The organism is Streptosporangium sp. NPDC004631 (assembly GCF_053601935.1).
Map to the genome: position 1 here is coordinate 1 of NZ_JBSGCR010000034.1, position 57,671 is coordinate 57,671.

General features: G+C 72.0%; 43 protein-coding genes, 1 tRNA gene and 2 pseudogenes (1 of these 46 running past the window's edge). 13 read left to right on the top strand and 33 right to left on the bottom strand.

Annotation, left to right across the window (positions count from 1 at the left end; all coding sequences use genetic code 11):
• Positions 1-123: pseudogene (locus ACWEF2_RS26560) on the bottom strand (sensor histidine kinase KdpD); the annotation flags it as partial.
• A gap of 651 nt (positions 124-774) precedes the next feature.
• On the opposite strand from ACWEF2_RS26560, the gene ACWEF2_RS26565 reads away from it, so the two are divergent.
• The 4 genes from ACWEF2_RS26565 to rfbB all read left to right on the top strand — a co-directional run bounded on the left by ACWEF2_RS26565 (position 775) and on the right by rfbB (position 6,582).
• Complete coding sequence (locus ACWEF2_RS26565) at positions 775-2,487, top strand: ABC transporter ATP-binding protein (protein WP_453819057.1); 1,713 nt, start codon at positions 775-777, stop codon at positions 2,485-2,487.
• A complete protein-coding gene (locus ACWEF2_RS26570; protein ID WP_453819058.1) occupies positions 2,484-4,331 on the top strand; it encodes an ABC transporter ATP-binding protein in 1,848 nt (615 codons plus the stop codon). The genes ACWEF2_RS26565 and ACWEF2_RS26570 overlap by 4 nt, the downstream gene beginning before the upstream one ends.
• Positions 4,332-4,476: 145 nt before the next feature.
• The gene (locus ACWEF2_RS26575; protein WP_453819059.1) at positions 4,477-5,229 is read left to right on the top strand and encodes a thioesterase II family protein; all 753 of its coding nucleotides are present in this window, start codon (positions 4,477-4,479) and stop codon (positions 5,227-5,229) included.
• Between the two features lie 381 nt (positions 5,230-5,610).
• Entirely contained in the window at positions 5,611-6,582 is a 972-nt protein-coding gene (rfbB, locus tag ACWEF2_RS26580) for a dTDP-glucose 4,6-dehydratase (protein WP_453819060.1), read from the top strand.
• A 168-nt stretch (positions 6,583-6,750) separates the two neighbouring features.
• Here rfbB and ACWEF2_RS26585 read toward each other — a convergent pair whose 3' ends face one another.
• The 3 genes from ACWEF2_RS26585 to ACWEF2_RS26595 all read right to left on the bottom strand — a co-directional run bounded on the left by ACWEF2_RS26585 (position 6,751) and on the right by ACWEF2_RS26595 (position 9,342).
• Positions 6,751-7,236 (bottom strand): hypothetical protein, encoded by a 486-nt coding sequence (locus ACWEF2_RS26585; protein ID WP_453819061.1) that lies wholly within the window; start codon positions 7,234-7,236, stop codon positions 6,751-6,753.
• 108 nt (positions 7,237-7,344) lie between these two features.
• Positions 7,345-8,622, bottom strand: coding sequence for a sensor histidine kinase (locus ACWEF2_RS26590; protein WP_453819062.1), 1,278 nt, complete (start codon positions 8,620-8,622; stop codon positions 7,345-7,347).
• Positions 8,623-8,655: 33 nt separating this feature from the next.
• Positions 8,656-9,342 (bottom strand): response regulator transcription factor, encoded by a 687-nt coding sequence (locus tag ACWEF2_RS26595; protein ID WP_453819063.1) that lies wholly within the window; start codon positions 9,340-9,342, stop codon positions 8,656-8,658.
• Positions 9,343-9,438: 96 nt separating this feature from the next.
• Here ACWEF2_RS26595 and ACWEF2_RS26600 point away from each other — a divergent pair, with 96 nt between their 5' ends.
• Positions 9,439-9,891 carry a hypothetical protein gene (locus tag ACWEF2_RS26600; RefSeq protein ID WP_453819064.1) on the top strand — a complete coding sequence of 151 codons (453 nt, stop codon included), beginning with the start codon at positions 9,439-9,441 and terminating at the stop codon, positions 9,889-9,891.
• Positions 9,892-9,972: 81 nt separating this feature from the next.
• On the opposite strand, the gene ACWEF2_RS26605 is transcribed toward ACWEF2_RS26600, so the two are convergent.
• On the bottom strand, positions 9,973-11,277 hold the full coding sequence (locus tag ACWEF2_RS26605) for a carotenoid oxygenase family protein (protein ID WP_453819065.1): 1,305 nt from the start codon (positions 11,275-11,277) through the stop codon (positions 9,973-9,975).
• An 85-nt stretch (positions 11,278-11,362) separates the two neighbouring features.
• On the opposite strand from ACWEF2_RS26605, the gene ACWEF2_RS26610 reads away from it, so the two are divergent.
• The gene (locus tag ACWEF2_RS26610; RefSeq protein WP_453819066.1) at positions 11,363-12,046 is read left to right on the top strand and encodes a TetR/AcrR family transcriptional regulator; all 684 of its coding nucleotides are present in this window, start codon (positions 11,363-11,365) and stop codon (positions 12,044-12,046) included.
• Between the two features lie 90 nt (positions 12,047-12,136).
• Here the strand turns inward: ACWEF2_RS26610 and ACWEF2_RS26615 are convergent, their stop codons facing one another.
• Positions 12,137-13,678: an acyl-CoA carboxylase subunit beta gene (locus ACWEF2_RS26615; protein WP_453819109.1), complete on the bottom strand. Its 1,542-nt coding sequence runs from the start codon at positions 13,676-13,678 to the stop codon at positions 12,137-12,139.
• Positions 13,679-13,899: 221 nt separating this feature from the next.
• A complete protein-coding gene (locus tag ACWEF2_RS26620) occupies positions 13,900-14,178 on the bottom strand; it encodes a hypothetical protein (RefSeq protein ID WP_453819067.1) in 279 nt (92 codons plus the stop codon).
• A 236-nt stretch (positions 14,179-14,414) separates the two neighbouring features.
• On the opposite strand from ACWEF2_RS26620, the gene ACWEF2_RS26625 reads away from it, so the two are divergent.
• Entirely contained in the window at positions 14,415-14,978 is a 564-nt protein-coding gene (locus tag ACWEF2_RS26625; protein WP_453819068.1) for a hypothetical protein, read from the top strand.
• Between the two features lie 283 nt (positions 14,979-15,261).
• Here the strand turns inward: ACWEF2_RS26625 and ACWEF2_RS26630 are convergent, their stop codons facing one another.
• The 3 genes from ACWEF2_RS26630 to ACWEF2_RS26640 are packed head-to-tail and all read right to left on the bottom strand — an operon-like array spanning position 15,262 to position 18,549.
• Positions 15,262-16,308, bottom strand: a complete 1,047-nt coding sequence (locus tag ACWEF2_RS26630; RefSeq protein ID WP_453819069.1) for a carboxymuconolactone decarboxylase family protein — start codon at positions 16,306-16,308, stop codon at positions 15,262-15,264.
• A gap of 19 nt (positions 16,309-16,327) precedes the next feature.
• Positions 16,328-17,983, bottom strand: coding sequence for a GMC family oxidoreductase N-terminal domain-containing protein (locus ACWEF2_RS26635; protein ID WP_453819070.1), 1,656 nt, complete (start codon positions 17,981-17,983; stop codon positions 16,328-16,330).
• Positions 17,980-18,549, bottom strand: coding sequence for a DUF5987 family protein (locus tag ACWEF2_RS26640; RefSeq protein ID WP_453819071.1), 570 nt, complete (start codon positions 18,547-18,549; stop codon positions 17,980-17,982). Before ACWEF2_RS26640 ends, ACWEF2_RS26635 begins: the two co-directional genes overlap by 4 nt.
• A 531-nt stretch (positions 18,550-19,080) precedes the next feature.
• Between ACWEF2_RS26640 and ACWEF2_RS26645 the strand changes: the two genes are divergently transcribed.
• Positions 19,081-19,851, top strand: a complete 771-nt coding sequence (locus ACWEF2_RS26645; protein ID WP_453819072.1) for a helix-turn-helix domain-containing protein — start codon at positions 19,081-19,083, stop codon at positions 19,849-19,851.
• Between the two features lie 51 nt (positions 19,852-19,902).
• Here ACWEF2_RS26645 and ACWEF2_RS26650 read toward each other — a convergent pair whose 3' ends face one another.
• The 8 genes from ACWEF2_RS26650 to ACWEF2_RS26685 form a co-directional block, all read right to left on the bottom strand.
• Complete coding sequence (locus ACWEF2_RS26650; protein ID WP_453819073.1) at positions 19,903-21,306, bottom strand: cytochrome P450; 1,404 nt, start codon at positions 21,304-21,306, stop codon at positions 19,903-19,905.
• Positions 21,307-21,389: 83 nt separating this feature from the next.
• Positions 21,390-21,926 carry a flavin reductase family protein gene (locus tag ACWEF2_RS26655; RefSeq protein WP_453819074.1) on the bottom strand — a complete coding sequence of 179 codons (537 nt, stop codon included), beginning with the start codon at positions 21,924-21,926 and terminating at the stop codon, positions 21,390-21,392.
• A 26-nt stretch (positions 21,927-21,952) separates the two neighbouring features.
• Positions 21,953-22,381, bottom strand: coding sequence for an acyl-CoA thioesterase (locus ACWEF2_RS26660; RefSeq protein ID WP_453819075.1), 429 nt, complete (start codon positions 22,379-22,381; stop codon positions 21,953-21,955).
• A gap of 5 nt (positions 22,382-22,386) precedes the next feature.
• A complete protein-coding gene (locus ACWEF2_RS26665; protein WP_453819076.1) occupies positions 22,387-28,149 on the bottom strand; it encodes an SDR family NAD(P)-dependent oxidoreductase in 5,763 nt (1,920 codons plus the stop codon).
• Entirely contained in the window at positions 28,146-29,135 is a 990-nt protein-coding gene (locus ACWEF2_RS26670; RefSeq protein WP_453819077.1) for an enediyne biosynthesis protein, read from the bottom strand. The genes ACWEF2_RS26665 and ACWEF2_RS26670 overlap by 4 nt, the downstream gene beginning before the upstream one ends.
• A 5-nt stretch (positions 29,136-29,140) precedes the next feature.
• On the bottom strand, positions 29,141-31,129 hold the full coding sequence (locus tag ACWEF2_RS26675; RefSeq protein ID WP_453819078.1) for a CRTAC1 family protein: 1,989 nt from the start codon (positions 31,127-31,129) through the stop codon (positions 29,141-29,143).
• 3 nt (positions 31,130-31,132) lie between these two features.
• Positions 31,133-32,116 carry a DUF1702 family protein gene (locus ACWEF2_RS26680; RefSeq protein WP_453819079.1) on the bottom strand — a complete coding sequence of 328 codons (984 nt, stop codon included), beginning with the start codon at positions 32,114-32,116 and terminating at the stop codon, positions 31,133-31,135.
• A gap of 361 nt (positions 32,117-32,477) precedes the next feature.
• Complete coding sequence (locus ACWEF2_RS26685; protein ID WP_453819080.1) at positions 32,478-33,473, bottom strand: DUF1702 family protein; 996 nt, start codon at positions 33,471-33,473, stop codon at positions 32,478-32,480.
• Positions 33,474-33,798: 325 nt separating this feature from the next.
• On the opposite strand from ACWEF2_RS26685, the gene ACWEF2_RS26690 reads away from it, so the two are divergent.
• Together ACWEF2_RS26690 and ACWEF2_RS26695 are read left to right on the top strand one after the other, a co-directional pair.
• Entirely contained in the window at positions 33,799-34,221 is a 423-nt protein-coding gene (locus tag ACWEF2_RS26690; protein WP_453819081.1) for an SgcJ/EcaC family oxidoreductase, read from the top strand.
• 382 nt (positions 34,222-34,603) lie between these two features.
• Positions 34,604-35,584, top strand: a pseudogene (locus tag ACWEF2_RS26695) (RNA polymerase sigma factor); the annotation flags it as partial.
• Positions 35,585-35,665: 81 nt separating this feature from the next.
• Here ACWEF2_RS26695 and ACWEF2_RS26700 read toward each other — a convergent pair.
• The 4 genes from ACWEF2_RS26700 to ACWEF2_RS26715 all read right to left on the bottom strand — a co-directional run bounded on the left by ACWEF2_RS26700 (position 35,666) and on the right by ACWEF2_RS26715 (position 39,301).
• On the bottom strand, positions 35,666-36,904 hold the full coding sequence (locus ACWEF2_RS26700; protein WP_453819082.1) for a cytochrome P450: 1,239 nt from the start codon (positions 36,902-36,904) through the stop codon (positions 35,666-35,668).
• A 39-nt stretch (positions 36,905-36,943) separates the two neighbouring features.
• Complete coding sequence (locus ACWEF2_RS26705) at positions 36,944-38,338, bottom strand: NAD(P)/FAD-dependent oxidoreductase (RefSeq protein WP_453819083.1); 1,395 nt, start codon at positions 38,336-38,338, stop codon at positions 36,944-36,946.
• On the bottom strand, positions 38,328-38,558 hold the full coding sequence (locus ACWEF2_RS26710) for a ferredoxin (RefSeq protein ID WP_453819084.1): 231 nt from the start codon (positions 38,556-38,558) through the stop codon (positions 38,328-38,330). The genes ACWEF2_RS26705 and ACWEF2_RS26710 overlap by 11 nt, the downstream gene beginning before the upstream one ends.
• 131 nt (positions 38,559-38,689) lie before the next feature.
• Entirely contained in the window at positions 38,690-39,301 is a 612-nt protein-coding gene (locus ACWEF2_RS26715; protein ID WP_453819085.1) for a DUF4142 domain-containing protein, read from the bottom strand.
• A gap of 595 nt (positions 39,302-39,896) precedes the next feature.
• Here ACWEF2_RS26715 and ACWEF2_RS26720 point away from each other — a divergent pair.
• Positions 39,897-40,748: a protein phosphatase 2C domain-containing protein gene (locus tag ACWEF2_RS26720; RefSeq protein ID WP_453819086.1), complete on the top strand. Its 852-nt coding sequence runs from the start codon at positions 39,897-39,899 to the stop codon at positions 40,746-40,748.
• Between the two features lie 130 nt (positions 40,749-40,878).
• Here the strand turns inward: ACWEF2_RS26720 and ACWEF2_RS26725 are convergent, their stop codons facing one another.
• From ACWEF2_RS26725 to ACWEF2_RS26745, 5 genes are all read right to left on the bottom strand, one after another.
• Complete coding sequence (locus ACWEF2_RS26725) at positions 40,879-41,322, bottom strand: hypothetical protein (protein ID WP_453819087.1); 444 nt, start codon at positions 41,320-41,322, stop codon at positions 40,879-40,881.
• A gap of 111 nt (positions 41,323-41,433) precedes the next feature.
• Complete coding sequence (locus ACWEF2_RS26730) at positions 41,434-43,560, bottom strand: xanthine dehydrogenase family protein molybdopterin-binding subunit (RefSeq protein ID WP_453819088.1); 2,127 nt, start codon at positions 43,558-43,560, stop codon at positions 41,434-41,436.
• Complete coding sequence (locus ACWEF2_RS26735; protein WP_453819089.1) at positions 43,557-44,543, bottom strand: FAD binding domain-containing protein; 987 nt, start codon at positions 44,541-44,543, stop codon at positions 43,557-43,559. The genes ACWEF2_RS26730 and ACWEF2_RS26735 overlap by 4 nt, the downstream gene beginning before the upstream one ends.
• Positions 44,540-45,202 (bottom strand): (2Fe-2S)-binding protein, encoded by a 663-nt coding sequence (locus tag ACWEF2_RS26740; RefSeq protein WP_453819090.1) that lies wholly within the window; start codon positions 45,200-45,202, stop codon positions 44,540-44,542. Before ACWEF2_RS26740 ends, ACWEF2_RS26735 begins: the two co-directional genes overlap by 4 nt.
• Positions 45,203-45,352: 150 nt before the next feature.
• Positions 45,353-47,494, bottom strand: a complete 2,142-nt coding sequence (locus ACWEF2_RS26745) for a SpoIIE family protein phosphatase (RefSeq protein ID WP_453819091.1) — start codon at positions 47,492-47,494, stop codon at positions 45,353-45,355.
• Positions 47,495-48,043: 549 nt separating this feature from the next.
• Here ACWEF2_RS26745 and ACWEF2_RS26750 point away from each other — a divergent pair.
• Entirely contained in the window at positions 48,044-49,255 is a 1,212-nt protein-coding gene (locus tag ACWEF2_RS26750) for a cytochrome P450 (protein ID WP_453819092.1), read from the top strand.
• Positions 49,256-49,300: 45 nt separating this feature from the next.
• Here the strand turns inward: ACWEF2_RS26750 and ACWEF2_RS26755 are convergent, their stop codons facing one another.
• The 3 genes from ACWEF2_RS26755 to ACWEF2_RS26765 form a co-directional block, all read right to left on the bottom strand.
• Positions 49,301-51,196, bottom strand: a complete 1,896-nt coding sequence (locus ACWEF2_RS26755) for a SelB domain-containing protein (RefSeq protein ID WP_453819093.1) — start codon at positions 51,194-51,196, stop codon at positions 49,301-49,303.
• Positions 51,196-52,485, bottom strand: a complete 1,290-nt coding sequence (gene selA / locus ACWEF2_RS26760) for an L-seryl-tRNA(Sec) selenium transferase (RefSeq protein ID WP_453819094.1) — start codon at positions 52,483-52,485, stop codon at positions 51,196-51,198. The genes ACWEF2_RS26755 and selA overlap by 1 nt, the downstream gene beginning before the upstream one ends.
• A gap of 16 nt (positions 52,486-52,501) precedes the next feature.
• Positions 52,502-52,594 (bottom strand) — tRNA-Sec (locus ACWEF2_RS26765).
• Positions 52,595-52,781: 187 nt separating this feature from the next.
• On the opposite strand from ACWEF2_RS26765, the gene selD reads away from it, so the two are divergent.
• On the top strand, positions 52,782-53,864 hold the full coding sequence (gene selD, locus ACWEF2_RS26770) for a selenide, water dikinase SelD (protein WP_453819095.1): 1,083 nt from the start codon (positions 52,782-52,784) through the stop codon (positions 53,862-53,864).
• Positions 53,865-53,979: 115 nt separating this feature from the next.
• Here selD and nrfD read toward each other — a convergent pair whose 3' ends face one another.
• The 3 genes in view from nrfD to fdh are tightly spaced (at most 34 nt apart) and all read right to left on the bottom strand, a layout consistent with a single transcriptional unit that may run on beyond the window.
• On the bottom strand, positions 53,980-54,975 hold the full coding sequence (gene nrfD / locus ACWEF2_RS26775) for an NrfD/PsrC family molybdoenzyme membrane anchor subunit (RefSeq protein WP_453819096.1): 996 nt from the start codon (positions 54,973-54,975) through the stop codon (positions 53,980-53,982).
• Positions 54,976-55,009: 34 nt separating this feature from the next.
• Positions 55,010-55,846, bottom strand: a complete 837-nt coding sequence (locus tag ACWEF2_RS26780) for a 4Fe-4S dicluster domain-containing protein (RefSeq protein WP_453819097.1) — start codon at positions 55,844-55,846, stop codon at positions 55,010-55,012.
• Positions 55,839-57,671, bottom strand: partial view of a formate dehydrogenase gene (fdh, locus tag ACWEF2_RS26785; protein WP_453819098.1) — the 3' portion only. It continues 1,359 nt past the right edge of the window; only the last 1,833 of its 3,192 coding nucleotides appear in the window; its start codon lies beyond the right edge, outside the window; its stop codon occupies positions 55,839-55,841. Before fdh ends, ACWEF2_RS26780 begins: the two co-directional genes overlap by 8 nt.

Here is a 57,671-nt window from a genome sequence, read left to right on the forward strand (position 1 = left end):
ACCCACCACCACATCCGTGCCACGCCCCAACCGCCGACGCCCCTCATCCAACATCGCGTAGGTCTTCCCAACACCAGGCGCCGCACCCAGATAGATGCGCAACCGCCCGCGCGTCCTGTTCATCGCCGCTCACCACTCCCGTCCGGTTTCCCGGGCTCCGCTCACTCACTCCCGGCCGAGGGCCGGATTGAGCCGACCGTAACGGTGAGGACCGTGGCCGGGAGCGTTCGGGACGCCGTCCCTCATCTCCGCTCCTCAACTGGACCCGCGCTTTTGGATCTGCGCGTTTCCAGCCACCGGGTGGTGCCCTCTATGCAAGGAAATCGTGAGGTTTGGGGGTTTTTGCACACCTTGACGGGTTCCATACGTTGCCAAAACGATTATTGACGCGGTCCATACACGGCTCTCCGACACACCCGATTCCCGGCGACAGCCGTCGCGGCAGCCGGACACGTGACCGCGATGCCGGCAGACACCCACTTCCGGGACGGTTGCCGGGGCACCGGATGCCACGGAAACCCTGATGGCCGTCCCGTGCCGGGCGGACGTCAGCGGCCCGGCAGGGCGTCAACCACGGGGCCCGCGAGCCGGAAATTCAGTTGACGGGGGATTTACCCTTAACGGGTCCTTACCCCGGCCGGTGTCTATGTCAACTGAAAAATATAAGGAGCGTGCTGCCTGCTGATGCCCCCCGATACCGCCGCCCCAGCGCGAGAACCCGGTACTGATCGGCCCCCGAACACGCGCCGCGCCAGGACGAACTCCCTGTGGAGAATGAAATCCTACCTGCGCCCCTACACCACACGCATGTCCCTCATCTGGTTGCCGTCCCTCGCCGGAGTCGGGATCGGCATCGTCATCCCGCTGATCGGCAGAGAGATCATCGACGGCCCCGTCGCCCGCGGCGACACCGGCGCCCTGTTCCCCCTCGCGCTGCTCGCCCTGGCTCTGGGCGTGATCGAGGCGCTGTTCGTGCTTCTGCGCCGGTGGCTGCTGGCCGCCGCCGTCCTGGGCCTGGAGACCAGGATCCGCGACGACCTCTACCGGCATCTCCAGCGGCTGCCGATGAGCTTCCACGACGCCTGGCAGTCCGGCCAGCTGCTGTCCCGCGCGACGACCGACCTGTCCACGATCCGGCGGTTCCTCGGCTTCGGCCTGCTCTTCCTCGTCCTGATCAGCGTCCAGATCGTGACGGTGACCGGGCTGCTGCTGCACATGTACTGGCCGCTCGGCCTGCTGGTCGCCGCCTCGGCGCTGCCCGTCGTCCTCACCACGCTCCGTTTCGAGCGGGGCTACATCGACGTCTCCCGTCAGGTGCAGGACCAGCAGGGCGACCTCGCCACCCTCATCGAGGAGTCCGCGGCCGGCATCCGCACGATCAAGGCGTTCGGCCGGGGCGGGCACGTCTCCGCCCTCTTCGACGAGGGGGCCGGGAAGGTCCACCGGACCTCGATGGAGAAGGTGCGGCTGTCGGCCCGGTTCTTCACCTTCCTTGAGGTGATCCCCAACGTCACCCTCGCCGTGGTGCTGCTGCTCGGCGCGCTCGCGGCCGGCTCGGGATGGGTGACGCTGGGCACGCTGGTGGCCTTCACCACCCTGATGCTGCAGCTGGTGTGGCCGGTCTCGGCACTCGGTTTCATCCTGGTGATGGGCCAGGAGGCGATGACCGCGGCCGACCGTGTGATGGAGGTGCTCGACACCGAACCGGAGATCATCGGGGGCGTGGACGTGATCGAGCGGCCACGCGGGCACCTCCGCTTCGAAGGCGTGGGGTTCCGCTTCCCCGGCGCGGCCGAGCCGGTGCTCCGCGACATCTGGCTGGAGGTACGGCCGGGCGAGACAGTCGCGATCGTCGGCGCGACGGGCTCCGGCAAGACCACCCTGACCGCCCTCGTCCCCCGGCTCCACGAGGTGAGCACGGGCCGGATCACCATCGACGGCCAGGACGTACGGGACCTGTCGTTGCCCGCGCTCCGCTCGGTGGTGGCCACCGCCTTCGAGGAGCCGATCCTGTTCTCCATGAGCGTCCGGGAGAACCTCACACTCGGACGGCACGACGCCACCGAGGAGGAGATGGAGGAGGCGCTGGAGATCGCCCAGGCGGGGTTCGTCCACGAGCTGCCCTGGGGACTGGAGACCAGGATCGGCGAGCAGGGCATGTCCCTGTCGGGCGGCCAGCGCCAGCGCCTCGCCCTGGCCCGCGCGGTCCTCAGCCGGCCGAAGGTCCTCGTCCTCGACGACACCCTCTCGGCCCTGGACGTCGAGACCGAGGCCCTGGTGGAGGAGGCGCTGCGCCTCGTGCTGCGGGACGCCACCGGGATCGTGGTCGCCCACCGGGCATCCACCGTGCTGCTCGCCGACCGGGTGGCCCTGCTGATGGACGGCACGATCGCCCGGGTCGGGCGCCACCACGAACTGCTGGCGAACGTGCCGGAGTACCGCGCGCTGCTCTCGGCGGGCATGGACGACCAGGAGGCGCCACGATGAGCGGTGACGACGGACGGAACTGGCGCGGCGTCGCCACCGAGGAGCGGGACGAGCTGCCGGAGCGGGTGTCGTTCCTGCTCCGCACCCGCTCCCGGCGCCTGCTCATCGAGCTGCTGCGACCGTACCGGCGGGAGATCACCCTGCTCGTCGCGGTCATAGTGATCAGCAACGCGGCCTCGCTCGCCATCCCCTTCCTGATCAAAGTGGGCATCGACTCCGGTATCCCGCCGATGAGCTCGGGCCGGGGACCGGCCATCCTGGTCACGGTGGTCGTGGCGATCCTGGCCGCGGCGGCGATCCAAGCGGGGACCCGGCGGGTGTTCCTCACAATGGCCGGCCGCATCGGCCAGGACGTTCTGCTTGAGCTGCGGCGACGGGTCTTCGGCCACTTCCAGCGGCTCTCGCTCTCCTTCCACGACGGCTACACCTCGGGCCGGGTCGTCTCCCGGCTCACCTCCGACATCGAGGCCATCTCCGAGATGCTGCAGTCGGGGTTCGACGGCCTCGTCACGGCCGTGCTGACGCTGACCGGCACCGCCGTCCTGCTGCTCGTCCTGGACGTCAAGCTGGGCCTGGTCGCCCTGCTGCCACTGCCGATCCTGCTGCTGTTCACCGGCTGGTTCCGGCGGCGGTCGAGCATCGCCTACCGCAGGACCCGGGAGACCGTGGCGCTGGTGATCGTCCACTTCGTCGAGTCGATGACCGGTATCCGGGCGGTTCAGGCGTTCCGCAGGGAGCCGCGCAACCAGGAGATCTTCTCCCGGCTCAACGCCGACTACCGGGACGCCAACGTACGGAGCATGCACCTGATCGCGATCTTCATGCCGGGTGTCAAGCTGATCGGGAACGTCACGATCGCCGCCGTCCTGCTCTACGGCGGATGGCTGGCCGTCGGAGGCGACGTCACCGTCGGCGTGCTCGCCGCCTTCCTGCTCTACCTGCGCCAGTTCTACGAGCCGATGCAGGAGATCTCGCAGTTCTACAACACCTTCCAGTCCGCGGGGGCGGCGCTGGAGAAGCTCTCCGGCGTACTGGAGGAGAGGCCGGCCGTGGCCGAGCCGCGCGTCCCCGTACCGCTGGAACGGCCGCGCGGGCACCTGCGGTTCGAGGCGGTGAGGTTCTCCTACCTGGACGGCACCCCCGTCCTGCCCCGGCTGGACCTGACGATCCCCGCGGGGCAGAGCGTGGCGGTGGTCGGCACCACCGGAGCGGGGAAGACCACGTTGGCCAAGCTGATCGCCAGGTTCTACGACCCGGTGGCCGGGCGGGTACTGCTGGACGGGGTCGACCTGCGCGAGCTGGGCGAGGAGTCGCTACGCGCCGCGGTGGTCCTGGTGACGCAGGAGAACTTCCTGTTCACCGGCTCGGTCGCCGACAACATCAGGTTCGGCCGGCCGGCCTCGACCCTGGCCGAGGTCGTCGAGGCCGCCCGCTCCATCGGTGCCCACGACTTCATCTCGGCGCTCCCCCAGGGATACGACACCCCGGTCGGCAAGCACGGCGGCCGACTGTCGGCCGGGCAGCGGCAGCTCGTGGCGTTCGCCCGGGCCTTCCTCGCCGACCCCGCGGTGCTGATCCTCGACGAGGCGACCTCCAGCCTGGACGTCCCCGGTGAGCGGCTGGTACAGCAGGCCATGCGCACGATCCTGGCGGACCGGACCGCTGTGATCATCGCGCACCGGCTGTCGACCGTCGAGATCGCCGGCCGGGTGCTCGTGATGGACGGCGGCAGAATCGTGGAGGACGGGCCGCCCGAGAGGCTCATCGCGGGAGCGGGCCGCTTCGCCGGCCTGCACCGGGCCTGGCTCGACAGCGTCTCCGACCTGCCGAGCGTTCCCGACTAGCCTCGTTTTCCGCCCGTGCGTCATCGTCGCGGGTCAGGCGCTATGACGCCCCCGCATGCGTGCCCGGCGGGAAGGCGGGGCTTGATCCCGGCGCCCGCAACTGGCATTTTCAACTGTGGACGACCATCGGAAAGGGAATATGGTCATGACAATACTGAAGAGAAATGTCGGTATGTGGATCAGAAGGTTTAATCCGGGTGACGGGGCCCGAACCCGGCTGATCTGTTTTCCGCACGCCGGCGGATCGGCGAGTTTCTACTCCCCGCTCTTCAGGACCATGCCCCCGACGGTGGACGTGGCGGGAATCCAGTATCCAGGGCGCCAGGACAGGTGGCACGAGAGACTTATCGACGACGTCGACGAGCTGGCGGACCGGATCGCCGTCGAGTTGGAGCCGTGGACGAACCTGCCGATCGCGCTGTTCGGCCACAGCCTGGGCGCGACCATCGCCTTCGAGGTCGCCAGGCGGCTGGAACGCGACGGGACCGCGCCGGTGGCCCTCTTCGCCTCCGGCCGTCGCGCGCCCTCCCGGCACCGGAACGAGCGTGTGCATCTGGGCAGCGATCGCGACCTGCTGGCCCAGGTCAAGAGGTTGCACGGCACGGACGGGCAGGTTCTGGAGAACGAGGAGATCGTTCGCATGATCATGCCCGCGCTGCGCAGCGACTACCGGGCCTCCGAGACCTACCGGTACCGCCCGGGCCCCAGGCTGAACTGCCCGATCCTCGCCCTGGCCGGCGACGACGACACGGTGGCGACCGTCGAGGAGGTGAACGCCTGGGGCGAGCACACGACCGCCCCCTTTGAGCTGCGGGTTTTCCCCGGTGGTCATTTCTTCCTCACCGCGCACGCCGCCGCGGTGCGGGACCTGGTCTCCCAACGGCTCTCCGACGACTGAGGCGGCGGAAGAGGCGACGGAAAGCTCGCCACGGCACCCCGGACGGGCGTTCTCCCAGGGCTTTCCCGCGCGTGCCCGCCCTCTGGAAATCCCGGCTCCGTCGCGCACCGTACGGCTCACCAGAAAAATCCACCCTATAAATGCCATTAAGGGCAGAAATATCGTGTCCCACCACCTCGCCGGGAAAACGCGGACAGAGTGCGGGCCCGGACCGCACGGGGGGATGAAGCCCCGGAGTTCGGGAGGTCTTCCGGCCGTCCTGCGCCCTCTCGGGGAAATCCCGTGAAATCCTGGTCCTGTGGGGAGCCGCCGGGTGAATCCGTCACCCGGCGGCTCCGACTGTTTGAGCGGCAGCCGTCCCAGAAAGGCGAAGATCGCGAAATGAAGATACTTGTCACCGGCGGGGCCGGATTCATCGGCTCCCACTACGTCCGGACCCTGGCGCACCGGGGCGGCCCGGCCATCACGGTCCTCGACAAACTCACCTACGCCGGCAACCTCGCCAACCTCGACCCGGCCCGAGGCCGCTTCACCTTCGTCCAGGGCGACATCTGCGACACCGCCCTGGTCGCCGAACTCGTCGCCGAGCACGACGAGGTGGTCCACTTCGCCGCCGAGTCGCACGTCGACCGGTCCATCGAGAACGCCGCCGAATTCGTCAGGACCAACGTGACCGGCACCCAGACTCTGCTGGACGCGGCGGTCCGCAGCGGACTGAAGTCGTTCGTGCACGTCTCGACCGACGAGGTGTACGGCTCCATCGCGGTCGGCTCGTGGCCGGAGACCGACCCGCTGCGGCCCAACTCCCCCTACGCGGCGTCGAAGGCCGCCGGCGACCTGCTCGCGCTCGCCTACCACCGCACCCACGGCCTGGACGTGCGGGTGACCCGCTGCTCCAACAACTACGGGCACCACCACTTCCCCGAGAAGGTCATCCCGCTGTTCATCACCAACCTGCTCGACGGGAAGAAGGTCCCGCTCTACGGCGACGGGCTCAACGTCCGCGACTGGCTGCACATCGACGACCACGTGCGGGGCATCGAGCTGGTGCGTACAGCGGGCCGTCCCGGCGAGGTCTACAACATCGGGGGCGGTACCGAGCTGAGCAACAAGGAGCTGACCGCCCTGCTGCTGACCGCCTGCGGCGCGGACTGGGACATGGTCGACTTCGTCGAGGACCGCAAGGGCCACGACCGCCGCTACTCGGTCGACTGCACCAAGATCTGCACGGAGCTCGGCTATCTTCCCGGCAAGGATTTCGCGACCGGCCTGGCCGAGACCGTCGCCTGGTACAGGGAGAACCGCTCCTGGTGGGAGCCGCTCAGGGAACGGGCGGCCCTGGGCGTCGGCTGACAGTGATGACGGAGGTGAGCGCCGCCCGGTGGGATCCGCCCCATCGGCTGACCGGCCACGGTGTCCTCAACGGGATCCGCCGGTCCTGACCGGGAGGCGCTCACCCGCGCTCCCCGGACGCGGCGTCCGGGGAGCGCCCTTGCCATCCTGCCCCTTGGACCGCTCGTCTCACTCGCACCCGTCCCTGGCCTCCCGCTTGTCCTCGGCCTTGTCCTCGGCCTGCTCCCGCTTGTCCTCGGCCTTCTCTTCGGCCCTCTCCCTCTCGTTCTCAGCGCGGTCGTCGGCGTCGTCGGCGTCGTCGTCCCACCGGTCCTCGGCCTTGTCCTCGGCCTGCTCCCGCTTGTCCTCAGCCTTGTCCTCGGCCCTCTCCCGCTTGTCCTCAGCGCGGTCGTCGGCGTCGTCGGCGTCGTCGTCGTCCCACTCGCACTTGTCGTCGCCGGTGTTCCCCGCCTTGCCGTCCGGGCTCCCGGTCTGCCGGCCGGGGTCGTCCTGGATGGCGCTGCTGCTCGCCTTGGTCTCGAAGAGGGGCGGGGCGACGAAGATCGTGCCGGCCGGGCGGGGCTCGTTGTCGTCCTGGGCGGCGAAGGCGACGCCTCCGCTCACGGCGAGCGCGGCGACCGCGAGTCCCGCGAAAGTGATCAGGGGCTTGCGCATCTGGATTCTCCCTTGTGGCTTCCGGCGTTATCCGGGGATTTTTACGGTGTCCCCTTGAGAGTGCCGTGCCGGGCAATAGCAAAATGATGCGACTTTCCTAATAAATGGTTAAGGCAGCGGCGGGCCGAATTCCAGGGTGATTTCGGCCCCTCCGGACGGCGACCCGCCGGCCCTCAGGCCGCCCCCGGAGCCCTCGGCGGTACGGCGGGCGATGTCCAGGCCGAGCCCGGTGGACGACCCGCCACTCGTCCCCCTGGCGACCGGGGCCGGATGCGCGAACCCGGGTCCCTCGTCGGCGATCACCAGGCGGGCGCCGCCTCCGGGGCGCGGCGTCAGCTCCACGGTGAAGGGCGTGCCGTCGGGAGTGTGGGCGAAGACGTTCTCCAGCAGCAGGTCGACACAGGCCGCCAGATCCTGCGCGCTCACCCTGACGGGGAGCGGGTCGGGGGTGAGCCCGCGCCGTACCGGCCGGTCCTGGTCCTCGGCCAGCGCCGACCAGAAGGTGACCCGCTCGGCGACCACCTCGGCGGCGTCGCAGCGCGCCACCCCCTTCCGGTCGAACCGGCGAGCCTCCCTGATCACCTGGGTGACCATGCGCTCGACGGTGTCGACGGCATCCCTCACCCGTCCGGCCTCGTCCCTGTCACCCAGGGACTCGACCTCCAACCGGAGCGCGGTGACCGGGGTGCGGAGCTGATGGGAGAGGTCGGCGACGGCCTCGCGTTCGCGGGCGAGCAGCTCACGGATGCGCGTCGCGAGCTGGTTGAGGGCGGTGCCGACGTCGCGGATCTCCGATGGGCCCGCCGGGTCGACGCGCGCGTCCAGATCCCCGTCCGCCAACCGGCGGGAGACGCCGGCGACCTGCCGGACCGGCTGGATCAGGGAGCGGGCGAGCCTGTCGGCGACGACGACGCTCACGGCGAGCAGGGCCAGCCCGATCAGGCCGAGCACGAGCCAGGCGCGTCCGACCCCCTGCCTGAGCCTTTCGGTGCCGACGAACGTGCGGATGACCGCGGTTCCGCCGGTTCCGCGCTGGACCGCCACGAGGATCTCCCTGCCCCCCGGCGTTTCCACGGTGATGCTGCGCCCACGTGTGGCCAGTTCCACCGAGGGGCCGCGTGGGGCGGGGGAGCCGAGAAGCGTGCCGTCCGGCAGGAAGACGGTGATCGGCGTCCCGGTGGACTCGCCGGCCTGCCGTACCGTGGCGCCGAGGGTGGCTTGGTCGCCGAGGGCGACCACGGGGACCAGAGCCTGCGCTCCGGCGGTGGCCCCGGCGGTGGCCCGCTCGGCGGCGACCGTGCTCACCAGCATGGCCAGCGGCACCAGGAACGCGACGAGGACCAGCGAGGTGGTCGCCATCGCCAGGAGGGCGAGCCGCCGCCTCATCCGGTGCTCCTCATCCGATTCACCCCGTCCGTCTCACGGGCCCGGATCGACGAGTTTGACGCCGACCCCGTGGACGGTCTGCAGGTAGCGGGGCCGCTGGGCGCTCTCCCCCAGCTTGCGGCGGAGCCAGGACAGGTGCACGTCGACGGTCTTGTCCGCGCCGCCGTACGCCATTCGCCAGACCTCGGTGAGCAGTTCCCGCCTGGTGACGACCTGCCCGGCCCGGACCGCGAGATAGTGCAGCAGGTCGAACTCCTTGGGCGTGAGACCCAGGAGGACCCCGTCGAGGGTCGCCTCGCGTGCCGCCGGTTCGACACGGAGGCCGCCGACCGCCACGGGGGGCATGCCGTTGTCGGCCTCCCTGCCCCGGCGGAGCACGGCCCTGATCCGGGCGTCCAGCTGGGCACCGCCGAACGGTTTGACCACGTAGTCGTCGGCCCCGGCGTCCAGCGCCCGGACGATCTCCCGCTCGTCGTCACGCGCGGTCGCCACGATGACCGGAACGGTGCTGACGGCTCGCAGCATCCGCAGCACCTCGCAGCCGTCCAGGTCGGGCAGGCCGAGATCGAGAACGACGAGGTCGGGCCGGTCCTCCACCGCCCGGGTGAGTCCCTGCATGCCCGCGGAGGCGGAGGTCACGGCATGCCCGCGCTCGGTCAGCGCGCGGATCAGCGCGGACCGGACCAGGGGGTCGTCCTCGACGAGCAGAAGATGCGCCACCGTGACCTACCCCTCCACCGAAAGCCTCGATTAACAGCACAACATAAAAAAATGTACTTTATAGATTGATGGTTCTAGAAGTTGGATGTTCATTTGATGAATCGACGCGCACTGCTCGGCCTCGGGAGCTGGCTCACCGCGGCGGCCCTCACCGTGGTCGCCGGCACCTGGGCGGTGTCCTTGATCGGTGCCGACCTCACCGGCCAGGAGGTCAGGGTCATGACGTCGGGCGAGGTCGAGCGCGTGCTGGCCGGCGCGAGCGGCGGCCCCGTCGCCCAGCCTCCGGCCTCCCTCCCGCCGGGCGCGGCCGTCAGGAGCTTCTCCTATCCCGAGGGTTCCCTGATGGCCACATGCGAGGCGGGCCGGGCCTCCCTGTTCTCGTGGAGTCCCGCCCAGGGGTACGGCGTCGACGAGGTCGAAAGCGGTCCCGCGCCCATCACCTCGATCGAGTTCGAGTCCGACGACCACCGGATCGTGGTGGAGGTCACCTGCCCGTACGGGACGCCCAGCGCGACGATCCGCCCCGACGACGATCACGAGTCCGACTGAGATCGTCTCGGGCCCGGCTCATCCGGACGGCGTCCGGCCCGGCACCGTCTCCGCGCCGGGACCGGCCCGGTACGCGACGGCTCAGGCCCCGGCGTGCGGCGGCCCCGGCCGGGCCGGCGAGGAGATCTCTTCGGCGGGCAGCCAGGTGGCACGGTGCGCCGCGGGAGAGCCGCCCGGGAGGCTGACCGCGGCGGACGGCCCGGCGGCCAGGTCGAGCGCGTCGAACACCAGCAGCTCGGCGCGCCGGTGGGCGTCGTCGTGCGCGAGGGCCAGGATCCAGCCGTCGCCCTCGGTGTCCCGCTGTCCACCGGGCACGCCACGGGCCGGCCGCGGCACGAAGACGGGAGGGTCGACCCTCCGCCCCCCGCCGAGCTCGTAGGTGTGGGTACGGCCCGCCACGAGATCGTGGCGGACCAGGACCGCCCCGCGTGGCCGGTCGTGAGAGCCGAACACGTGACGGTGCCTGCGACCGCAGACCCGCTCGTCCACCAGTGCCGTCTGGTGGGCCGCGCTCAGCGGTCGCTCGCGGACGGCGCCACCGGCCAGGTCGAATGTCAGGCGGCGCAGGTGCGGCGGCGCGGGCACGGGGGTGGCGTCGAAGGCCCTCGGGTGCCACACCGCGTCCAGGACGACCCGGTCGTCCTCGTCGTAGGCGTTCACCGCCCGGGAGATGTGGCAGGGGCCGATCCGGAACCAGCGCGGCTCCGCCGTACCGTGCCGGGGGAGAAGACCGACGCGCGCGGGCCTGCCCGGCTGCCAGGTGTAGGGGAGACGCGCGCCGACCAGGGCCACCGCGTGGCGGTAGACCACGGGCAGGTCGAACACGACGACGTACCGCTCGGTGAGCGCGACCGCGTGCATGAGGGGTGCGCCGCCAAGGGCGAACGGCCGGGCCCGCACCACGGTGCCTCCGGGGCGGGCGACCAGGTGCTCGGCCTGTCCCAGGCCCGGATGGCCGGCGACCGTGTGCCACCACCCGGTCGCCGGGTCGCGGATCGGGCGGGCCAGCGTGACATGGCCGCAGAGGTGACCGGGGGCCCGCGGAGCCGGCGTGCCGTCGGCGTCGGCGGCACCGTGGGCGGCGCCGTCGGCGAACCGGAGCGAGGGGGCCAGGGCCGGGACCGGCCCGAGCGGGGTGTCGCCTCGCGCCACCGCCGTGGCGCGGTGCCTGCGGGCGGCGCCCGCGCCCAGCCTGACGCCCGAGAGGACGAGCCCGCCACCGGCCCGGCCCGCTCCCGCCGGATGAGGGAAGGTCTGGAGGAGGCACCCGTCCAGGTCCGCGGGGAGCGCGCCCTCGATCGGCAGACGTTCCTCCTGCGCCCATCGGGCGATCGCCGGGGAGGCGAGTGCCGTTACCGGACCGGGTGCGCGAGCTGGGGCAGCCATGCCGATCGCCTCCTCGGGGCGAGGCCGGTAAATACCATAACAGCGTTGTGGATAAAACATATCGCTGTTATGCAATACTGTCAAGATGAGTCCTCGTCGGGCCGACCCCACGATCCGGCCGGTGCTGGTTGACATCGCCGCCCGGCTGCTGGCCGAGGAGGGCCCCCAGGCCCTTTCCACCCGGCGGCTCGCCACCGAGGCGGACAGCTCGACGATGGCGGTCTACACCCACTTCGGCGGGATGAGCGGACTGGTGCGCGAGATGGTGCGCGAGGGGTTCGCCCGCCTGCATCACCACCTCACCCGCGTACGCCGGACCGGCGACCCGGTCGCCGACATGGCCCTGCTCGGCAGGGCGTACCGGTACAACGCGCTGGCCAACCCGCACCTGTACGCGGTGATGTTCGGCGGATCCTCACTGGCCGGGTTCTCCCTCACGGAGGAGGACCGCCGGCACGGGCGCTACACCCTGGGCAACGCCGTGGAGTGCGCGACCCGGTGTTTCGCGGCGGGCCGGTTCCGGGCCGGCGACGCCGAGCTCGTCGCGCACCTGATGTGGAGCGCGATCCACGGGCTGGTCGCCCTCGAACTGGGCGGCTACCTGATCGCCCCCTACGACGCCGACCGGTGCTTCGAGGCGCAGCTCGTCGGCCTGATGGTCAGCTCCGGCGACACCCTGGAGGCCGCCACCGGCTCGGTGGCGGCCTCCAGGGGCCGGATGCGCGACGAGGTCGAGGCCGTGCGGACGGAACCGGCCGCGGGCGGGTGACGCCGGCCGCCGCCCCGGCGGCCCACAGGCGTGCCCCGGTCTGGTGGCCGCCCAGCCGGGAGCGGCCGGCGAGGCTCCCCCGGCCGGCGGTCAGAGCGGCATGTTGCCGTGCTTGCGCCGGGGCGGCGTCTGACGCTTGTTCCGCAGCATGGCCAGCCCTCGCGCGATCGCGGACCGTGTCTGCGCCGGGTCGATCACGTCGTCGACCAGTCCCCGCTCCGCCGCGTAGTGCGGGTGCATGAGCTGCTCGGCGTACTCGGCGACCAGGTCCGACCTGAGCCCCTCGGGGTCGGCGGCGGCGGCCAGCTCCTTGCGGAAGACGACGTTCACCGCGCCCTCGGCGCCCATCACCGCGATCTCGTTCGTCGGCCACGCCAGCGACAGGTCACTGCCGATGGAACGGGAGTCCATCACGATGTACGCCCCGCCGTACGCCTTGCGCAGAATGACCTGGATGCGGGGCACGGTCGCCTCGCAGTAGGCGTACAGCAGCTTGGCCCCGTGCCGGATGACGCCCGCGTGCTCCTGCTCGGTGCCGGGCAGAAAGCCCGGCACGTCGACCAGCGTCACCAGCGGGATGCCGAAGGCATCGCAGAACCGCACGAACCGTGCCGCCTTCTGCGCCGCGACGGCGTCCAGCACACCGGCGAGCACCATGGGCTGGTTGCCGACCACGCCGACCACCTCGCCGTCGACGCGGGCCAGCACGCAGATCACGTTGGGCGCCCAGCCCTCGTGCACCTCAAGGAACTCCTCGTCGTCGACCAGTTCGGCGACGACCGACCGCATGTCGTAGGGCTTGTTCGGCTCGACCGGCACGATCTCGGCGAGCCGGGGCCGGTGGTCCATGGCCGCCTGGCGCGACGGCGCGCTGGGCGGCGGATCCAGGTTGTTGCTGGGGAGCAGCGAGATGAGGTGGCGCACGTCCTCAAGGGCGCTCTCCTCGTCGTCGTGGACGAAGGTCGCCACCCCGGACAGCCTGCCGTGAACCTCGGCTCCGCCGAGGTCCTCGTGGCTGACGCGCTGCCCGCTGACCGCCTCGACGACGTCCGGCCCGGTCAGATACATCTTCGCGGTGTCGCGGACCATGAAGGTGAAGTCGGCCAGGGCCGGCGAGTAGGCCGCCCCACCGGCGCAGGGGCCGAGCACCACGCTGATCTGCGGTATCACCCCCGAGGCCTCGACGTTGCGGCGGAATATCCCGCCGTATCCGTCGAGGGCCATCACCCCCTCCTGGATCCGGGCGCCTCCGCTGTCGTTGAGCCCGATGAGCGGAGACCCGGTGGCGATCGCCAGGTCCATCACCTTGTGGATCTTCGACGCGTGCGCCTGGCCGAGCGATCCGCCGAAGACGGTGAAGTCCTGGGCGTAGACGAACACCCGGCGACCGTCGACGGTGCCGGATCCGGCGATCACGCCGTCGGTGTGCGGGCGGTGCTCGCCGATCTTGAGGCCGTGGGCCTGGTGACGGCGGTACATGTCGATCTCGGTGAACGACCCCTCGTCCAGCAGCAGGTCCAGCCGTTCCCGCGCCGTGCGCTTGCCGAGCGCCCGCTGCCGGTCCACCGCGCCCCGGGAACCGGCGGCGATCCGGCCGCGCAGCCCGCTGTGCCGCTCCCGCAGGAGGTCCATCGTCCGCACCGCCCCCGGCGGCGGGTCCCGCGGGGGACGTCCGTTCACATGGCCGGAACCGTCTGCGGGGTCGGAGGGGTCACCGTCGGCGTGCCCCCCGGCCTCCGTCGCTGGCCTGGCGGAGGCGTCGGGCGCGGGGTCCGCGAGGTCCGGGATCGGGGGGGCGGTGTCCGGCACGGGGGGCCGCCGGTCGATCAGCTCGCTCATGGTGACGTCTCCGGTCATCGCGCCGTCACCGGCGACGGGTCCGCGGCGGCCGTACCCGCCTGCCGGGCCGGCAGGTGGCCGTTCCGGCACAGCAGGCGCACGGTGTCCCCCCGGGTCTCGGCGACGGGTATCGGGGCGGCGCCGAACGGGGCCGGGGCACGGCCCACCCCGGACGGCTCGCGCACGAGCGGACGGACCCGGCGGCCCGCCCGCACGGACGCCGCGACCGAGTACGCACCGGCGAACCCGGTACCGCCTGTCACGCTCACCGGCATCAGAAATACCTCGCTCATGGGCGGAGTCATTAGGCGTTTCGCATCAAGCGTGCACGAACGGAGATCCCTCTGTCTTCTCCAATTGTGCTTTTACCCGACCGGAGTTACCCTCCATCGGGGGGCGAATCCGACAATCCAGCAATCCGGAGGAAGGACACGGTGAATTCGGGTTGCCACGGTTGGCGGCGGCGTGACAGTAATCTCCATTACGGACATTCAGCGATGCAGCTCAATTCGAGAGCGGAGGTTTCCGCATGGTGTCTGAGGCGGCTTCGGCGGGTCGCTTTCCCGGCGGGATGGCGACCGTCAACGGGTCCCGTCACCGGACCGGCCTGAACATCTTCCTGCTGATCGTGCTGGCCCACTGGGCCGAGCACGTGGTGCAGGCCGTGCAGATATACGCCCTGGGCTGGCCGGTGCCCAAGGCCCGGGGCGTGCTCGGACTGCCCTTCCCGTGGCTGGTGACGTCCGAGTGGATGCACTACGGCTACGCACTGATCATGCTCATCGGGTTCATCCTGCTCAGGAAGGGTTTCACCGGCCGGGCCCGTACCTGGTGGAACATCGCGCTGGGCATCCAGGTCTGGCATCACCTGGAGCACCTGCTGCTGCTCCTGCAGGCGCTCACCGGCAACCACCTGCTGGGCAGGCCGGTGCCGACGAGCATCATCCAGCTCCTGGTCCCCCGCGTCGAACTGCACCTGTTCTACAACGCGATCGTCTTCGCGCCCATGGTGGTGGCGATGATCCTCCACCGCCGCCCCACCGCGTCCGAGCGCGCGATCATGAGATGCACCTGCGCACCGGCGCCCGCCTGACGGGAACGCGCCCGCGCGGCGGGGCGCCCCCGTGCCCGCCGGCCCCGTCCGCCTCACTTAGGGGCGGACCGAAATTCACGGAAACACTCCCGCTCACGTCTCCCGCCGGATATCGGCGGCAGGCACATCGGTCCGGGCCGCGTTAACGGCCCGGACCGTCGCGCGTTCTCGGCGTCTCCGTCGCGCGGCACCTCGACTTTGGGCGTTCGGGCTCTGAAACCCGACCGGGAAATTGACATGAGAATTTCTCACGAGTAGCGAAAGAATGGCCGTTTCCCCGGCACTACGCCGGGGTGTCCACCGGCCCCTCCGCCATCCGGCCGCCCAGCCGCCTGGCCGCGGCGAAGGCCGCCCACGAGGTGAGCTCGATCAGGGTCGCGTCGTCCGGGCCGCCGGCCCGGAACGCCCGAACCTCGGACGGGCCGACCTGGTACGAGGCCAGGGCCGTCAGCAGGGCCAGCCGTCCGGCCGGACGATCGGCGGCGGGCAGGCCCGACACGGCGTCCTCGGCCCATGCCCGGCCGAGACCGGCGGGGCGGCCGTCCCAGGCCGCCAGCCGGGTCGCGACAAGGTCGCGTACGGCCTCGGGCACCGAGTGACGGCCCGCCGCCTCGACGGCCTGTGCCGTACGGGCGAAGGCACCGGCCACGCCCGGCGCGCCGGCCGCCCAGGACAGGTCGGCGGGCAGCGGCGCCGCGGGCAGCAGGTCCAGCGAGGCGCCCGGCGCCCGTCCCCCGCGGGCCGCGGGCCGCATGAACCGGCCGAGCGCCCGCATGAGGCCGCCACGTGCCGCGGCGGGCACGCGCGGCGGAAGGGGGGTGTCGTCCAGAAACACATTGACCATGCGGTTGAGATAGTGAAAGGTGACCGCCACGCCCACGAACTCCGCGGTCTGCCCGGCCGGGAACGGCCTCCCCCGTCCGGCGGCCTCCCCCCGCGTCCCCCCCGTCCGCGCCCACGCGGTGATCGGCGCGAGGCGCCCCGCGGCCTCCCTCCCCCCGATCAGGCCGCGCAGCGTGGCACCGTGCACCTCCGCGCAGTAGGGGCAGGCGTTGCCGAGCGACACCCCGGCCGCGACCGCCTCCCTGGCGGGGCGGCCGGCCGGCCCGCCGGCCAGGAGCGTCTCCCGCAGCATCATCCAGCAGGCCGCCAGGAGCGCCGGTGCGGGCGAGTGGAGGGCGACGGGCGGCGCGAGCATGCCGAACTCCCGCTCGCACCGCGCGTAGACCTCGGCGACCGGTCCCCGCGCGGCGTCCGGCCGTACCGGGGAGACGTGGCGGATCCGGCCGAGTGACCTCCGCAGCGCCGCCCGGACAAGCGTCCCGCCCATCGCGTGCCCCCTCACTCGGCTACCTGCGCACCAGGCCGGGCACGAACGGCAGAGCCCCGCGCCGTCCGCTCGTGGCTCCGTCCGGTGACGGCGCCCCGTAGACGACCTCCACACCCCGCTCCCGCGCGGCCCCCACGATGGCCGGGATCGCGCGTTCGGCCAGCGCGGCGATGGTCAGCGCCGGGTTGACCGTCAGCGCCCCCGGCACGGCCGAGCCGTCGGTGACGAAGATGCCCGGATGGCCGCGCAGCTCGTGACGGTCGTCAAGCGCCGAGGTGCTCGGATCGTCGCCGATGCGGCAGGAGGCCAGCGGGTGCACGGTGTAGGCGCCCACCACGTCGTTGGTCCACGGCATCACCCGGGACAGCCCGTCGCGCTCCATGATGTCCCGCACGTCGGCGTCGGCCTGCGCCCAGCCGCGCAGCGTGTTCGCGGTCGGCCGGTACCGGATCGGGCCGCGCCCGAGCATCTGCTGGGAGATGCGTACCGCGTTGCCGGAGGGCGGGGGTGGCCCGAAGACCCCCTCGTTGTCGTCCTCGCTCATGGTGAAGATGGTGAGCCACGACTGCCAGCGCCGTAGGAGCTCCTTCTTCTCCGCGCCGAACCAGGTGGGACCGGTCGCGTCGGGCACCTGCGCGAGGATGGTGCCGAAGCCGGGCGGGAAGTAGAGCTGCTCCAGCGAGTAGCGGGAGTACTCGGGCAGCGAGCCGTCCAGGCGGTCCCAGCTCGCCACGCACGGCCCCTTGCCGATCTGGGACGCCTCGTAGGCCGCTCCCCCGCCGCGGGTCAGCCCGAGCAGGTCGCGTACCCGGTCCTCGTTGAGGATCGCGGTGTTGAGCCGTTCACCGTTGCCGGAGAAGTATCTGCCCACGGCGGTCGGCATGGCGCCCAGGGCGGCCGCCGAGCGCTGGAGGATCACCGGGGTGGCTCCGGCGCCGGCCGCCAGTACAACGATCTTGGCGTCGATCGTCCCGCTCCCGGTCTGCACCCGGTAGTCCTCGTCGTCGACGACGCCGTAGTGCACCCGGTAGCCGCCGTCGCCGGTGCGGGACAGGTGCTGCACCTCGTGCATCGGCCGGATCTGCGCCCCGTGCGCGACGGCCGCGGGCAGGTAGTTGAAGAGCAGGGAGCGTTTGGCGTCGAACCGGCAGCCGGACATCATCCAGTTGCAGTTCGTGCACTTGTCGCCGTCGATGGCCACCGGCACCGGGTTGGCCGTGCGCCCGGCGTGCGCGCACGCCGCCGCGAACAGCCCGCCCGAGTAGGTGACCGAGTCCCAGTCCTGCCTGGTCACCGGGAGCGCCTCGGCCACCCGGTCGTACCAGGGGTCCAGGATGTCGCGGGTGATGGCCGCGGGCCACATCCGCCTGCCGATGTTCCCCCGGCGCTCGAAGACGAACCGCGGCGCGCGGGGCATCGCGGCGAAGTACACGACGCTGCCGCCGCCGACGCAGTTGCCTCCGAGCAGGCTCATGCCGTCGCCCAGCACGAAGTCGAAGATCCGCGTGTAGGACGACCCGAGCTTGAAGTCGTGGTCGAAGTCCTCCCCCCGCAACCACGGCCCGCGTTCGAGCACCACGACCCGGGCGCCGCCGGCCGCGAGGTGGTAGGCCGCGATCGCGCCGCCGAAACCGCTGCCGACCACGAGGACGTCCGTGGTCTCCCCGGCGCTCATGCGGGGCTCCCCGTCGAGGTCGTACCCGGGTGGAGGCCGGCCAGCCTCCGCCCGTAGGAGTAGTCGGGGAAGCGCCACAGGCCGTCGGCGTCCGGCTTGGCGAAGCCCATCGCCGCCAGACCTGGGTGACCGGCGGCGATGGCGTCCAGGGTGTGCATGTGGGCGGCGGTGTCGAAGGCCATGTTGCTGAACAGGGCGACGCTGACCCAGAGCTCCCGCTCCGGGTGGCCGGGAGCGGTGAGTATCCCCACCAGGGCGGTGCGGTGGGAGAACGACAGGGCGACGAACGGCGGCGGGGTGGTGTCGAGGTCGAGCCCGCACTGGGCGGCGTAGCTCCGCGCGTGCTCGTTCAGCAGCCGGGCGAAGTCGCCCAGCGCGGGGGCCAGCCCGGTCGCGGGCGTCTCCAGCAGTTCGACGGCGCCGGCCACCACCGCGCCGCCGCCCGTCACGGCGCCGGCGATCGCCTGGTCGTCCGGTGAGCGCTTCTCACCGGGGACGATCGTGTCCGCGAACGCCTCCAGCGTCATCGTCCTGGCCTGCTCTTCGTCTGGGATACCCGGTTGCACCGGCGTTTCCTCCTGTCGGCGAGGGAGTACGGCTTGTGCCGCCGAGAAGTCGTCGCGTCGACCGAACCCTCGTTTCACAGACGGGATCCGGCGGCGGGTGGGGCCGGCACGACCCTCGCCCGGCGAGATCTGTGAGCATCTGTGAGCAAATGAACTCACATATCAAATTCGGTTCCGGTCGGCTCCATCGTCCGAGTGTGGTCATGGGTTGCGCATCTTCTGAATTGCCGTCCTGTCAACCCTCTTTCCATGCCGTTTTTAGCAGCGCACTAATACCCTATTAATGACACTCACAACCTAGAGTAGCAGCTCAGACACGGGGAGCACACATTGCTAGCACAGTTGACAGCTGTCAGATGTTGATTTAGAAATATTGATGCCGATCATTTCATTAGCCGCTCGACAGGGATAAAAAAACCCGTGCGGCGGCAAATCCACACGGCCAAGAATCACACCGGGGCAAAAGGGCGATTTAATGAATATCTTTCACGTCGTTCATGTGGATGAATTTTCAACAAATGGAGAGGTGCAGTGGAAGAGGCTCTTGAGAAAGCTGTCAGGCGGGTTATCGAGACCATGCGCGAACACCTCGGCGACGAGCTCACCATCGACGACATGGCCCGCACCGCCATGTTCAGCAAGTTTCATTTCTCCCGGGTGTTCCGGCAGGTCACCGGTATCTCCCCCGGACGGTTCCTGTCGGCGCTACGGCTACAGGAGGCCAAGCGGCTCCTGCTTTCGACCTCGTTGAGCGTCGCGGACATCAGCATCCAGGTTGGTTACTCCAGCGTCGGCACCTTCAGTTCCCGTTTCAAAAGCTGCGTGGGGCTCGCACCCACGACATACCGCCGGCACGGTGGTTTCGCCCCGCTGATCTCCACCGGTGACCGGCCCGGCGGCAAGGAGACACGGCCGGCGTCCGTCCAGGGCAGGGTCTGGGCGCCGTCGGCGGAACAGTGCGGCCTCATTTTCGTCGGACTGTTCCCCACCTGCATCCCGCAGGGCCCCCCGGTGCGGTGCGCCGTGCTGCGCCGTCCGGGACCGTATGTGCTGGACGACGTCCCCCAGGGCGCCTGGCATCTGCTGGCGCACTCGGTGGCTCCCGGCAACGAGAAGAGCATCGGCAACCTGGGCCGGGATCAGTCGGTGTACGTCGGCGGCTACGGACCGATCACAGTAAAGCGCGACATCGTGGTGAAACCCGCTGATGTTCAACTACGACCGATAGACACCCTCGACCCTCCCGTTCTGCTCGCCCTGCTCGACGTACGACTGGTGGCGCTCAACTCGGTCGCGAGCTGACCCTGTGACCTGTCGGAGCACGGCCGCAGCCAAAGAGGCCTGCGGCCGTCGTCATCTCACCGGGTGCACCGTCATCGGCAGCCCGCCGCGCATCCGGAGGGAGAGCATGGGCTCGGCGATCGCCTCCCTGCCGGGCACCCCGACCAGCCGGAGGTCCCGCGCGATCATCGCGACCACGAAGACGGCCTCCATCATGCCGAGGCTGTTGCCGACGCAGAACCGGGGCCCCGCGCCGAACGGGATGTAGGCGTACCGGGGACGGGCCGGGGCACGGTCCGGATCGAAGCGCTCGGGGTCGAAGCGCTCGGGGTCCTCCCACAGGCCCGGGTGCCGGTGCAGCGTGTAGGGGCAGATCAGCACGTCGGAGCCGGCCGGCACGTGATAGGCGCCGACCTCGTCGTCCTCCTGGGCCTGGCGCGTCAGGATCCACACGGGCGGGTAGAGCCGCATGGCCTCCTCCACGACCATCGCCGTGTACCTCAGCCGGCGCAGATCCTCATAGACCGGCCGCCGGTCGCCGAGCACCTCGGCCGCCTCGGCGTGCAACCTCGACCAGACCTCCGGGTGCCGGTCGACCAGGTGGAAGGTCCAGCCCAGCGTGCTGGCCGTCGTCTCGTGCCCGGCGAGGAGCAGTGTGATCAGCTCGTCCCTCATCCGCTGCCGGCCGACCCGGCCGTCGCGCTCCCGCCGGGTCGAGACGATCAGACGGGAGAGCACGTCGTCGCCCTCCTCGCCCCGGCGCGCCGTACGCTGGGCCACCAGCCGGTCGACGACCCGTTGCAGATCCCTGCGGGCCCGGCGGAAACGCAGCTGCTTGGGCAGGGGAAGCCACATCGGCACCGCGCCCAGCGTCACCATCTCGAACATCGCCTGATCCTGCACGGCCTCGAACGAGTGCGCCACCGAGCCGAAGGCGCCGAGGTCGGCGTCGAGCAGGGTACGGCCGAGCACGCCGAGGGTGAGCCCGGTCATCTCCTGGAGCACGTCGACCGGCCGACCGTCCCGGTGCGCCCGCAGCCTGTCCACCAGGCCGGCCGCCTCCTCGGCGACGGCCCCCGCCTGCTGGGCGATCCTCCGGTGCTGGAACGCCGGCTGGATCATCCGGCGCTGCTCGCGCCACAGCTCTCCCTCACTGGTCAGCAGCCCGTCGCCGAGGGCTCGGCGGGCCTGGGCCAGGCCGATCCCCTTGTGGTAGTTGGCGCTGTTGTCGGCCAGCACGTGCTTGGCGTGGTCGGGATGGTTGAAGAAGTAGAGCGTCTTGGGCCCGAGGGAGATCCGGACCGCGTCGCCGTACTCCGCCGCGGCCGACGTCATCAGCGCGAGCCGGTCGCGGGTCAGCTTCACGAACAGGCCGAGCGCCGCCCTGCGCGGCGGCCCGGGCGGCACCGGGCCGGTGCCGGGGAGCGGAGACGATCTCGCCGGTACGGCCCCGGCACGTCGTCTGGTCAGGCTCATCGAATACCTCCAGCGTGGAGTCCCCGGGTTCGGGCCCCGGGGGAGGCGCGGCGCCGGGGCGACCCGGCGGTGTGCGGGGCAGGTCAGGCCCTCACCTCACTCCGGTCGGGGATGATCCGGCGGAACCTGCCGTGGAAGAACAGCAGGGCCTCCCGGTCGTCCTGCTGCTCCAGGGAGAGCACCCTGCCGATGAAGATCGTGTGGTCGCCGCCGTCGTGGGTGCGCCACAGCTCGCACTCGAACCTCGCGAGGGTGCCGGTGAGCAACGGCGCGCCGGTGAGGTCGCCGGGCAGCCAGTCGACGGCGTCGAACTGGGCCGGGCCCAGGGTCCGCCATCGGTTGGCGAAACGCCGGGCCACGGACTCCTGGTGGGCGGCCAGCACGGATACCCCGAAGGAGCCGGCGGCGGTGAGGCGGCCGTGCATGACCCCGCTCCGGCCGACGCAGACCAGCACGAGCGGCGGGTCGAGCGAGACCGAGGTGAAGGAGTTCGCGGTCATGGCGTGCGGGGTGCCGCCGCCGACGGTCACCACGGTGACGCCGGTGGCGAACTTCCCGAACGCGCGTCGCATCACTTTCGGGTCCGTCACGTCGCCGGGCGGCTCAGGACTGACGCTCATGCTGCTCTCTCCAGTCGGGCCCGCGCCTAGGACAGGTAGGGTTCGAGGGCACGGGTCAGCGACTCGGGGACCCTGGCGGGGACGGTGCGGCTGTTGGGCCCCCGCATGCACGCCACCCGCTGCCGGCCGCGGGCGATGAGCGTCTCCCGTTCGCCCAGGTCGAGCCGGACGTAGTCGAAGCCGAACTCAAGCTGGGTCTGGGCCAGGTCGATCAGGCGCATCCTGATGGCGAGATCGTCGAAGGCGGTGATCTCGGAGAAGAACTCACAGTCGACCTTCAGGGTGAAGAGTTTCAGGTCGGCCTGGAGCTCGGCGAGCACGTCCGGCGCGCGGAGCTTCAGGAACATCTCCCGGCAACGCCCCTGCCAGCGCAGGTAGTTGACGTAGTAGACGTTGCCCACGATGTTGGTCTCCTCGAAGCCGACCGTGTGCAGATACTCGAAGTAGTTGCCCATGGCGGCTACGACCGCCCCTCGGTGAGGACCGCGAACACGACGGGGCCGGGGACGTCCCGCAGAGCCGTGAGGAGTGTCGCGATCCGCGACGCGCCGGAGGCGAAGACCGTCCAGGGGCCCTGCCCCGCCGGGGTCCAGGTGAGCGGGGCGTCCGGGGGGAGACCGGCCTTCCGCAGGCACTCGGCGGCGGACCACACCCGCGTCGCCGCGGCCTCCAGGCTTCCGCCGAGTTCCATCGCGACCAGCTCGGCGAGCCGCAGGCGCGGGCCGAGCAGCCCCTCCCAGGTCCGCACCGGACGTTCGGTCACCGCCTCGACGTCGCAGCCCACGGTGCCGGCGGCCGTGACGCAGAGGGTCACCCCCGCCCCGTGGGACGCCGAGATCGCCCGGCCGCCGCCGAGCTCGGGCCGCCCGTCCGGACGGTAGCGGATCTCGGCCGGGTGACCGAGGGCACGCCCGGCGGCCACGGCGGTCCGGGCGCGGCGCTCCCCCGGGCCGTGCGGCTCGACGGCGACCGCCACCCGCGTGCCGAGCAGGTCCTCCAGCGCGCGTTCCAGGTACGGCCCGAGCAGCGGGGCCACCCACGGCCCGCGCCCGTCTCCCTTGCGCACGGCCCGCAGGCGCAGGCCCTCCCACCGCTCGACGACCTCGCCCGCGCCGGTGCGCACCGCGATGTCGTAGACGTAGGTGTCGCCGTCGCGGCGCCGTTCGGTGGCGCAGTAGCGCAGCTCGCCCGCCTCGGCCAGCGCGGCCCCGCCGGGGTACACCCGCTCGATCCCGGCCGGCAGCAGCGTGGCGTCCGGCACGCACACCTGGTTGCCGTGCATCAGCGCGTCGCGCATGCCGGGGTCGCCGAGCAGCAGCTCACCGGGGAGGAAGCCGGAGAACCAGTCGGCCGACTCCCACGCCGCCACGTCCGCGTCGACGTGCCGGGCGGCGGCCCGGTGATAGCGGCGGAGCCGCTGGAAACGACCGCCCTGGAAGAGGACGCCGCCGTACAGGTCCGCCGCCGGGTCCAGCGGCACCACCGGCAGGCCGTCGCCGGCCTGGTCCGGCGGCCCGCCGGGCGCCGCGGCGCCGGGGAAGCGGAGCGTGGCCCGGAAGTGGTCGGCGTCGAAGCCGGTCTCCGCGCTGCGGACGGCCACCTCGACGGTGTCGTCGTCGGTGACGGTCGCCGCGATCCGGATCGTCGTGGTGCCGTCCGGCGGCACCACGACGGGCCGCGGGAACTCCGCCCCCTCGATCGTCGGCGGCCCGGCCCACCCGGTGGCCGCGACGGCGACCTGGGTCATCGCCTCCATGCCGAACACCGCGGGGAAGAGCAGGTTGCCGTCGAGGCGGTGGTCGGCGAGATAGAGGTCGGTGCCCGCGTTCAGCTCCACCTCGGTGACCAGTTCGACACCGTGGTAGCGGATCAGCGGCCTGCCGACGAAGCGCAGCAGCGGCAGCGCCGGCAGGTCGCGGCGGACGGTGCCGACGCCCTCGGTGCGCCCGCTGATCACCACCACGGCCGGCGCGTCGGGATCGGCGACCAGCCGTCGCATGATCCGCACCCCCTGGTCGGGGGTGATGGGGGCGACGCCGTCACGGGACAGGGCCTCGACGACCGCCAGCCGCTCGCCCATGCCGACACCGGACCAGACCGACCACTCCATGCACAGGGTGCGGCAGCGCGGGTGCCGTTCCGCCACCTCCTGGGTGAGGCTCGCCAGCCACTCGTTCGCGGTGGCGTAGTGCGCCTCACCGCGGAGCCCGGCCCGGCCGATGATGCTGCCGAACGTCACGAGCAGCCGCAGCCCGTCCGGGTCGATCGCGTCGAGCACGGCCCGCAGTCCGTCGACCTTGGGGGCGAGGGTGCGGCGGAAGGCGGCCATGTCGAGGCCGGTCAGCGCGCCCGGCTCGTTACGGCCGGCGCCGTGCAGCACCGCGGTGACCGGCCCGGTCTCCCGGGTGGCCGCGGCGACCGCCTCACGCACCCGGCCGGGATCCGTGACGTCGGCCCTGGCGTATTCGACGGTCACGCCGGTGTCCGCCATCCGGCGCAGGTTGGCCGCGAGCTCCCGATCCCCCTCGGGGTCGGAACGGCCGAGGACGATCAGCGCGGCACCACTGTCGGATGCCAGCGCCAGCGCGCACTCCGCGGTGATGCCCTTGCCTCCACCGGTCACCAGGAGCACGTCGGAGTCGTCCAGCGGCCGGTGGGTGCGGGCCGGCCGTACCGGCATCGCGCGCAGGGTCGGCACCCGCCGTACGCCGTGGCCGTCGTAGTGCGCCTCGGCGTAACGCGTGGTCGCCGCCGCCTCGGCGACCACCCAGCCGGCCGCCTCGGGCGTCACCGGCGTGTGCACGACGGTGACGCGCAGGTGGGGCGCCTCCAGCGAGAGCGTCCTGGCCAGGCCCGCCGCGCCCCGGCCGTGCTGGACCAGGACGAACCGGCTGCCGGGACCGGCGGCGACGGCGGCCTTCGCGCCCAGCAGCGCCTGTTCCAGGTCCTGTTCGGCGCAGTCCGGGGGCAGGCAGACCAGGACTCCCCCGCCCAGGTTCGCGCGCTCCAGCTCCCGGCGGAGCCGTTCGGCGAACGGGTGGTCGCCGGCCGCGTGGAGCCGCCAGGGACCGTTCCCCTCCCGTACCCGCGCCACCGGCGGCGGCAGCTCGTCGAGGTCGAGCGCGAAGGGCCTGGCCCACGCGGCGGCACCGGTCACCGTCGGGGCGGGGCCGGTGTCGGCGGCCCGGTCGGTCTCGGCCAGCGTGTCCAGCGCCTCGGCCAGTTCGAGCACGGTCGCGGTGGCGAAGTTGGTCGGGGCCTGGGCCGGCGACAGGCCCAGGCGCCGGGCCGCCTGGTTGACGATCTGCCCCACCGTGATCGAGCTCAGGTGCAGGTCGTCGAGGAGGTGGCTGTCACCGCGCACCATGTCCACCGGCAGCTCGGCGCGCTCGGCCGCCAGCCTGCGCAGCAGGTCGACGGCGGCCTCACCGGTGCTCCGCCGCGGCGGCGGCGCCTCGGCCGCGGTGACGGTTCTGGCCACGGCCGGGACCGGGAGCGGCGGTACCTGCTCGCAGGGGCTCTCGAAGAAGGCGAACTCCGCGCCGATCCGCAGGGGCCGGGTCAGCCGGCCGTGGAAGAGCGCCTCGGGCGCGACCGGGGCGCCGGCCACGTAGGCCGCCGCGACCACTCTCAGCAGCCCCGCCAGCGACTCGTCGTCGGTGTCCAGCGCGACCGAGGGCACATCGGTCACCGCGCCGACCAGCCCGCTGAGCACCCGTCCGGGGCCGACCTCGACGAACAGGTCGATGTCCTTGGCCGCCAGCTCCACCGCCTGTGCGAACAGCACGGGGTCGGTGACCTGCCGCCGCAGCAGTGCCGGGATGTCGGTGTCGGCGGGCAGCGCCTCCCCGGTGACCGTGGAGACGACCCGGAGCCCGACCCTGCCGAACTCCTCGTCGGCCAGCCGCTCGCCGAAGGCGTCGGCGGCGTCCGCCATCAGCGGTGAGTGGAAGGCGTGCGACACCTGTAGCGGAGTCCACTGCGCGCCCTCGGCCACGGCTCTGCGGCCGACGGCCCGCACGGCGTCGTCCGGCCCGGCGACGACGGTCTGCTCGGGCCCGTTGTAACCGGCGATCACGACGGGCAGGCCGGTCATGAGGGCGGTGACCCGGTCGGCGGAGGCGGCGATGCCCGCCATGGTGCCGGAGGCGCTGCGGGTGGCCATGGTCCGGCCCCGGACGGCGGCCACCCGGAGCAGGGCCTCCTCGTCCATCGCGCCGGCCCACCGCAGCGCCGAGATCTCGCCGAGGCTGTGGCCGACCGCGACGCCCGCCTCAAGGCCGAGGACGGCCAGGGCGCGCAGCCCGGCCATCGAGCCGGTGACGATGCGCGGCTGCGCGACCGCGGTCGCGACCATGTCGCCGTCCGCGGGCAGTGCCGCGTTGAGGTAGATCTCCTCCACCTCGGCGAGGCGCCGGCGCAGCGCGCCGCCGCTGGTGCCCCGCCCCGATCCCTGGCCGGGAAAGAGGTAGCCGATCCGGCCGGGCCCGCTCACCTGGCCGAGGAAGCCGCGGCCGTCCGCCGCGAACAGCGGGATCTCCCCCGTGTCGAGGGCCTCCAGCACACGGCGCAGCCGCCGCTCGGCGTCCTCGGGTGAGGAGACGACGACGGCCGCCCGGTACGGCAGGCCGGTCAGCTCGCGCTGGAGCGTGGCGGCCAGGTCCGCGAGCTGGGCGTAGGACAGGCCCGGCACGAAGTCGAGCAGCCGCACCAGGCGCTCACGCAGCTCCGGTGGCGACCCACCGTCGAGGAGCAGCAGTTCCACGTCCTGGACCGAGGAGACCAGCGCTCTGGTGCGGGTGTCGAGCGAGACGCGACGGCGGGAGTCCTCGGAGGCGTCCTTCTCCAGTACCACGTGGGTGTTGATGCCGCCGAATCCCATGGCCGTGACGCCCGCGCGCAGCGGGGCGCCGACCGGCCACGGCTCCGCCCTGCGCAGCACCCGCAGCTGCGCCGTCTCCTCCTCCAGCACGGGATGGGGCTCGACGCAGCCGGTGGTCGGCGGCAGCACCCGGTGGTGGACCGCCATCGCGGCCTTGATCAGGCCGGCCACCCCGGCGGCGGCCTTGGTGTGCCCGATCAGCCCCTTGATCGAGCTGATCGCGGCCCGGAAGCCCGCGGGACCGGCCGCGGCCCTGGCCAGGGTGAGCGCGGTGAGCTCGGTCCGGTCGCCGACCTCGGTGCCGGTGCCGTGGCCCTCGAACATGGCCACGGTGTCGATGCCGAACCCGGCCCGCCGGTAGGCGCGCCGCAGCGCCAGCCGGTATCCGGCGACCTCGGGCCGGGTGATGCCGCCCTTGCCGTCGGAGGAGACACCCCACCCGGCGATGGTGGCGTAGACGCGGTGCCCGGCCTCCCCCGCGTCGTCCTCGCGCATCAGCACGACCATCCCGCAGCCCTCACCCGGCCAGAAGCCGTTGGACCGGCGGTCGTAGAGCCGCATCTCACCCCTGGCCAGGGCGCCGGTCTTGGCGAACCCCACTATCTCGAACGGGTCGATGGACAGGTCGACCCCGCCGGCGATCGCGACGTCGACGTCGCCGTCGAGAAGCGTCCTGCAGGCCGTGACCACCGAGAGCAGCGAGGAGGAGCAGGCGCCGTCCACGGTGTAGCCGCCGCCCTTGAGGTCGAAGTGGTTGCAGATCCGCCCGGCGATCGTGTTGGACAGGCCGCCCGCGAGGGTGTCCTCGTCGGGCACGGGGAACGGGCTTTTGTAGGTGACCTCCAGGTCGTCGAGGAACCCGGCCAGCGCGTCGTCGCCCCACCCCTGCCCCTTGAGCGCGGCGGCGACCGTCCGGCGTACGTACGGCCAGCGCAGCCGCATCAGGTTGGCCCGGGCGAACTCGCCGGTGAGGGTGTTGCCCACCACCACACCGGTGCGTTCCCCCGGCAGTCCCTCGCCCCGGGGGAAGCCCGCGTCGGCCAGGGCCAGCGCCGCCGTGTCGAGCGCCAGCCAGTGGGTCAGGTCGGTCGAGCGGTAGGTGCTCCCGGCGATCTTGTAACCGATCCGGTCGAACTCGTAGCCCTCGATGACCGCCGCGTTGCGCGCGTAGAAGCGGTCGGGGGCCGCGGGGTCGGCGTCCCAGTAGTCCTCCAGCCGCATGCGCGCGTCGGGCAGCCGGCGGAAGGCGCGGCGTCCGGCGAGGACGTTCTCCCACAGTTCCCTCGGCGACGCGGCATCCGGGTAGCGGCACGCCATGCCGACGATCGCGATCCTGGTCATACCGAGGCGACCTCTTTTCCGGTGCTCGGGGGGCCGGAGGCGTTCTGGGCGATCGCGTCGCCGGCCGTACGGTGTTCCTGTGCCTCGCGCTGCTCACGCGCCCGGTCGACCAGGTACAGCGACCAGAGGAAGGCCCCGCGGATCAGGCAGACGGTGGCGGTGGCGAAGAAGAGCCCGTAGGGGATGTGCACGGCGGTGTAGAAGCCGTAGGTCAGGGCGACGCCGCCGCCGAAGGCCATCTGCGCCGCCGGCCGGGACGGGCTGGTGCCCGGGTCGGTGATCATGTAGTTGCTGAAGAGGATGAAGGCGACGCCGGTCATGGTGCCCAGCGCCCCGGCGATGGAGGTGTCGAAGAAGACGCCGCGGACGATCGACTGGAGGGCGAAGCCGCCCACCCAGGCGGCGATCAGCCACATCCGGCCGGTGAGCTTTCCGTTGATCATGCTGCCGCCGAGGATGATGAGCCCCGGGATGAGCCAGTCGATCCAGGTGTCGACGTTCTCGGTGAAGTGGTAGGGCGGCGCGATGCTGGCCCAGGGCAGGATCAGCAGGATGACCGCGATGCCGAAGTTCGACGGGTTCATGAAGTGCCGCAGCCTGCCGCGTACCGGAGCCCGCAGCACCCACTTGGTGCCGACCGCGACGGTGACCCCGAAGATCAGTACCAGCACCTGGTCGTTGACGTAGATCAGCATGTTCATGGCGAGGCTGGTGATGTGGGCGGGGTAGAGGAACTCCATGAGGCCGCGCGTGCCGTTGCCCGCGAAGCGCGGCGCGCGCCCGTCCACCCGGGCCGCGATGTACTCCAGCCCGATCTCCACGGTGTAGCCGACGGCCAGGGCGACGAAGGGCCACAGCCAGGGCTGCTCGAACCCGAGGAGCGTGTAGCCGACGATGTTGAAGACCGTGATCGACATCGCGAAGTTGCGCAGCGCGATGGTGACCTTCGGGTCGTGACGCGGGACGGCGGGCGTCTTGTCAGACATGTCGATCACTTCTCCCTGGCCTGCCGGCCGAGCTGGAGCGAGTGCCAGCCCGGGGTCAGCTGAAGATCCTGGTCGTGTACCTGTCCGGTTCGGTCGCGCCACCGCAGGTGCGCCCGCACCGGCCCGGTGACGTTCGGGCCCAGCCCGATGTGCACGTCGCTGCTGCGCTTGCCGGAGTGGCCGCTGCCACCGTCGACCCGGCCGATGAGTCTGCGCCCGTCCGGGGTCGTCACGGTGACCTGTGCGCCGGTCACCGGTGAGCCGGGAGCCGGCAGCGTCCCCGCGGCCTTCGTGGCCCCCGCGGCCGGCGCGGCCTCGCGGGTCAGCCGCAGTCCGAGGAAGGCGCCGGGTGCCGGGCTCCGGTTGTGGTAGAAGACCGGCTCGGCCCACTGCCTGGCGACCGCGAAGTCGATCCGGCCGTCGCCGTCGGCGTCACCGGTGGCGATCCCCCGGGTGGGCACCGGTACGGCCAGGCCGAGCCGCCCGGCCAGGTCGACGTAGCGGCCGTCGCTCCCCTTGACGAAGAAGTGCAGTGCCTGGGTTCCCGCGAGGTCGTCGCCGGCCCGCAGGTTCGGCCACCAGTAGGGGTTCTGCAGCAGCTGGTCGTTGGCCGTGGCCAGCTCCTGCAGCTGCGGCCACCGGTCGACCTCGCCCTTGACGAACCCGGTGGCCTGGACGATCGCGGGGACGCCGCTGTTGTCGAAGTCGTCTATCTTGACGTCCCATCCCCAGCCGGACCAGGCGGTGCCCGCCTGGGCGCTGCGGTCCTCCCAGGGCGCCTCGCCCTCGCGCAGCCTCGCGCGCAGGTCGGCCTGGTCCCTGGCCGTGGACATGAACTGGAAGTTGCTCTCCTCGATGCCGAACGACGTGGTGATGTTGCTGACGAACATGTCGTAGACGCCGTCGCCGTCGAGGTCGCCGAAGTCGACGCCCATGCCCTTGAAGGAGTCGTGGCCGACAGTCTTGGACTTGGGGATCAGCGGCGTGCGCACGCCCTCCACGAGGGAGAGCCTGATGTGCCCCGGTGTGGACCGGTTGTAGAACATCCGGTCGGGACCGAAGTCGTTGCCGAGATACAGCTCGGGGAGCTGGTCGCCGTCGAGGTCGGTGGCGGCGGCGGCGAGCTCCCAGCCCTTCGACGCGACCCTGGGCAGGACGTCGTCGAGCCTCTGGTAGGTGACCGAGGGCCGCCGGGGGCTCGCGGTGGCCGAGGCCCAGCGGAAGAAGTAGTCCTCACCGCCGTTGTGCGCGTTGGACATCGAGTGGTTCATGTGCACGACGCCGCCGTTGCGGGAGTCGAGCACCGGGCTCTCGGGGAAGTAGTTGCCGATGAAGACGTCGTCGTGCCCGTCCCCGTCGAAGTCGGCGACGGTGGCGGCGTTGGTGTTCCACTGCGGCCCGGTGTAGGTGCCGCCGACGGCGTTCGCGCCCGGAACCAGCTCGGTCGCCTGGTAGGCGGCGGCGTCGAGGCCGCCGGCCTCGGCCCTGGCGAGGTAGAGGATCGGCGTGCGGCCCCACAGGTAGACGAGCAGGTCCAGGCGGCCGTCCTCGTTGAGGTCGGCCGGGACGCAGCCCATGGGCGCGATGTGGTCGTTCATCGGCAGCGCGCCGGTCTCCAGTGCGAACGGCGCGTATCGGTCCGCGCGTCCGCCGGGTGCCGGGGTGACCACGACCCGGTCGATGCGCGGGTCGACGAGGCACAGGTCGTTGGAGAGACCGTCGCCGTCGAGGTCGTTCATCGCGATCGCCGCCCCGACCGAGGAGATCCACGCGTCGATGTGCTCGTAGTCCGGGTTCACCTTGCGGATCCCCTGCTGCCGGAAACCTCCCGGCAGCGCGACGGACATCGGCGCGAACGCGTACCTGCTCGCCAGGAGGCCCGTCTCGGCGGCCGAGGGCGACGGCAGACGGGCCACCAGGAATGTGCTCACGATCAGCACGAGAGCGACGATTCCCGGTAACTGCCTGCGCAGCAGGCCAACTGTCGCGGTCACGTCCTAACACCTCCCAAGGGATACGAACTCGTCGGCGATGCGCCGCCGCCACACCTCGTAGGCCGGTACATCACCCTGGACGGGCTGTTCGGGGCGGGCCTTCTCACTGATCCGTGCCGCCTGCTCCGGCGTCATGTCGCAGAACACCCGGGTGACGGCCAGCGTGTGCGGCACCACCAGCCCGGCCCGCAGCCGGGCCTCGGCCGCGAACGCGCAGCCCTGGGCGACCTGGGGGCGGTACCGGCCGGCGCGCTGCCAGAAGGCCAGCAGTTCCTCCTCGTCGGCGCCGCCCGCGTAGCCGGCGGCCAGCCCGGCACCGGCGTACAGGTCGGCCCGGCGGGACTCGGGGAATTTCTCGATCATCGTGGCGACGAGGCCGGCGTCGGCGCCGCCGACGAACCACATGGCCCGCCCGACGCCCTGGTCGACGGCCCGGTTGGCGTACCACTGGAAGCGGTCGGCCGTCCACGGGAGGCGCGGGTCCTGGAACTGGGCGCGCACGTAACGATCGGTGCGGAAGTATGCCTGGTGGAAGCCGTACCCGTCGAGCACGAGCCAGCGCAGCAGCGGGTCGGACGTGGAGAGCTCGGGCCATCGGAACCTCGGCAGCCGGGCCATCGCCCAGCCGATCCCGACGTAGACCATGTAGACGTGGTCGTCACCCCGGCCCGCGAGGAATCCGGCGACCTTTCCGCCGCCGAACGGCAGCGCGTCGAGGACGGCGAACCCCATCCCCGCCCCCTCGTAGGCGAAACCGCGATATCGCGTCGGAATTGTTTCCAGGCGCGCCTCGGCTTCGGCGGGAGAGCGCGCCTCGGCCGCGTAGGCGTAGCCGGTGAGAAATGTTTCCCCGATCGTTTCCAGCAATTTCACGGCGACCGGGTTTTTCTCATTGAAACCGCGCGTCCCAAGTTTAGTGGCCGAGACGCTCGGTGTCAGAACACGGCGCCTCAGCGCCCTCCAGACATTGGCCACCTGGTGTCTCACGCCCCTCGTCGAATAGATCCATCTCCTTAATGCGATCTCTTGACAAACCTACACAAGTAGCCCAACCCGCTGTCTACTTCAAACGTGCTCACGCGAATCCACAGAAAACTTTCCGAAAAAGGAGAAGGCGATTTCCGGCCGTCGCCCGGCCGTACCGGATCGCGTGTCCCGGCGTACGGTCGCACGCCCTCGGGCGGCCGGGTAGACCACACGCGCCCCACCGGACGGGCGTGCCGGACGGACGACCGCGCGGCACGACCGGCGCGACCGGCAGGAGCGGTCGGGGCGACCGGCGCGGTCGAGGCGATCAGGACGGCTGGACCAGCCGAAGCGGTCAGGGCGATCAGGACGGTCGGGACGGTCAGCCGGGGAGGCGGCCGGTCACCGGGAGGAAGTGCGCGCGCACCGCGCGGCGCCACAGCTCGTACGGCGGGACCGCGCCCGAGTCCCCGGCGTTGACGGCGGTGGCGTCGGCGAGCGCGACGGCGGCCTCGACGGACAGGTCCGCCAGGGCCGCCGCCGCGGTCTCGGTGTGCGGCGGCACGAACCCGGCGTGGTCACGGGCCTTGGTCGCGAACACCACGCCCTGGGCGAGCTCGGGCCGGTGAACTCCGGCCTCCCGGCGCAGCGCGGCCAGGGCCGCCGGGTCGCAGCCGCCGGCGAACGCCGCCGCCAGCCCCACCCCGCTCCACAGGTCCGCCCGCCGGTGGTCGGCGAAACGCGCCACCGCGGTGGCGACGTCGGCCACCTGGGCACCGTGGATGAACCACAGCGCCCGGCCGACGCCCTGGTCCAGTGCCCGGGGGAAGTAGTCGGGCGAGCCCTCCCAGGGATAGGGCGCGGGCACCCTCTGCTCCTCGACCCAGCGCCGGGTGTCGAAGTAGGCGCGGTCGAAGCCGTATCCGTCGACCGCCAGCCAGCTCATGACCGGGTAGTACTCCGACCCGCTCAGATCGGGGACCACCTTCCTCCACAGCGGCCGGGGCAGCCGCGCCATGGCGAAGCCGACGCCGATGTAGGTGAGGAAGATGTGCGGCCGCCCCGGCCCCAGCATCAGGTCCCGGGTACGGCCGCCCCGGCCGCCGCCCATCGCGTCGAGGACGGTGAACGCCATCGTCGCGCCCTCGTAGGCGAAGCCGCGGAGTTCGGGATCCACCATGGCGAGCCGCCGTTCGACCTCCCACCGGTCGCGCGCGTTGATGCCCCACTCGAACCCGCAGACCACCGCCTGGGGGATCGCCTCAAGCCGCTGGGTGGCCTCCGACCGCGTGACCGGGAAGCCTCGCCCTTCGAAGGTCACCTTGGCCAGGGACGGCGCCAGCAGGAGACCGCGCAGCGAGCCGAGAATGGTCGGCATGGCCCTCTCCCCGCCTCCGGCCGGCGGCGGCCGTCCGCCACCGGCATGACCACTTCATGGTTGTTCGCCGGCCGGCCGGGCGCATCTCCTGGATTGCGGCGCCGGTCGCGGTCCCGGCGCTTCCCCGCCGCCCCCATCCGGGCGGCGGAGCCGATCTCCCAACGCCGCAATTCAGGAGATGTGCCGGGGAGCGGGGGCATGTCAGGGTCGGGCGGTGAGGATCGGCGGCCGGCTGGACCCGGCCGGCGGCGCCCCACCGGATGTCGCGGCCGTCGAAATGACAACACCCCGCCAACACCCGCCAATCTTCGCGGAAGGAAACACAATGTCCAGTGACAATGTGTCGGCGATCCTCGCCGGCGACGAGGCCGCGATACAGAACGTTCCCGAGCGTATCGTCGCGGCGTGGGCCGTAAACGACGCCGACGCGTTCGCCGCGATGTTCGCCGAGGACGGAAGCCTCATCCTTCCCGGCGACGTCTATCTGAGGGGCCGCGAGGAGGTCCGCTCGTTCATGGCGAAGGCGTTCGCCGGCCCCTACCGGGGAACCCGGGTCTCCGGAAAGCCCCTCGCGCTCAAACCGCTGGGCCCCGACACCGCCCTGCTGATCACGCAGGGCGGCATACTGGCGCCGGGCGAGACCGAGGTCTCGCCCGAACGCGCCATCCGGGCGAGCTGGGTGCTCATCCGGCGGGAACAGGACTGGCTCATCACGGCCTACCAGAACACCCCCGTCGGCACCGGCTGACCGCGAGGACGGCTCCGCCGATGGAGTCGTCCCGACCGATGAGGGCGGCTCCATCGGCACGTCAAACGGCGGCATCACCACGAGATCGAAGGGGTTGAGCCGGGCGGGGTCGCGTTCTCCCACGGCCCGCGGCAGGACGACCACCGCCCAGTGGACCGGTACCGTGCGCAGGGCCTTTTCCGGCAGGGAAATGTCACTGATCACGAGGTGACGCCACATCGGTTCGGGGTACAGAGACGGGGAAGAGCCGAAACATCGGCGCCGCACCGGATTCTCCGGCCCCGCATGGCCGCAGCACACCCTCGCAGGACATACCTTGAAGTGCACAGGTGTTTGCCCTGCCGGCTTCATGAAGGGTGTGATCGCCGTGACGGCCTCCGCTGAGGACAACGTGCTGATCTTGGCCGACGAGGATGATGACATCCCCAGCGCTCTGGCGGCGGCCGCTGGAGCGACCACCGACCCGGTCAAGGACTACCTCAAGCAGATCGGTAAGGTCCCCCTGCTCAACGCCCAGCAGGAGGTCGAGATCGCCCAGCGCATCGAGGCGGGGCTGTTCGCCCAGGAGCGGCTGAGCGTCGAGAACGACCGGCTGCCCATCGACGTCCGCGCCGAGCTGGAGTGGATCGCCGAGGACGGCCACCGGGCCAAGAACCACCTGCTGGAGGCCAACCTTCGCCTGGTGGTCTCGCTGGCCAAGCGCTACACCGGCCGGGGCATGCTCTTCCTGGACCTGATCCAGGAGGGCAACCTGGGCCTGATCCGCGCGGTCGAGAAGTTCGACTACACCAAGGGGTTCAAGTTCTCCACCTACGCCACCTGGTGGATCAAACAGGCGATCACCCGGGCCATGGCCGACCAGGCGCGGACCATCCGCATCCCGGTCCACATGGTCGAGGTGATCAACAAGCTGGCCCGCCTGCACCGGCAGATGGTCTCCGACCTCGGCCGCGAACCCACCCCCGACGAGCTGGCGACCGCGCTGGAGATGACCCCCGAGAAGGTCGTCGAGATCCAGAAGTACGGACGCGAGCCGATCTCGCTGCACAGCCCGCTCGGCACCGAGGGCGACAGCGAGTTCGGCGACCTCATCGAGGACTCAGAGGCGATCACCCCGGACGACGCGGTGGTCTTCAGCCTGCTGCAGGAGCAGCTGCGCGCGGTCCTGGCGGGGCTCTCCGAGCGGGAGGCCGGGGTGATGTCGATGCGCTTCGGGCTCATCGACGGCCAGCCGAAGACGCTGGACGAGATCGGCAAGGTGTACGGCGTGACGCGCGAGCGCATCCGGCAGATCGAGGCCAAGACGATGACCAAGCTGCGCCACCCGTCCCGCTCCCAGGCCCTGCGCGACTACCTGAGCTGACGGGGCCGCGTCTCCCCTCGAAGGTCCCGCCGACCGGCTCCCCTTGAGGGCTCCCCGGCGCCGGTGCGGCGACCGCCCGTCTCAGGCGGTGAGGCCGTCGAACGCGACCTGAAGGTGGCGCGGGCCGCGCAGCACCGGATTGCGCCGGTAGGGCGGCGGGTCGTCCACGAGCCGGGGGTCACCGAGCCGCCGTGCGAGCTCGGCCAGGGCGATCTGCGCCTCCAGCCGGGCCAGCGGCGCGCCGAAGCAGTAGTGGACACCACTGCCGAAGCCCAGATGCTGGTTGTCCCGGCGTTCGGGATCGAACCTGTCCGGATCGGGGAAGCGCCGGGGATCCCGGTTGCCCGAGGCCACGACGAGCCAGATCGGCGCCCCCTTGGGGATGGTGGTGCCGCCGATGTCGATGTCGGTGAGAGCGGTGCGCTGGGGTATCAGTTGCACCGGCGGCTCGTAGCGCAGCAGTTCCTCGACGAGCGGTACGGCCAGGCCGGGCTCCTCCCGCAGCCGCTTGAGGACATCGGGATGGCGGAGCAGGGTCAGCATTCCGTTGGCGATGAGGTTGACGGTGGTCTCATGGCCGGCGATGAGGAGCAGGATGGCGGTGGTGACCAGTTCGACCGGTGACAGTCGCTCGGCGGGGCCGTGACCGGCGGCCATCGCTGAGAGCATGTCGTCACCGGGGACGCGGCGGTGTTCCTCGATGAGCCCGGCCAGATAGCGGCCCAGCTCCAACCGGGCCTGCTGGGCCGCGCGCTGCCGCTCGCCGGCCCCCTCGGCGGGTTCGGTTTCGAGACCGGCGACGACCGCGTCGGCCCAGACGTGGAAGCGCGCCTCGTCCTGGTGGGGCACCCCCAGCAGCTTGCAGATCACCATCACCGGGAAGGGGTAGGCGAGGTCGTCGACGATGTCGACCTGGTCCCTGCCCTGGAAGTCGTCGATCAGGCCGGAGACCATCCGGGTGAGCTCCGCGCGCATGTCGTGGATCCGCCTGGGGGTGTGCGGCGGTCCGAACGACCGCATCGCCAGGCTGCGCAGCCGGTCGTGCTCGGGCGGATCGAGCCCGATGAAGCTGGGGGGCAGGTTCGCACCCTCCTCCGGCTCCGCGAGCGGGCCGCCCATCGCCTGTGGAGCGCGGTTGCGCGCGTCGGAGCTGATCCGCGGATCCTGGAGCAGGCCGGCGATCTCCCAGTAGGTGCTGACCGTGTACACGCCGCTCTCCTGGCGTGCCACCGGCGTCTTGCGGAGCTCCGCGTAGAGCGGGTACGGGTTGGCACGGCTCGCGTAGTCGGTGATCTGCCGCAGCAGGGTGGCTGGCGTCATCGCGGAGTCCTCGAAGGTGTTCGGTCGGGGCGGCCGCCGTCAGGCGCGGGCCGGGGTGAAACTGAGCCGCCGCTCGCTGGGCGAGTAACCGCTCAGCGTCACGGTGGGTCCGTGGGTGGGCAGGGAGGGGTCGGGGAAGTCGGCCGGAACCGGCCGCATCCCCTCCGGCCGTCTGTCGACGTTGGTGAAGACGGGCGGGAAGGGCGCCGCCGACTCGATCAGCACCCGGTAGAAGTCCAGCCACCTGGCCTGGTCGAAGGCGACGGCGGCGATGAAACGGCCCTGGAAGCCGTAGGCCGCGACGAAGCGGTGCTCGGCGAGCGCGCCCTGGGTGACGACGAGTTCGTCGCCCAGGGGCGGGACACCGACCGACTTGATGTTGACCCCGAACTGGGCGGACCAGAAGGCCGGAACCCACAGGTGCGGGCGGCGGTCGAGCCCGGAGCTGATCATGTTGTGGGCCGCGACCTCGGCCTGCGCGACCGCGTTCCCCCAGTGTTCCAGGGAGAGGAACTGATATCCGAAGAGCGGGTGAGGGGACCGGGCGACGTCCCCGGCGACGAAGACGTCGTCGGTGACGATGCCGTGGACGTCGAAGGCCCGGCATCCGGCGTCGCAGGCGATACCCCTGGGGCCGGCCGCCAGTCCGGAGCCGGCGAGCCACTCGGTGTTGCGTATCGCGCCGAGCCCGATCACCGCCACGTCGACGTCGAGTACGGCTCCGTCGGACAGGTGGGCACGCCTGAGCCGCCCGGCCATGTCGCCTTCGAGCGACGTCACCGTGATGCCACAGCGCAGGTCCACGCCGTGAGCGCGCTGCAACTCCGCCGCGATCGCGCCGACCACCCCGCCGAGCGCTCCCGCCAGGGGGGCGGGCCCGCGTTCGGCGACCGTGACCTCCAGGCCCCGCTCACGGCAGGCTGAGGCGATCTCGGAGCCGGTGAAGCCCGCGCCGACGACGAGCACCCTGCGGGGCCCGGTGGACAGCCGCCGGGTGAGCCGGGCCGCGTCGTCGCGGGTACGCAGGACGAAGACCCCGTCCAGGGCGGCCTCGGTCTCCCTGAACCACGGCCGGGCACGGGCGCCGGTGGCGATCAGCAGCCGGTCGAACTCGACCTCCTCGCCGTCCGCCAGGCGCACCCGTCTCTCGGCCAGGTCCAGCCCGGTGGCGGCCACCCCCAGCCGCCACCGGGCGTCGATCGCCCGGCGCCGGGGCAGCGCGGTGTCGTCCGCCGATATCCGGCCCAGCAGGACCTGTTTGGACAGCGGCGGCCGGTCGTAAGGATCGTGCCGCTCGTCCCCGATCACGGTCAGTGACCCGGTGAAGCCTCCCTCGCGCAGCGCCTCAGCAGCCCGCAGACCCGCCAGGGAGGCGCCGACGACGACGGCGCGCCCGTGGCGCCTGAACTCCTGCGCAGCTCCGTCAGCGGCCACGGGCGAACTCCTCGGCGGTGACCTGCGGGTCGGCCAGGCCGACGGTGATGGCCTGCACCGGGCAGGCGGCGACGGCCCTCATGACCTGCTCGTACTGGACCTCATCGGCTCGGGGAGCGTACATCAGGGCCTCCGCGCCGTGCATGGTGAAGACGTCCGGTGCCAGGAAGGCGCACTGCGCGTATCCCTGGCACCGGTTGAGATCGACGACAAGCCTCACGAGGACGCTGTCCCTTCAACGGGTACGGCCATCAGGTGTTGCTCAGCCTAGGCCGGTGACCAGGGAAAACATCATCCGGAATCGCCGTGTTGCGGCTTTTGGCGCTATCTTTGCCGACCCTCTCCCCCTGGTCAGCGGGTCGGCGTGGCCGGGTGGGTGCCGGAGGGAGTGCTCCGGGGGGTGCCCCGGTGGGTGCCGGACGGGGTGCTCCGGGGCGAGGGCGAACCGCCGGTGCCGCTCCGGGCCTGCTGCAGCATCTCCAGGTGTCCCTGCACGATGGGCTTGGCCGTCGTGGCAAGGTTCTTCACCTCGGCGGACGACCCGCCCTGCAACTCCTTGCCGATGTTGACGAGGGATTGGCGGTGACCGGCGACCTGCGCCCTCAGCCACGCGGCGTCGAAGGCCGCCCCGCTCAGCTTCGACAGCCTGCTGAGCGTGTCGGCCTGCTTCGGGCCCGGCCTGTCCGGCAGCGGCACCCCGGCCGTCCGGGCCACCCGCTGCACACTCGCGTCCAGCTTGGCGTGGTCGGCGATCAGTCTCCGGGCGATGGTCCGGATGCTCTGGTTGTTCGTCTTCTGCTCGGCGAGCTTCGCCGCCTGGATCTCGGCCAGGTTGGACCGGTGTGCCTGGGCCAGAAACTGCTTGTCCTGCTGGTTGAGCGCCGGTTGAGCGAGTACGCCGCTGACGCTGCCGCCCAGTACGACCACCGCGACGGCCAGCAGGACGATGATCCTGCGAATCATTGAAACCTCCGTCGATCAGTTCTTGCCGGGAACTAGCACCTTCTTCCCATATGCGCCGATATTTACCGAAATAGAAGCATTTATTGGTAAATGCTAACAAAAGCTCTATAGGGAAGAGTCAGCTCCGGCCCCGGCCCGTGCGAAGCGCCCCCCTCCCACCCCGACCCGGCGCCTGCCTGCCTGCCCGAGCATGGACGACCTCCGCATCGGCCGACCGTAATTTACACATAGTTCTCACACTTAACCGCTCACAGACGGAATCCATGCCGCCCGGCAGGATCGGCTCACGTCACGTTGGTAAATTTTTCCGGGATGGCGGTAAACCCCGCCATCCGCCGCCACGTCGGTTTGACATACGCCATACCGCAACAGCCCACCTGATTCCCGATATCAAATGATTTGTCGGAAATAAGAGCAATGCCTCCTGCAGTGACCGAAAGAGCGCCGTCCGTGAGAGAGCGGGGGTGTCCGCGGGCGCCGCGAGCCTGCCGTCCGCCTCGACCGGCGCGCGTTTGATCACCCCCGACCGGATCAGGGGAACACCCCCTCCCTCCGTGGACGCGGTCTGACATCGGATCGAAGAGAAAGTGCGAACGTGAAGCGACTCCAGGCGAGGTCACGATTCAGCCCGGCGGCGAGGATCCTCGACCCGCTCGTCATCGGCCACGTGCCGACACCGCGTCCGGCTCCCGACACGATCCCGGACGTGACCGGGAAACGGCCGGACAGCGAGCTGGACGGCGCCGACCTGCCGGGACTGGCCGTCCGGGCGGGCTCGGTCAGGGGAGAAGCCCACCGCCGCCGTGGAACGCCACGCCAGGACGCGATGGGCATGTGGCAGATCGACGGCTCCCGGCTCCTCGCATGCGTCGCCGGAGGCGCGGGGGGCGGAGAGCTGTCGCATGTCGGCTCGGCGGAGGCGTGCTCGGCCGCGTACGGCAACCTGGCCGACCTCCTGGACCACGTCGAGCACGGGACCCCACCGGCCTACTTCTTCGAGGACGTCGCCGACGACCTCCACCGGCGGGCCGAGCGTGACCGGGTATCGGTGGACACCCTCCGCACCACCCTCCTGGCCTCGGTCATCGACATCGGCGCGCGCCGGGCCCACGTGACGCGGGTCGGCGACGGTACGGCGATGCTCCTGCGCCGGGGCCGCTGGACGCCGTGTTTCGCCGAGGGACCCGACGCGCCGGCGCCCGGCACGCTCCCCCGGGACGCCGACCGGGCGCAGACCGCCACGGTGGACCTCCAGCAGGGCGACATGCTGCTCCTCTGCACGGGCGGCCTGGCCAGGCCGATGCGCGGTGAACAGGTCAGCGACCAGATGTCGGCCTGGTGGGCGCAGCCGGCCGCGCCCTCCCTACCGGAGTTCTACTGGCAGCTCAGCTTCCGGGCCGAGTCCCACGACGGCGACCGCACCGCGATCTGCGGCTGGATGCTCTGAAACAGCCCGCGCGGCCCCCGCCCGAGCGGAACACCCTCCACTCGGGCGGGCCTGAGTTTCCCGCGCCTCCCGCGTTTCACGGGCCTCCCGGACCTCCCGCGCTCACGGGCTTCCCACGCTTTACGGACTTTTAGCGGGGGCCGGGACGGTTCTCCCCCGCGGGCGGCGATCCAGGCTCCTGCCCGAATCCCCGCTCCCGCTCCGGCGTGGCCTCCGGCCCTGACTCCGGGCCCGGTTCGCCGTACTCGACGACGTCGAGAGGCTCGTGCTCCTCGGGCCAGTCGGCCGGATCAAGCAAATGCCGCACAACGGGGTTGTCGAAGAGCGAGGTGAATGCGCCGATCACCCCCTCTCCCAGGGGGCGGAACACCTCGACCACGGCATGGGTGTGCGCGCCGACCCCCTGCAGCAGTTCCTCCATGACGTGCGGCAGGGGTGGCGCGGGCAGTGCGAGCCGTGGTCTGGGCGGCGACTTCTCCGGTGGTGCCCAGCGCATGGAGTCCTCGCTCATGGCGAGCCACTCGTCGACGACTCCGTCGATGGCGTCGAGCACGTGATCGGGATCGTTCGGCATATCGTCTCCCTCCGTGGTCGGGATTCGACAACACGACGTTACCGCGCCGTACCCCGGAGAGGACAGGGCACCCGCACCCATCGGCGCGGCACGGCCGCTCCCGTCCCTCGGCTACCGCCGCGACCGGGAGGGGGCGGAGTTTCGGGAGTGACGCAGGAGCCTGTCGAGGCGGATCGGCAGGTCGCGGACCCGGATGCCGGTGGCGTGGTGCACCGCGTTGGCGATGGCCGCCGCGGTGCCGACGATGCCGATCTCCCCGATGCCCTTGGACCCCATCGGGTTGAGGTGCGGGTCGTCCTCCTCGATCCAGGCCGCCTCGACGTCGCGCACGTCCGCGCAGGTCGCGATGTGGTACTGGGCGAAGTCGTGGTTGAGGTAGTCGCCGAACTCGCGGTCCATGACGCTCTCCTCCAGCAGAGCCGTCGACAGGCCCATCGTCATGCCACCGATGAACTGCGAGCGCGCGGTCTTCGGGTTGACGATCCGCCCGGCGGCGAACACGCCGAGTAGCCGCAGCACCCGCGTCTCCCCGCTGTCGGGGTCCACCTCGACCTCGGCGAACTGGGCGCCGAAGGCGTGCCGGGCGAAGAGCGGCTGCGCGTCGATCTCCTCGGTGGTGTCGGCGTCCGCCTCCAGGCCGTCCGCGGGCGGGTCGCCGCCCCGCCGGTCGAGTTCGTCCGCCAGCGTCTCGCAGGCCCGGACCACGGCCGTACCCCACGAGGCGGTGCCCATCGAGCCGCCCGCCAGCGAGGCGGTGGGCAGCGCGCTGTCGCCGATCTCCACCCGGACCCGGTCCGGTGAGGTGCGCAGCGTGTCGGCGGCTATCTGGGTGAGGACGGTCCGGGCACCGGTGCCGATGTCGGCGGCGGCGATCCGTACGGTGAACGTGCCGTCGGGCTCGCAGCGGGCCGTCGCCCGGGAGGGGCGGCGGTAGACCGGATAGGTGGAGGCCGCCACACCGGTCCCGAGCAGCAGGCCGTCCCGGCGCCGGATCCCCGGCGCCGGGTCGCGACCGGCCCAGCCGAACCGCCGGGCCCCCTCGCGCAGGCAGGCGACCAGGCCCCGGGAGCTGAACGGCAGACCGCTCTCCGGGTCGGTGACGGGCTCGTTGCGGATCCGCAGCTCGATCGGGTCGATCCCGCACGCGAGGGCCAGCTCGTCCATCGCCGACTCCAGCGCGAACATGCCGGGGGCCTCGCCCGGGGCGCGCATCCAGGCCGGGGTGGGAACGTCGAGCCGGACCAGCCGGTGGGTGGTCCGGCGGTGGGGTGCGGCGTACATCATCCGGGTGGGCGTGGTGGTCTGCTCGGCGAACTCCCGGATCCTGGAGCTCTGCTCGAAGGCGTCGTGCACGATCGCGGTCAGCCGGCCGTCGATGTCCGCGCCGAGCCGTACCCGCTGGATCGTCGGCGTGCGATAGCCGGTCACCGCGAACATCTGCTGCCGGGTCACCGCGAGCTTGACCGGGCGGCCGACGTGCTTGGCCGCGAGCGCGGCGAGCACCACCGACGACAGGGGGGCGCCCTTGGAGCCGAAACCACCGCCCACGTGCGGAGAGATCACCCGGACGTTGCCCGGCGGCAGGCCGAAGAGCGGCGCGACGGTGTCCCTGACCGCCGAGGCGCCCTGGGTGGAGTCGTAGAGCGTCAGGCCGTCACCGTCCCACAGCGCGACCGTGGCGTGCGGCTCCATCGGGTTGTTGTGCTCGGCGGGCGTGGTGTAGGTCTCGTCCACCACGATCCGGGCCGCGGCGAGTGCGGCGTCCGGGTCGCCCCGCTCGGTGTCCGACGGGTAGTCGGGGTTGACCCGGTCCGGCCGGTACATGTCCGGATGGTCGGCGCGCAACTCGACGTCGTGCGGCTCGGCGTCGTACTCCACCCGCAGCAGCCTGGCCGCCTCCCCGGCGTCCTCCGGCGTCTCGGCCACCACGACCGCGACGTACTGGCCCCGGTAGGCCACCCTGCGGGACTGGAGCACATCCAGTTCGGCGTTCTCGGCGGGGGCCAGCCTGGGCGCGTTGCCGTACCAGATGGCGGCGATCACGCCGGGGAGCACGACCGCGGCGTCCACGTCGACCGCGCGGATCTCACCGCGGGCGACGACGGCCTGCACCGGCACGGCGTAGAGCAGCTCGTCAGGGGAGTGCTCGAAGGCGTATCCGGCCCGGCCCGTCACCTTCTCCAGGCCCTCGACCCGGTCCAGCGCCGAGCCGACGTACGGCCTGGCCGTGGTGGTCATGGCGCCTCCGCGAGATCGACGAGGGTGCGGATCAGCACGTTGCGGGCCAGGGGCACCTTGAACCCGTTCTCCGGCAGTGGCCTCGCCCGGGCCAGTTCGGCGTCCACGGCCTCGGCGAACGCCGCCTCGGTGGCCGCCGAGCCGCGCAGCGCGGCCTCGGCCGACTCCGCCCGCCACGGCGCGTGGGCGACACCGCCCAGCGCGATCCGGCAGTCCCGCACCACACCGTCGGCCACGTCGAGCGCCGCCGCCACCGACACCACCGCGAACGCGAACGACGCCCGGTCCCGGACCTTGCGGTAGCGCGAGCGGGTCTCGAACGGCAGCGCGGGCACCTCGACCAGGGTGATCAGGTCGTCCGGTTCGAGCACGGTGTCGCGTTCCGGCTCGGTGCCCGGGAGCCGGTGCAGTCCGGGCATCAGCACGGTGCGCGGGCCGCCCCTGCCCTCCACGTGGATAATCGCGCCGAGCGCGGCCAGCGCGACGGCCATGTCGGACGGGTGGGTGGCCACGCAGTCGTCGGAGTGACCGAGGACGGCGAGGTTCCGGTGGTCGCCCTCGCGGGCCGGGCAGCCGGTGCCGGGCAGCCGCTTGTTGCAGGGCTTGGACACATCCTGGAAGTAGGAGCAGCGGGTGCGCTGCAGCAGGTTGCCGCCGACCGTGGCCATGTTGCGGATCTGGCCCGAGGCTCCGGCCAGGACGGCCTGGGCGAGCATCGGGTGGCGCCGCCGTACGAGGGGGTCGGCGGCCAGGTCGCCGTTGCGCACGCCCGCGCCGATCAGCAGGGCGCCGTCCGGCCCCTCCTCAACCGTGCCGGAGGAGATCCGGGTGACGTCCACCAGGGTCTCGGGCAGGGCTACGCCCAGGCGCATCAGGTCCACCAGGTTCGTGCCGCCTCCGAGGTACATGGCGTTGGGCCGCTCGCGGGACGCGGCCACCGCCGACCGCGCGTCGGTGGCCCGCAGGTAGGCGAAGGGCCTCATGGGGCCACCTCCCGGATGGCCTCGACGATGTTGACGTAGGCGCCGCAGCGGCACAGGTTGCCGCTCATCCGCTCGCGGATCTCCTCGTCGCCGAGGCGGATTCCCCCGCCGGGCCGGACCCCGGCGTCGGAGCGGGTCCCGGCGCCGAGTCCCGGTCCGGGTCCGCCGCCGAGGCGGGGCTCACCGGCGGATCGGGGTTCACCGGCGCCAGGGGTGACCGCGCTCGGGGTGACCGCGCTCGGCCATCCGGCCGCCGCCTCGGCCAGCATGCCGACCGCCGAGCAGAGCTGCCCGGGGGTGCAGTATCCGCACTGGAAGGCGTCGTGTTCGATGAACGCCGACTGCAGGGGATGCGGCCCGTCGTCGCCCGCCAGCCCCTCGACCGTGACGATCTCCTTGTCGTCGCAGGTCACCGTCAGCGTCAGGCAGGACTTCACCCGCCGGCCGTCCACCAGTACCGTGCACGCCCCGCACTGCCCGTGGTCGCACCCCTTCTTCGCCCCGGTCAGGTCGAGCCGCTCTCGCAGCGTGTCCAGAAGCGTCTCGCGGGTGTCCACGGTGATCGGGTACCGGTCCCGGTTGACCGACAGCCGGAGGTCCACGGTGATCGGGGACGGTGCCGGATCGTCGGGCCGGGTGATGTGCGCTTCGCCGTTCACGGGCGCTCTCCTACCCATCCGTTCCCCCGGCCTATCCCCGTGTTCGCAGAGGAGCCCTTGACCGTCCGGCCTCCGCCGGGCGGCGGGAGGTCAGGGAAGAAACCGGGCGGGCGAAAGTGACGGCAGCGGGTGGTGAGGTCGTGGACGAGGTCAGGGAGCCGGGTCGGATTCGGCGGCGAGGCGGAGCAGGAGCAGGGCGATGTCGTCGCTGCGGTGGCTGGTCTGCTGGGCGTGCCGGATCAGCGCGTCGGCGATCTCCTCCAGGGGCCGGTCACCGGTGCGCGCCAACTCGGCGCCGAGGTCGGCCAGGGCGTCGTCGATGTCGATCCCGGGGGTCTCGACCAGGCCGTCGGTGTAGAGGCCCAGGACGGTACCGGGCGGCAGGGGTACCTCCGTGTGCGGATACTCGGTCTCGTGGTCGATGCCCAGCAGCAGACCACCGGGGACGTCCAGCACCTGTACCTCGCCGTCCGGACGGCGTAGCAGGGGTTGGGGGTGGCCGGCGCGGGCCAGGCACGCCAGGTGGCGGCGCAGGTCGAGCTGGAGATAGACGCAGCTGGCGAAGAGGCCGGGATCCAGGTCGACCAGGAGGTGGTTGGTCCGGGTCAGGATCTCCCCCGCGTCGGCGCCGGCCGTGGCGTAGGCGCGGACCGCGGTACGCACCTGGCCCATGAGTGCCGCGGCGGTGACGTTGTGCCCCTGGACGTCGCCGACGACGGCGGCGACGGTGTCGTCGTCGAGCCGGATGACGTCGTAGAAGTCCCCTCCGATGTCCATGCCCTCGGTGCCCGGCAGGTAGCGGACGGCCGCGGTCAGCCCTGGCAGGTGGGGCAGGGCGTGCGGCAGCAGGCTCGCCTGCAGGCCGTGGGCGAGTTCAAGCTTGGCGTCGTACAGGCGGGCACGTTCCAGCGCCTGGGCGATCAGGCCGCCGAGCGAGGTCAGCACGGCGCGTTCCTCGACGGTGAAACGGTGGGGCCGGGAGAAGGCGAGGATGCACGTGCCGACGGGCCGTCCGGAGGCGATGAGCGGCAGGAACGCCCAGGCGGCCATGCCGTCGTCCGGGGCGACGGCCGAGGGGTAGAGCTGGTAGAGCTCCTTGTGGGAGCCGAAGAAGCTGGGCACCCCGGTGACCATCGTCCGCACGCTCGGGGTGGGCGAGGTCAGGGGAAGGTGGTCGTACTGCTCCCTGATGTGGGGCGGGTAACCGCGCTCGTCGACCACGCGCAGCCGCCCGTCCTCGGCCGCCAGCAGGGCCATCGCGTCGCCGCCGAAGGCCGGTACGATCCGCTCGGCGACCAGGTCCGCCACGTCCCGCACGCCGGCGGCCTCGGTGAGCGCGCTGGCCAGGTGGAGGATGTGGTAGAGCGCGCCGACCCGGGTGGGCGTCGCCGGTCCGGCCGCCGGCGCGGGTGCCGGGACGTCCCCGGACTCCACCAGGGCCGGGGTGATGCGCACGGTGATGCCGGAGGTGCTCGGGTAGAGATCGAAGGAGAGCCAGCGGTCCGGTGGCCGCAGCGCCACGAAGGAGGTGGGCTGCTGACTGATCAGCGCCGCGCGGTAGCGGTCCTCGTACACCGGGTCGTTCAGCCAGGGCACCGCGGTCCAGGGGTAGGAGCCGACCAGCCGCCAGGCGGGCTCGCCGATCAGCTCGGTCACCTTGGGGGTGACGAAGGTGATACGACCGGTGATGTCCAGGGCGCACACTCCCTCCGGTAAGCGCGCCGTCACCGCCTGGAGCGCCTCGGCGGGTGCCGGGCTGGGCTCGTGCAGCATGCGCGGTTCGAGCTCCGCCCGTATCCGGTGGCCGACCTTGTCCGCCTCCTCCAGTTCCTTGCCCATGCCAGCGGCGACGGCCGTAAGGCAGTCACGCTCTCCGGGGGAGAGGTACGGGGAGTGCGAGCCGGCCCACAGCACGAACATCCCGCCGTAGACGTCTGCCGCGCCGGCCAGCGGCACCGCGGCCAGCGCGAACTCGTAGGGCAGGGTGAGAGCCGTGCTCGGATAGCGGCGCACCATCTCCTCCTCGCCGCTCACCCATACCAGCCGCCCCTCCCGGACCGCGTCGGCCACCGGAATGGGAGTGCTCAGGCTTACGCGTTCCCACGGTCGGACGAACTCCCTGGGAAGCCCCTTCATCACCGCGAGTTCCAGCACCTGCGTGTCGGGCGTCAGGAGGTAGACCGCACCGGTATGGGCACCGACCTCGTCCAGGGTCCTGACGAGGTCCCTCGCCAGCGCGTCGAGGCCGTTCCACTGGGAACGGCCGTTCAGGGCGGCAGAACTCTCCGGCACCGTCAATGTCTCACCTCCGGCCCGCGATCGCCGGGCCGTCGCACATCCCTGCTTCCGCACGCCGGTCCTTCTGTCTCCGGCTCTGCCCACGGCGCACCGGACCGGCTGGTCCCGGCGCCGATACTCGACACGACAACTTGCACATATATGGACGATACCCTCGCTGAACAGGGGTTTTGGGCAGCCTACACCGCAAGACTGGTGTCTTAATCATGAAATTTGCTGTCTTATGGGGGCGATCTGATGGGGAGATAGTCATGCGAACGGCGTTCACCGGCCTCGTTCATCGGGTCGGCATCCGACCGGCATACGGCCGGCATACGGCCGACGGAGCGTGTGCCGCCGGACGCGGATCCGCGACGGCAGTGGCGCCTGGGACACCTGAGGCACCGGAACGGCGGAGACGCCGGGCACCGGTCTCCGCCCACGGGTATGGTCGAAGTGGAACCGTCGCGTGAAAAGTGCAAGATCATAACTTCTTGCCGGATACGCCGTCCGGTGGGACGTTTGAGTGCGGCCTTGCCGTCGATCTCAGGGGGTCTCCCGGCCATGGACCATCGCGTCAACGACCAGACCGGCCCCGATCCGGAGGGCCTGCCGACACTGCCCTTCGAACGGAGCGGCCCGCTCGACGTGCCGGAGATGTACCGCACGCTCCGGGCCCACCGGCCGGTCACCCGGGTGCGCACCCAGACGGGTGACATCGCCTGGCTGGTGTCCGGCTACGAGGAGGCCAGGCAGGCCTTCGCCGACCGGCGCCTCGGCCGCTCGTCCCCCGATCCCGAGCGGGCCGCCAGGATCTCCAACTCGGTGCTGATCGGCGGCCCGCTCGGCAGGATCGAGACCGAGAAGGCCGAGCACGAGCGGATGCGCCGGATGCTCGCGCCGGCCTTCTCCGCCCGCCGGATGGGAGCGCTCGGCCCGCACGTCCAGGAACTCGCCGACAACCTGCTCGACCGCATGGCCGAGCTGCCGCCCCCGGTGGACCTGCGCGAGCACCTCTCCCTCCCGCTGCCCGTGCTGGTGATCTGCGAGCTGCTCGGCGTGCCGTACGGCGACCGCGAGCACTTCAGGAAACTGGCCGACACGATGACGGATCTGAGCGATCCGGAAGGGGCCCGGGCGGCGATGACCGATCTGGGCGCCTACACCCGGGAGATCGTCCTCCGGAAGCGGGCGAACCCGGCGGGCGACGTGTTCTCCGATCTGGCCACCATGGACGCGCCCGACGAGCAGATCGCCTCACTCGCCGCGGGCCTGCTGTTCGCCGGGCACGAGACGACCGTCAACCGGATCGACTACGGCGTGCTGCTGTTGCTGGCCAACCCGGCGCAGCGGGACGCCCTGGTCGCCGACCCGTCGCTGACGGACGCGGCGGTGGAGGAGATCCTGCGGGTGGCGGCGCCGGGCAACCACGGCATGCCCCGCTACGCCCACGAGGACGTGACCATCGGCGGCGTGACCATCAGACGCGGCGAGGCCGTGGTCATCGCCACGACGGCGGCCAACCGCGACGAGCGGACCTTCGCCGACCCCGACCGCTTCGACATCGGCCGCGCCCTCGACGACCCGCACCTCGCGTTCGGCTACGCGGCGCGCTACTGCATCGGGGCCGGCCTGGCCAGGGTGGAGCTGCGAGCGGTGTTCGGCACCATCTTCCACCGCTTCCCCACATTGGCCCTGGCCGTACCGGTCGAGGAGCTGACCGAGCGCTGCGACTCACTCACCGGCGGTCTCACCTACCTACCGGTCACCTGGTGACCCGGGGCCGCCCCGGGTAAGGCGCGGACTCCGGAGGGCGGGACGTCAGCCGGGGGACGGCGTCCGGCAGCGGCGGTGGGTCAGGTTCAGGCGTTCGGTGAGACCTCGGCGGTCGAGGTGCTCCAGCAGCGGGACCGCGACCCGGCGGCTGGTGTCCAGAGCCTGCCTGGCCTGACTGACCGTGAACGGCTGGGGCAGCCGGGCCAGCAGCCGAGCCGCCCGGAGATCGGATCCCGGTAGCAGCACGATCCCCTCGGCCACCCGGAGCAGCATCCCGGCGCGCACCGCCGCCGCCAGCTCCCGAGGGCCCAGTCCCAGCTCGGCCAGGCGCCCCGCGTCGGGCGCCAGGAAGGGACTGGCCGAGAGCTCGGAGCCGAGGCGCTCGACCGCACTGGCGACCGGCGCGGGCAGACCCGGCGGCCCGCCGCTCACGATCCGCCCGTCCGCGACGGTCAGCGGCGGCCGCACCAGCGCCAGGACCAGCCGCCGGTCGGGCAGATCCAGCTCGTGACGGGCCGCCTCGACCGGCAGGCCGGGCTCCAGCGGACACTCCGCCGCGTGCCTCGCCACCGCCTCGGCCAGCCGCTCCCCCAGCCGCGACCAGTACGCCGGGTCGGCGTGCCAGTCTCCGCAGACCGGCGCGGCGGCGGGGGCGCATCCCATGGCCAGCAGGTCGTCCCTGTGCAGCAGCCGATGGGTGCGCAGCAGGGAGGCCGCGTCCGGTGCGGCCCCCGCCGACGCGCCCCCGCCCGGTACGGCCGCCGCCAGCTCGGCGGCCCGTTCCCGGGCCGCGCCCCGGCGCCGCAGCGCGGGCGGCCGTACGTCGAGCACGCTCGCCCCGGCGAGCACCCGCACCCCACCCCGGTCGCGGCCGGGGTCACGTAGCAGCAGCACGTCGCCCACGTGCAGCGGCAGCGGCCGGGCCAGGCGCAGCCGGACGATCCGGCCACCCAGCGGGCGGACCGCGCACACCACGGCGGCCGACCCGATGTGAGCGGTCAGCCGTGCCGGCAGACCGGGTTCGGCCCCGTCCTCCGGCACACGCCCAGGGCCGGGCCCCCTCCGCCCGGATCGGCCGTCCTCGGCCCGGTCCTCCGAAAGCTCCCCCCACCCCGCCCGGTCATCGGCCCCCACCGGGGAGAGCCGTACGTCGACCAGGTCGGTGGAGGTCCACGCGCCGGGCGTGACGAGGGCCTGGCCACGTTCCGGGACGCTCCGGGCGCGGAGGTTGACCGCCACCCGCGCCACACCGGTCACCGAGGTCAGCGGCTCCTTCAGGCTCTCCAGCCCCCGGACCCGCACCGGCCCCTCGGGCAGCTCCAGCTCGTCCCCGACACTGATCCGGCCGGCCGGCAGCGTGCCGGTCACGACCGTGCCGCTGCCGCGCACGGTGAACACCCGGTCGACCCAGAGCCTCACAGGCGCGCCGGGGTCGGGCGTGGGCAGGCCGGCCACCATCCGGCCGAGCGCCCGGCGCAGCTCGTCGAGGCCCTGGCCGGTCCGGCCGCTCACCGCCAGCGCCTCGACCCGGTCCAGGCCGGCCGCGGCCAGCCGGGCCCGTGCCCGCTCCAGCGCGGGCGCGGGGTCGGCGAGGTCGGCGCGGGTCACCGCGAGCAGGCCGTGCCGTACTCCGAGGGCCTCCAGCGCCACCAGATGCTCCTCCGACTGGGGCATCCAGCCCTCGTCGGCGGCCACCACGAACATGACGGCGGGGGCGGGGCCGACCCCGGCCAGCATGGTGGCCAGGAACCGTTCGTGCCCGGGGACGTCGACGAAGGCCAGCCGCTCCCCCGAGGGCAGTGTCGTCCAGGCGTAGCCCAGCTCGATCGTCAGCCCCCTGCGCCGCTCCTCGGCCAGCCGGTCCGGCTCCATCCCGGTGAGCGCCCGCACCAGCGTGGACTTCCCGTGATCGACGTGGCCGGCCGTGGCGACGACGTGCATCAGCCGTTCACCCGCAGCACGGCCCGCAGCACGTCGCCGTCGCGGTCCGCGGGGACGGCCCGCAGGTCCAGCAGGAGCCGTCCCCCTTCGGCCCGGCCGACGACGGGCGGATCCCCGGTCCGCAGAGGTACGGCGAACCGTTCCGGCAGGCTCACCGCGGCGCTCGGCAGCGGTACTCCGGGCGCGCCGCCGCCGCCCACGGTGGCCTCGCTCGGCACGGCCCGCGCGTCGACCCCGGCCTCGGTCAGACGGGCGGCGAGCGCCTCGGCCCGGTCGCGGAGCACCGCCGGATCGGCGCGCAACGCCTGGTGGACCGGGGTGATGGGGCCGCGCAGGGTGGCCTCCAGCGCGGCCAGCGTCAGCTTGTCCACCCGCAGCGCGCGGGCGAGCGGGTGCCGCCTGCACCGTTCGACGAGGTCACGGGCGCCAAGCAGCAGTCCGGCCTGCGGGCCGCCCAGCAGCTTGTCTCCGCTGGCGGTGACCAGGCCGGCCCCGGCCTTGAGCATGCTCGCCGCGTCGGGTTCCTCGGGCAGCGACGGCTCCCGCGCGAGCAGGCCCGAGCCAATGTCGGCCACGACGGGCACGCCGAGGCCGGTGAGCGCGGCGACCTCGACCGAACCGGTGAAGCCCTCGACCCGGAAGTTCGACGGGTGCACCTTGAGCACGAACCCGGTCCGCGGCCCCACGGCCGCCAGGTAGTCGGCGCGGGAGGTGCGGTTGGTGGTGCCCACCTCGCGCAGCCTCGCACCGGTGGAGACGAGCAGGTCGGGGATGCGGAAACCGTCCCCGATCTCCACCAGCTCCCCCCTGCTGACCACGATCTCCCGCCCGGCGGCGAGCGCGGTGGCCACCAGCACCAGCGCGGCGGCGTTGTTGTTGACCACGTGCACGTCCTCGGCGGCGGGCACGGCCCGCGCGAGCGCGTCCGTCACGCCGCGGCCACGGCGGGCCCGGACACCGGTGGCCAGGTCGAACTCCACGTCGGTGTAGCCCGCCGCGGCGACCGCCGCCTCCATCGCGGCGGGTGACAGGGGGGCGCGGCCGAGGTTGGTGTGGACGAGCACACCGGTCATGTTGATCACCGGCCGGAGGCTCGCGGCGTACGGCGGAAGCGCGGCCACGGCCGCGTCCGCGACCTCCCCGGGCTCCAGGGCGCCCTGCCGTACCCGGAGCTGGGCCTCGGCCACGGCGTCCTTGACCACCGTGCGCCCCAGCCGCCGCGCCGCGGCGACCAGCCGCGGATCGGCGAGCACGACGTCGGTGCGCGGTACGCGCCTGCGTGAGTCCACTCTTTAGAAAATAGAGCGGAGGTGGACGGGAATCGAACCCGCCAGGCCGAGAACCTCGGCCTCGCCGGTTTTGAAGACCGCGGGGGCCACCAGGCGCCCAGACACCTCCAGGGGAGAATCTACCCGGGGATGGGTACGTCTCCGGCGTGCCGGGGGTCGGCGCGCCGCGGCGGACCGGAGACGGCGAGAGCGCCGGAACGGCGAGGACGGCCGGGACACCGGGGTCCGGAGACCTCGGGAACAGCGGGAACAGCGACGGCACGGTCCGCGACACGGTCTGCCGAGAGGAAGACGACATGACGGGAACGGCGGCGGATCCGGGCGCCTCGGCACGGCACCCACAGCCCATGACGACCTCCACGCCGGAGCGAAGGGCACTGCGGCTGACGGGATACGCGCACGGGGGCGGCTGCGCCTGCAAGATCCCGCCCGGCGAGCTGGAGGCCGTCGTCGCCGGCCTTCTCGACGGAGCGGACGGTCGCCCTCCCCTCTCCTCCCCCGCCGGTGAGCTGATCATCGGGCTGGACGACGGGGACGACGCCGCCGTGGTCCGGATCGAGGGCGGCCGGGCGATCGTGGCCACCGCCGACTTCTTCACACCCGTGGTCGACGACCCCTGCGACTGGGGGCGGATCGCGGCGGCCAACGCCCTGTCGGACGTCTACGCGGTGGGCGGCGAACCCGTGGTGGCCGTCAACCTGCTGGGCTGGCCCCGGGAGCGGCTGCCGATGGAGCTCGCCAAGGAGGTGCTGCGCGGTGGCCTGGAGGTGGCGCGGGCCGCGGGCTGCCACGTCGCGGGCGGCCACAGCGTCGACGACCCGGAGCCCAAGTACGGCATGGCCGTCACCGGCCTGGCCGACCCCGAACGGCTGCTGCGGATCGGCGGCGGACGGGCGGGGCTGCCGATCTCCCTGACCAAGCCGCTCGGCGTGGGTGTGCTCAACACCCGGCACAAGGCGACCGGCGAGGTCTTCCCGCAGGCGGTGGCCGCGATGACCACGCTGAACCGCGACGCCTCCCGGGCGGCGCTCGCGGCGGGCGTGGAGTGCGCCACGGACGTGACCGGGTTCGGCCTGCTCGGCCACCTGTACAAGCTGGCCAGGGCGAGCGCCGTGACGGCGGTGGTGGACGTGGCGGCCGTGCCGTACCTGGAGGGAGCCCGCCGGGCGGTGCGGGACGGCTACGTGAGCGGCGGCACCCGCCGTAACCTGGCCTGGGTGGAGCCGCGTCTGGACGCGGGGCGCTGTGGCGAGGAGGACCTGCTGCTGCTCGCCGACGCCCAGACCTCGGGTGGCCTGCTCGTGGTGGGTGAGATCCCCGGCGCGCCGGTCGTCGGAGAGCTCGTCCCCGCCGAAGGCCCCGCCCTGCGACTGCGCTGACCATCGGGCGGGGGCACCCCGCGGAGTCACCGAACGGGACTGTCGGACGGGGATATCAGGCGGGGATACCGGACAGAACTGTCGAGCGGGGGCGGCGGATGGGATGTTGAGGAGCTCAGCGTGACGGCGCGGGGACGGAGGCGGGGTTGCCCGCGTCGAGGCGGCGGCGCTGGGGCACCACGGTGTACTTCGGGTCGGCTGCCGACGCCCGGCCGGCCTCCAGGACGCCGAACCGGGTGAACAGCGCGCCGGCGGTGAGGGCGAGGCCGCAGAGCCCGGTGAGGACGCGGCTGCGCCCGGCCACCACCGCGAGCAGGCCGCCGCCCACGGTCAGTGCGCGGGCCGTCCGCATCCGGCCGCCCGCCTTTCCCCGCCGGTACGGCTCGCCGAGCATGCCGAGCCGCCGTTCCATCACGGCGCCGGCCACCGTCTCCACGGCCGCCCCCAGCGCGGCGACGGCACGGGCCGGGCCCGCCTCCGCGCGGGGGGTGGTCAGCATGCCGGCGGCGCCCGCGCTGGCCAGCGCGCTGCCGGCGAAGAGGAAGGGCAGCTCTCTGTGGGCCTCGTGCCAGGCGGGCACGGCGGTGTCGGCGAGCAGGACCGCGGTGTAGGTGGACATCAGCGGGCCGGTCAGCGCGGCGGCCATGGTCGCCGCGTCACCGGCGACGGGCAGCACGGCCGCGACCGAGGGGACGCGCAGGACGGCGGTGGCCGCCGAGGCGGGCAGGACGGGGGCGAGCGCGGAGGTGGCCGCGAGCGCGGTCAGCCCGCTGTGGACGGCCAGCAGCCAGGAGCCCATGCTCATCGGCGAGGTGGGCTTGAACACGCGCAGCATGTTGAGGAACCGTTCGGGCCTGCCGAGCTCGGCGACCAGGAAACCCGCGCCGACGGTGGCCCCCGCGGCGGCCGTGAGCCTGGCGGTGAGGGCCAGGCGGTCGTGACCGGAGATCCGGGCGGCGGCGCCCATCATCGACGCGGCCCCGGAGAGGCCGCCGAGGTAGAGGTAGGCCGGCATGTGGGGCTCGTGCCAGACCGGGGACTTGATGATGGGCTGGCCGTAGTAGGACCGGAACTCGGCCTCCGGGACCATCGCCTCCTCTCCCCGCCTCATCGCCACCACCCCCGCCGGGCCCCGGCCGGGGACGTCACCGGTCTCTCCTCGTGCTCAGGAAGGACACCGTCACGACTCCGGCCAGGGAGAGCGCGGCACCTCCGGCCCACCGCCACATCGCGGGCAGGTCCCGGGTGGTGACCACCGGGTCGGGTGGCAGGCCGTACGTCTCGGGTTCGTCGAGCAGCAGGAAGAACGCCCCGTCCCCGCCCACCCCGTCGTCGGGGCTCGCACCGTACAGCCGGGCCTCGGGTCTGCCCTCCCGCCGCAGCCGCTCCACCCGTTCCTCCGCCCGGACGCGGAGCTCGTCCAGTGGCCCGAACTGGATGGAGTCGGTCGGGCACGCCTTGGCGCAGGCCGGTTCCAGACCGCCGAGCTGGCGGTCGTAGCACATGGTGCACTTGAACGCCCGGCCGTCGCGCTCCCGGCGGTCGATCACGCCGTAGGGGCAGGCCGGCACGCAGTATCCGCAGCCGTTGCAGACGTCCGCCTGCACCACCACGGTGTCGAACTCGGTGCGGAACAGCGCCCCGGTCGGGCAGACGTCCAGGCAGGCGGCGTGCGTGCAGTGCTTGCACACGTCCGATGACATCAGCCAGCCCTCGATGCCGTCGCGCCCCTCCCGGCCGTCTCTGCTCTCTCCGCCCTCGGCGCCGGTCCGCTCCTCCCGTTCCGGTGTCCGGCGCGGCTGTTCGATGAAGGCCACGTGCCGCCAGGTGTTCGCGCCCAGGCTGCCGGTGTTGTCGTAGGAGGTCGCCCGGAAGACGAATCCGTCGTCGGGCACGTCGTTCCACTCCTTGCAGGCGACCTCGCACGCCTTGCACCCGATGCAGATGCTCGTGTCGGTGAAGAAGCCCATCCGCTCAGTCATGGCGGTACTCCCGGATCAGATCGAGCAGGGCCCTGCCCGTGGGACGTCTGCCGGGCCGCAGGTCGCAGGTCATGGCCTTGCCCTCCTGGATGTAGACGTTCGGGTCGAGCACGATGGGCAGCAGGTCGTTGACCACGTCGCCGGTCACCAGGCCGCCGCTGCCCCAGCCCCAGTGGTAGGGCAGGCCGATCTGGTGGACCGTACGGCCCCCCAGCCGCAGCGGGGTGACGCGCTCGGTCACCAGGACACGGGCCTCGATCGCGGTGCGGGTCGTCACGATGGTCGCCCAGCCCCCGTTGACCAGGCCGAGTTCGGCGGCGAGCAGCGGCGACACCTCGCAGAACAGCTCCGGTTGCAGTTCGGCGAGGTAGGCCAGCGGCCGGCTCATGGAGCCGGCGGTGTGGTGCTCGGTGAGCCGGTAGGTGGTGAGCACGTACGGGAAGAGCGGTGACTCGGGCGGGTTGTAGGGCGTGTCGGGGCTGTGGTAGATCCGGCGCGCCGGGTTGGCCTGCCGGCCGTAGAGCGGGTTGTGCAGCGGTGACTCGTGCGGTTCGTAGTGCGCGGGCAGCGGCCCGTCGGCCAGGCCGGCCGGGGCGAACAGCCAGCCCTTGCCGTCGGCCTGCATGATGAACGGGTCGGTCCCGGCCAGGGCATCCTCGGCCAGGGCGCCCTCGGGCGGCACGTAGTCCGGCGGCTTGTTCCGCTCGAAGTCCGGCTCGTCGTACCCGGTCCACTCACCCTTGTCGGCGTCCCACCAGACGTAGGCCTTGCGCTCGCTCCACGGGCGGCCCTCCGGATCGGCCGAGGCCCGGTTGTAGAGGGTGCGCCGGTTGGCCGGCCAGGCCCAGCCCCATTCGGGCGCGACCCAGCTCTGCTCGCGCCCCGGCTTGCGGCGGGCCGCCTGGTTGACCTCGTCGGCGTAGACCCCGCAGTAGATCCAGCAGCCGCACCGGGTGGATCCGTCGGCTCTGAGCTCGGTGTAGGCCGACAGCGCCCGCCCGTCGGGGCCGGTGCCGTTGATCTCGCGCAGTACGGCCTCGGCCGAGGGCTCGGCGTGCTCGCCGTGCTCGGGGTAGTCCCAGGTCAGCTCGCGTATCGGCCGGTCGATCTCGTCGTCGCCCAGTCGCGCCCTGATCCGCTTGCCGAGGTGGTAGTAGAACGACAGCTCGCTACGGCAGTCGCCGGGCGGGTCGAGCGCCTTGTGCCGCCACTGCAGCAGCCGCTGGGTGTTGGTGAAGGTGCCCTCCTTCTCCACGTGGCTCGCGGCGGGCAGGAAGAACACCTCGGTGGCGATGTCCTCGGTGCGCATCTCCCCGGTCGCCAGCTCGGGGCCGTCCTTCCAGAAGGTGGCCGTCTCCACCAGGGTCAGGTCGCGCACCACCAGCCAGTCGAGGTTGGCCAGCCCGAAGCGCTGCGTCTTGCCGCCCGAGGAGCCGACCGCCGGGTTCTCCCCCACCACGAAGTAGCCCTTCACGGTGCCGTCGATCTGCCGCAGCACGGTGGTGTAGTGGCTGTGGTCGCCGGTGAGGCGCGGCAGGTGGTCGAAGCAGAAGTCGTTCTCCTCGGTGGCGGCCTCCCCCCACCACGCCTTGAGCAGGCTCACCATGTAGGAGCGCTTCCTGCCCCAGAAGCCGGTGTCGGCTCCGGCCTGGGCGAGGTAGTCCGCCAGCCCCTCGTGCAGGTGGGCGTGGGGCATGGGCAGGTATCCCGGCAGGATGTTGAAGAGGGTCGGGATGTCGGTGGAGCCCTGGATGCTGGCGTGACCGCGCAGCGCCAGGATGCCGCCGCCGGGGCGGCCCATGTTGCCGAGGAGCAGCTGCAGGAT

Bases quoted from the DNA above. Each gene is read 5' to 3' on its own strand.
- ACWEF2_RS26660 (WP_453819075.1), bottom strand. From the start codon at position 22,381: ATGGGCAACTACTTCGAGTATCTGCACACGGTCGGCTTCGAGGAGACC.
- ACWEF2_RS26575 (WP_453819059.1), top strand. From the start codon at position 4,477: ATGACAATACTGAAGAGAAATGTCGGTATGTGGATCAGAAGGTTTAAT.
- ACWEF2_RS26590 (WP_453819062.1), bottom strand. From the start codon at position 8,622: ATGAGGCGGCGGCTCGCCCTCCTGGCGATGGCGACCACCTCGCTGGTC.
- ACWEF2_RS26685 (WP_453819080.1), bottom strand. From the start codon at position 33,473: ATGCCGACCATTCTCGGCTCGCTGCGCGGTCTCCTGCTGGCGCCGTCC.
- ACWEF2_RS26690 (WP_453819081.1), top strand. From the start codon at position 33,799: ATGTCCAGTGACAATGTGTCGGCGATCCTCGCCGGCGACGAGGCCGCG.
- ACWEF2_RS26610 (WP_453819066.1), top strand. From the start codon at position 11,363: ATGAGTCCTCGTCGGGCCGACCCCACGATCCGGCCGGTGCTGGTTGAC.
- ACWEF2_RS26650 (WP_453819073.1), bottom strand. From the start codon at position 21,306: ATGAGCCTGACCAGACGACGTGCCGGGGCCGTACCGGCGAGATCGTCT.
- ACWEF2_RS26625 (WP_453819068.1), top strand. From the start codon at position 14,415: ATGGTGTCTGAGGCGGCTTCGGCGGGTCGCTTTCCCGGCGGGATGGCG.
- ACWEF2_RS26630 (WP_453819069.1), bottom strand. From the start codon at position 16,308: ATGGGCGGGACGCTTGTCCGGGCGGCGCTGCGGAGGTCACTCGGCCGG.
- ACWEF2_RS26635 (WP_453819070.1), bottom strand. From the start codon at position 17,983: ATGAGCGCCGGGGAGACCACGGACGTCCTCGTGGTCGGCAGCGGTTTC.
- ACWEF2_RS26755 (WP_453819093.1), bottom strand. From the start codon at position 51,196: ATGCACGTCGTCGCCACGGCCGGCCACGTCGATCACGGGAAGTCCACG.
- ACWEF2_RS26600 (WP_453819064.1), top strand. From the start codon at position 9,439: ATGAATCGACGCGCACTGCTCGGCCTCGGGAGCTGGCTCACCGCGGCG.
- ACWEF2_RS26780 (WP_453819097.1), bottom strand. From the start codon at position 55,846: ATGACTGAGCGGATGGGCTTCTTCACCGACACGAGCATCTGCATCGGG.
- ACWEF2_RS26750 (WP_453819092.1), top strand. From the start codon at position 48,044: ATGGACCATCGCGTCAACGACCAGACCGGCCCCGATCCGGAGGGCCTG.
- ACWEF2_RS26585 (WP_453819061.1), bottom strand. From the start codon at position 7,236: ATGCGCAAGCCCCTGATCACTTTCGCGGGACTCGCGGTCGCCGCGCTC.
- ACWEF2_RS26665 (WP_453819076.1), bottom strand. From the start codon at position 28,149: ATGACCAGGATCGCGATCGTCGGCATGGCGTGCCGCTACCCGGATGCC.
- ACWEF2_RS26605 (WP_453819065.1), bottom strand. From the start codon at position 11,277: ATGGCTGCCCCAGCTCGCGCACCCGGTCCGGTAACGGCACTCGCCTCC.
- ACWEF2_RS26655 (WP_453819074.1), bottom strand. From the start codon at position 21,926: ATGAGCGTCAGTCCTGAGCCGCCCGGCGACGTGACGGACCCGAAAGTG.
- ACWEF2_RS26735 (WP_453819089.1), bottom strand. From the start codon at position 44,543: ATGAGGCCCTTCGCCTACCTGCGGGCCACCGACGCGCGGTCGGCGGTG.
- ACWEF2_RS26700 (WP_453819082.1), bottom strand. From the start codon at position 36,904: ATGACGCCAGCCACCCTGCTGCGGCAGATCACCGACTACGCGAGCCGT.
- ACWEF2_RS26730 (WP_453819088.1), bottom strand. From the start codon at position 43,560: ATGACCACCACGGCCAGGCCGTACGTCGGCTCGGCGCTGGACCGGGTC.
- ACWEF2_RS26565 (WP_453819057.1), top strand. From the start codon at position 775: ATGAAATCCTACCTGCGCCCCTACACCACACGCATGTCCCTCATCTGG.
- selD (WP_453819095.1), top strand. From the start codon at position 52,782: ATGACGGGAACGGCGGCGGATCCGGGCGCCTCGGCACGGCACCCACAG.
- nrfD (WP_453819096.1), bottom strand. From the start codon at position 54,975: ATGAGGCGGGGAGAGGAGGCGATGGTCCCGGAGGCCGAGTTCCGGTCC.
- ACWEF2_RS26615 (WP_453819109.1), bottom strand. From the start codon at position 13,678: ATGGACCTCCTGCGGGAGCGGCACAGCGGGCTGCGCGGCCGGATCGCC.
- ACWEF2_RS26715 (WP_453819085.1), bottom strand. From the start codon at position 39,301: ATGATTCGCAGGATCATCGTCCTGCTGGCCGTCGCGGTGGTCGTACTG.
- ACWEF2_RS26570 (WP_453819058.1), top strand. From the start codon at position 2,484: ATGAGCGGTGACGACGGACGGAACTGGCGCGGCGTCGCCACCGAGGAG.
- ACWEF2_RS26670 (WP_453819077.1), bottom strand. From the start codon at position 29,135: ATGTCTGACAAGACGCCCGCCGTCCCGCGTCACGACCCGAAGGTCACC.
- ACWEF2_RS26620 (WP_453819067.1), bottom strand. From the start codon at position 14,178: ATGAGCGAGGTATTTCTGATGCCGGTGAGCGTGACAGGCGGTACCGGG.
- ACWEF2_RS26725 (WP_453819087.1), bottom strand. From the start codon at position 41,322: ATGCCGAACGATCCCGATCACGTGCTCGACGCCATCGACGGAGTCGTC.
- rfbB (WP_453819060.1), top strand. From the start codon at position 5,611: ATGAAGATACTTGTCACCGGCGGGGCCGGATTCATCGGCTCCCACTAC.